Origin of the sequence: Arenicella xantha (genome assembly GCF_003315245.1) — a bacterium.
Classification (GTDB): Bacteria; Pseudomonadota; Gammaproteobacteria; order Arenicellales; family Arenicellaceae; genus Arenicella; species Arenicella xantha.
In genome coordinates this window covers 1-57,671 of the sequence record NZ_QNRT01000004.1, presented here as the reverse complement: position 1 = coordinate 57,671, position 57,671 = coordinate 1, and the positions used below count along the sequence as shown (strand labels likewise).

Genomic DNA, 57,671 nt, shown 5'->3' with positions numbered 1-57,671 from the left:
GTATAAGTTTCGATGGTTCCGCAACCAATGTTGACGAAAATGGTTTTAAAGTAAGCCCCGACTCGCAACGTGTGGTGTTCAACGCGGAGGAGATCTTTGGTCGCAAAATACTATATACGGTACCCTTAAACGGCGGAACGCCGATTGAGATTTACCCTTCAAGCGGGGCCGCGTTAGGGTCAGAAGTTGCTTTATTTACCATTAGTCCTGACAGTCAACGCGTTGTTTACAGGGCGGATCAAAGCACGGACGATGTGTTGGAACTTTACAGCGCGCCGATTACCGGAGCATCATCTGCCGACGTTCATGCGACTAAGCTCAATCCTCGTTTGCCGTTCTCCTCTAAGGTGTACAGTTTTGAAATAAGTCAAGACTCAAAATCGGTGGTGTACAGGGCTGACCAGGATGTGTTTGCTGAAGCGAATATCTATCATGTACCGATAAATAGCGGATCAACAACTCAATTAAATTCAGACTTGACACTTGGCGGTGACATTTTTTACATGGCGATTAGCGCCGACTCAAACCAAGTTGTATATTACGGTAATCAAGACAGCGATGACGTTTATGAGTTATACCGTGTGCCGTTAGCCGGCGGCACGGTAACAAAATTAAATGCGTCCCTACCTTTTGGCGCCAATACATACACTTTTAGCATAAGCCCCAATAATGATGTGGTGGTGTATACGGCGGACCAAGATGTATTCCAAGATATTGAGCTTTTTGCGGTAGGCATCACAGAGGAAGATGAAATGCGCCTTCCGATTAAGGCACATAATGGTGCGGTCGCGGTCATTTGCTTATAGCTAATAAATCAATAAAAAGGGAAATCCGTCTTAGACACAAGAGGTAACGAAGATGGACATATTGGGATACCTGTCTGGCGGAGACTTTTCCTTTAATGAAAATATTGATTAATCGGAATTAGCTCAAGAAACTCTTGATCGCTTAATATCTCATCCTCTGAGATGGCTCTAGCAACAATATGGGTATCACAACCGCTGGTTTGTTTGGTTTTTATTTTTTTCAAACCAGCGGCTGATCTAAAAGTCATCTCATCGAGTTCGACGAACCACCCGTAACCCATTTCATCGAATATTTCTCTGACGACCTGTTTAGAACGTAGATTATCTGTCTGATTAAATAACTGGAGCAACCCTTTGACTGATACGCCATTCTGGTTGATTAACATCCCCGCGAGTTCAAAACTTTCTAACTCGCCAAGCTCGACAACCAAATCAGTTAACTCATCCGTTACTTTCATTCGCAAACCCACTGTTCCTAGCTACCCTCTCCTTCCAGAATTCATCGTACACCCTGTACTAAATAAGCAGACTACCAGTCAAACAAGACTACTTGTCTGTTATTGATTAACAGACTACGGAGAACAGGCAAAGCAAACAAGTGGACTATAGTCGCGGAATAATGGACAAAGGTCGTAAAAACACGTTGCTCAGCGGGTATGCAAGGTAAATTCTTCGCTGGCGTAAATATCTAAACGAGTAATACCGAGTAAAGCCATCGATTCTAGCTGCATTGATTGCTCACTTAATGACCGCACAATGAATAGCGTGCGGCCTTGGTTAGAGATTCGAACAGCAAGCTCCTTAGCTCATTTTCGCCAACAGTCTCAATGGCGCGATTTTCATCAGACGACACATAACCGCCCAAGGCCATGAAGGCACATAGTAATTCGCGCCCTCCTTATCAATTGCTTTCAATATGGCTTTGCAACCAGTTTCAGTATCCACAATAAACGGAACCGTTTTAACTTTTTCATTGATCTCGCTGCGGATAAACCCAGGGTGAATCGTGGTTGCCTTGATCGGCGTTCCCAATAAATCGATTCGAATACCTTCAGTAAGCGAAGTAATCGCCGCCTTGGTAGCGGCATACACCGTCATCGCTCGACGAAAACCACGCACGGCACTGACTGATGAAATAGTCACTAAATGCCCGTGATTCTGCGCCCTAAACAATTCCAATGCCGCTTCACATTGAGCAATGGCCGACACAAAATTAGTGATCGCAGTTTGCTTATTGGCATTAAAATAACCGGTACCCAATGATGCGCCCTTACCCATTCCGGCATTCACAATCACTCGATCAATGTGACCTAAGTCCTCAGCAAACCTTTTGAAAACGTCGAATACCTGCTCATGATTATTCACATCGAGTTCGCGAACGAATACCTTCACATTAGGGTTGGCGGCCTCGATTTCCGTTTTCAACAGCTTAAGTTTGTCGACTCGGCGAGCACACAGCGCGAGGTTTTTACCTTGCGCTGCATAGAGCTTTGCCATCATAAAACCTAGGCCCGAGCTGGCACCAGTAATCAAAATATTTTGTCTATTCATACTCATAGCTAATGGTTATCAACCCCAAACAAAACGCGCATAACGTTTGCTTAGGTATAGGTTATAAAGTGCTTAAACGCGTCGCCCTCAAAATGAGAATGCTCATTGAGAGACGATAAAAACAGCCGGTCTTTGGTACTAACTAATTTGGTCACGGCGCAATTCATCAAAGTCCAATTCATGCGCATAATCGCCTCAGAAGGCACACCCAATAATTGTTGGCTAACTAAGGAAATCGGTCCGCCTGAGGTGAAAACCAGCGTGCGGGTTGACGCCGCATGCCGCTCCACAGTGCGTGCCAGCGCTTGTTGAACTCGCGCTCGATAGTCATGCCATGACTCTACATAATCGTCATGTTCACCAGCAATCCAGCGATTCATTGCAGCGTTGAAATCTTGCTCAAACGCTTGTTTCGGATTAGGCTGTTGCCGAATAAACTCAGTCATGCCTGCGGCTGTAGCAAACTCAGGCCTGAATTGCGCCAATATGTCTTGGTGATCGTATTCGTTCCAGCCTGCATCAAACTCAGTGTCCACTGAGCCTAAGTCGAGCCCAAACCCAATCAGACAGTTTTCTGCGGTTTGGCGATGTCGGTGCATAGTGCCTAATACCACTCGGTTGATTGAACCCAAGCGGGAACCGACAACCTCACCGAGGCGTGACGCTTGACGCTGCCCAAGCTCCGACAGCTGATCATAATTTTCTTGGCCAAACGAAGCTTGACCGTGACGAATCAAATAAATACTACTCATGCTAGTCCTGAACGGTTGATGATTTTGCGACAGCGATGCAGTAGATAGTGTACAAATACCCACAGCTGTTTAAAGGCAGGATTACGAGTCTGCTTATGGTGATAGCGGTAGTATATTTGCTGCACAATACCGGCAAGACGAAATAGCCCATAGACTTCGTAAAAGCTGAAGTTCTCGTAGCTAAACCCAGTTTTCTGCGTGTAGTAGTCGACCACTTGTTGGCGGCTCAACATGCCAGGCAAGTGAGTTGGCTGACGCCGTGTCTTTTGCGCAAAGAAGTCATCATCAGCTTCAACCCAATACGCCAAAGTATTCCCTAGATCCATCAGGGGGTCGCCCAACGTAGCAAGCTCCCAGTCAAGCACACCAATAATTCGCGTGGGGTCTTGCGTATCAAGCACCAAATTATCTAAGCGAAAATCATTGTGGGTTAAACAAATTCGTTCATCAGCAGGCAAGTGATCACTTAACCAACGCATAACATTTTGCCCGCTAGGCACATTCCAAGTCTTGGCTTTTTGGTAGCGATGCGACCATCCCTCGATCTGCCGCTGAGTATAGCCAGCGCCCTTTGCAAGCGTATCTAAGCCAGCCGACTGATAATCGACTTGATGCAGTTCAATCAAGCTATCCAGCGCATTATGGCAAAGCGCGGCGTGTTGCTCCACACTCATGCTAAGGTTGCGCGGCAAATTGGTACGGGGAATTAACCCCACCACCTTTTCCATAACATAGAATTCAGCGCCAACAATCGACACATCGTCAGAATGCGCCAGCATCGTTGGCACATACGAATACACTGGTTTCAATGCCGCTTGTAATCGATACTCGCGCCCCATGTCATGTGCGCCCTTAGCTTTGGTTCCAGCTGGAGCTCGGCGCAATACCACGTCACGCTCAGGGTAGCTTAAGCAATACGTCCAATTGGAGGCACCACCAGCGTATTGCGTCACAGCAGGTTCGCCAGACAGCCCCTCAACCTTAGACTTTAACCAAGGGTTTAGAGTCGATAGGTCCAGCTCTTCACCATCTCTGACAGCACCACCCTTGTCACTCAGCGCTGACGAACTAGTCATTGGCTTTAACAAACTTTTTAGTTCGATCTTTGACTATCTTCAGATAACGTTCGATCGGTAAAAATCGCTTTAAACGGTGAGCCTTACGCCCCTCTTTGTGCGTGATAACCATAAACTTACGTGCATGCACATCTTTTATTACTTGTTCGGCAATTGAGTCCGCGCTAACACCTGACTTTTTAATCATCTTGGTGACCACAGCTTGCATTCCCGCGTCGTCGCTGCGTAGAGATTGGTTGAGATTGGTGTCGAAAAAGGACGGACAAACAACACTAACGTGGATGCCTTCATGGGCGAATTCCAGATGCGCAGTCTCAGCAAAGCTAACCATGGCCGCTTTAGTAACAGAATAGCTACCCATGCCCGGCGCTGGCGTTAAACCGGCTTGCGATGCAATATTGATGATGTCACGATTATCCGCTGTGCTTTTACGTAGCAAAGGCAGCATGGCTTTAGTCATCCGCACTTGGCCTAATAAATTGATTTCTAGTACCCATTGCCACTGCTCTAGGCGCTCAGACTCAATAGAACCGGCCGATGCGACACCGGCGTTGTTGACCAACACATCCAGCGACTGCCATCGCTCGGCCAAGGCGATGGCAAGCTTGTCGACATCCCATTGCTGCGTAATGTCGCAGCCCTGAAAGAACGCCGACCCACCAGCCGCTTCGATTTGGCTGACGGTTTCCTGCCCACCTTCTTGGTTTACATCGGCGACACAAACATCGGCACCAGCCTGACCATAACGTAATGCCAAGGCTCGGCCCAAACCAGACCCAGCCCCAGTAATTAAAACTTTTTTCATTAGCGACTCATATATTTTTTCATTTCCAGCCGAGTAACCATGCCCATATGCACCTCATCAGGGCCATCGGCAAGACGTAACGCGCGCACTCCGGCGGCAAAGTGTGCGAGGGGGAAATCTTCGCACATCCCGGCGCCGCCGTGAATCTGAATCGCCATATCCACGACATCTTGTGCCATCCGCGGAACCGCTACCTTGATAGCCGAAATCTCAGTCATCGCCGCTTTGACTCCAACATTGTCAATTTTCCAAGCCGCATTTAGGGTCAATAAGCGCGCTTGATCGATCGCTATCCGCGCTTGCGCAATACGCTCACCGTTGCCGCCAAGCTTAATAATAGGTTTACCAAATGCTTCACGCTGCAAGCCGCGATGAATTGCTAATTCGAGAGCTTTCTCAGCCAAACCGATGGTCCGCATGCAATGGTGAATTCGACCTGGGCCAAGCCGGCCTTGCGCTATTGCAAACCCTTTACCCATACCCATAATTAAATTCTCTTTGGGTACTCGCACATTAGATAAATGCATTTCGCCATGTCCGTAAGGAGCATCGTAGTCACCATAGGCCGTCAGCATTCGCTTGATTTCTAAGCCTTCGCTATCAAGTGGCACAATCACCATCGCATGGCGATTATGACGATCATTCCCTGGATTTGATAAACCCATAAAAATGGTGAACTTAGCATTCGGATGACCCAAGCCGGTACTCCACCATTTCTTACCATTGACAACAACATGGTCGCCGTCCTCTTCAATCGTAGCTTGCATATTGGTGGCATCTGATGACGCCACATCAGGCTCGGTCATGCCGAACACCGAACGAATTTCACCGGCCAACAAGGGGGTTAACCATTGTTGTTTCTGCTGCTCATTACCAAAGTGATAAAGCACTTCCATATTGCCAGTGTCAGGCGCATTACAATTAAATATTTCAGGTGCAAATAACATGCGCCCCATTTCTTCCGCCAACGGCGCATACTCTAAGGTGGTTAAGCCTTTACCTAGTTCCGCATCGGGCAGGAATAGATTCCATAAACCTTCGCTTTTAGCCTGCTGCTTGAACTCTGTAAGTAAAGGATGCAACTTCCAGTTACGCCAGTTACCATCTGGATTCATCTCTTGCATCTCACGATAGATCAATCCTTCGACTGGCTCGACGTGCTCGCGCATAAATGCTTTTACACGCGAAATATAATCTTGGGTTTTCTGACTGTGTTCAAAATTCATAGCAATGGCAAATGGCGTGGTTAATTGTTGAGAATAGAATACGCCATTTACTAATGAACAAAATGAAATATACTAAGTCGTACATATGAATAGAATTCAACTTAAAACCGTTAATTAAATGGTCGACTTAAAACGTATTCAGCAATTAGATCTCAACTTGCTCAAGGTGTTCCAAAGCCTTTACGTGGAACAAAACATGACCAAAGCGGCCGAGAGCTTACACATAACTCCGTCCGCGGTAAGCCATGCGATTCGGCGGCTTAGAGATGTTCTGAACGATCCGTTGTTCGTGCGGGCGCAGCAAAAAATGGTGCCCACTCCCGCTTGTCAGCGCATGGCGCCGTTGATTATCGACACACTCACGCGCTTACAACAAATTTTGCAACAATGGGGCGACTTCGACCCGCAGCAGAGTGAGCAGACATTTCGAATTGGTATGCATGATGCGTTAGAAGCATCGGTATTGCCGATCTTATCGTCGGTCCTCGCTAAGCGAGCGCCAAACACCAGCATTGCCAGCGTGAAGGTTGAACGTAACAACTTGACTCGTGAGCTCGCATCGGGACATCTGGATCTAGCCTTGGACGTTGCAATTCCGGCCAAACCACCGGTGCACCATCGCACGCTTTGGTCGAGTCCGTTTTGTGTAATGATGCGAGTCGATCATCCGCTTGCCGGCAAGCTTAACAAACGCAATTATCTTGCCGCTACGCACATCAGCGTGTCTAACAGGCCGCTCGGCATGACGATGGAAGACACCTATTTTCAACAGCGCGGATTAGTGCGCCACATGACGATTCGCTGCCAAAACTATGTGGCCGCGGCAACGATTTTAAAAACCTCAGATCAATTGCTAACGGTGTCTCTGGCGATGTCAGAGCAACTGCTAAATGATCAGCTTTGTGTGGTTGATTCGCCATACGCAATCCCTGAGCTCTCAACCAACCTCTATTGGCATGCCAACACCGAACAAGACGCGGCGTTAAGTTGGTTACGCACGCTCATCATTGACGAAATCAAACCCCTCAATGACAGCGATGCTATTTCCAAATAACTTGCTGCTCGTGCCAATCATCGATTTCCTTTCGAGTCATTTTTAGACCAGCAAAGAGATCATTTAAGCTGCTTTCAATCAGCTCTGAGTAACGCTTCTTTTTGGCTAGCAGTTCATCCATACTGCCGACTTCCGAGTGCTCTAAGAGACGAGAGAAGTAGACATCCCGCAGACTACTCAATGGTTGATCTGTCTTGCCTAATAAACGCTCCCACAACTGTTGGATTCGCCAAAACTGTAGAACTTCAGGCAACTCTTCAAGCCCAGACTCGGTCAAACATTCCGCCAACATTGCATCAAAACTACCGTTGGTGAATTGTTTATCATGGCCATTAATCAGGATCATGCACGAGGCTAAATACTCGGCTTGCATTAAGCCCCCGGTACGCAATTTACTATTCAAATTTTGCATAGGGGTATCACCAATCCGATGGTCAGCAATCCTAGTCCACATTTTTAACGCGTCGCGTAATAATTGATCGTGACTGCGTTCGGCATTAATCATCTCCAACTTAATGTTTTCGATTCGCTTTTCGGCCTGATGATTACCCACCACAACGCGACTTGGTACCAAAGCAATATGTTCCCATGTGTGCGCTCGCTGTCGATGGTGGTTTGCAAAGCTTTCAATGCTTACCGTGGGCGCACCTGAACGACCAGAGGGGCGCAGGCGCGTATCAAGCTCATATAAAATACCCTCACGCATTGGCGTCGAGATAGCGGTTTGCAAGCGACTCACAAATCGTGAAGCCGAATCAATATCTGCCGCGCTCTGATCGAACACAAAAATTAAATCTAGATCAGACATCGGAGACATACGACGCATCGCCACTTTTCCCATGCCAATAATCGACACTGGTGACTCGGTTAAGCCCATATTCTGGGTCACCGACTGCACGGCTAACTCAATCGACTGCTCAGCGAGACGAGTAAGCGCTTCCTGAAAGTCCGGTACCGTGATAGCGCCTTGTAAAAAACTAAGATACAGCTGGTACAGATATTCGTTCACAAATCGACGCATCCGTTCCAGTTGCTCTTCATAACCTTCGGCCTGCAAAACATAGTCACCGTCAAACGGGTCAGGGTACCGCCAATCCTCCTGGACATAGCAATCAATGATATGTGGCGACTGACGCAGCAATGACACCATTGGCGGCGAATACAATAACGGGGGCACAATGCTCCGCAACAGAGCAGGAGACTCAGCAAGTAATCTAAAATACTGCTCGCCACTCGGCAGAGAGCGAAAGAAGTCATGCAGTCGCACAATTATTTCGCTAGCAGTTTGATTGTTGGGCTCGCTGTTTTCATTCAGAAAACTCGCAATACCGCGGGTCAAAGGTACTAAGCGGTGACGTACCTGGTTCGACACGCCATATAAATAATAGCCATTCTCCCACGCCTCAACAATCTCATCGGCTTGAGCGGACAACCCTTCGGGCCAAATGATTGGCTCTTGGTGCGACGATGACTGCTCCGCAAACAATTCGGAAAAGTAGTCATTCACCCAACGCCGCGCTGGATTGATCTGCGACACTAACTGGTTCCACTCAGCGATCCCCAATAAGGTCAATAGCTGCTGTTGCCTTACCGGCTCTGAAGGAATCTGATGTGACTGTTGATTGCCTAGCAGCTGAATCGCATTCTCAATTCTACGCAGCGTCTGATAACTCTCAATTAAGTTATTTGCATCATTTCGATCTAAGCGTTGCTCGTCAGCCAATGCGCTCAACGCTTTCACCGTATTCGGCTGTCGCAGAGAATGCATTCGGCCACCCCAAACTAATTGCAGTGCATTCGCGACGAATTCAACTTCACGAATTCCGCCACTTCCGAGCTTTACATTAAACCCCGCGATTTCCTCGCCTATCGGTTCGCGCCATTGCCGCTGGGTACGCAGCCCTGGATGCTCGAGATTTATTCGCTGCTTAATTTCAGCAAGCTCGTCTAGCGCGCGGTAGTCCAAATTCTGGCGCCAGATAAAAGGCGACAGTTCTGCTAGGAAGCGACTACCCAGCGTTCGGTCACCAGCCACTACACGCGCCTTCATCAGCGCGAGCCGATGCCACGGCGATGCTCGATAAAAATAATAGTCTCTAGCCGCCTTAGTCGACATCGCTAGCGTGGTTGCCGACGCATTCGGACGTAAACGCCAATCAACTCGCCAGACAAAGTCGGTTTGCTCATTCTGCGAGAGCAACCGAGTGAGCGCTTGCAACACACGATGACAAACGTAACTCTTACCGACAACATCTGGCACCGGCAACACATCTGGATCAAAATACGCAACCAGGTCGACATCACTCGATACGTTCAAGTCACAGCCACCCAACTTCCCCATGCCAAGCACCACTAAACCAGGGACCCTCCCTTCGTACTCAACGACCTTGGCAGCAACCGACTTCTCCTTACGTGCGACGATCTGCCATGCAAGCCTCAAGGCAAATTCAATTGTGCAATCAGCAAATTCAGTCCAGAGCTTGCCCCTTTGCGCTGCCGTACCAAATTGCTGTAGTTCTAGATTGGCCCAAAGAAAGGAGTAATCTATCTTTGCCTGCAGTAACACTTGCTCACTGACGTCTGGATCATCTTGCGAGAGAGTATTCAAGCGCTCTCTAATTTGTTTCAAACCAGCTATAAGCCCATCTTGAGTAGCCGAAACATCTACCGAGACGCGACTCTGTAAACGATTCAAATAAGGTGAAGCAAGAATCAAAGAATCGGCATCGGTCATTGGAAATTACCCTCGCTGCTCCATTTTTTTGGCCGCATACCAACAGGATGTGTTGATATGCAATCCGTTTTTTTCCGCCCAGGCGAATCCATGTTCAACCAGTTCGGCGGCTAAACCTAAGCTGCGGTGGCTATCTGGCACGAAAGTACTCCAAAAATCCACTTCGGACGACGCTGACTTGTCCCCAGAGCGGTGATACTTTAAAAAGGCGCGTTGACCATCATCAAGCTGTACATAAAACAGACTCTCTTCAGGTTGGTGTTCAATTTTATAGTTTGACATTTGGATTCTCACTTGAGTTTGCCGTAGTAGTCTACGACAGAACTCATTGGTTTTAAAATTATCAGAGCAAAGCTCGCCGCATCAGCTCTTCACTAAATAGATAGTCGCAGCGCGGTTACTTAACTCAAAAAACAATAGGTTCACGGTGCTCTACCCACTGAGGATATTTTTGCATTACCGACAAAAACACCTCAGCGCTTAACAAGCATTCCAACCACAGTTGTAAGCGTACATAGGGCAATGCATCAAAAGCAGCTTTATCAACAAAAGCAAACTGACGAACAAATGGGAACACCGCCAAATCAATCGTGCTTAACTGAGGCGACACAAGAAACGGCTGTGCACGTTCATCGTCAATCAAGGCCGAGTCTAATAGCGCAAGAAATTTCACTGCCTCAGCAAAGTATTCCGACTGACTGCACTCAGGGTAGCGATCAAAATATTTATAACGATCTAGGTAATGTTTGAATTCGCCGTCGTTGTACTGTACCAATGGGTGCGAGAGCTCTTGCAACTGCCAATCGTCGGCCTTGCCGTGCACTAAAGCGAACCGCATGATTTCTAAACTCTCGTCGATTACGCAATCGCTAGTGATTAAAACCGGCACAGTACCTTTTGGCGAAGCCTGTAATAACGCATCAGGCTTCTGTTTTAACATGACTTCACGCAATTCACATTGCAAGCCCGCTCGCTTGATGGCCATGCGCGCCCGCATGGCATATGGGCAACGTCTGAACGAATAGAGTATTGGCAGGGTTTCTTGAGCCCTCAAAACCTACTTCTCAGAAACGTCGTCTTGGTATCCGAACAACTTACGTTCGACAATTCGTTTGGCTACCACCTCGGGTACACAATTCTCCCAGTCTCCCCGTCCGTGCGGAATCTGTTTAATGACTTCTCGAGCTGAAATCTGCAGATTAGTAACATCTTGAATATCGGCCGAGACCATGGCTCGGTTATGCGTTAAATGCTTCAATAAATAGCTAAGGTCATCACCAACATCGACGCTATCTAAGGTGATCAGCTTGCCATTACGGATACTGGGATACACATACACGTTGGTATTATCCGAGAACAACTTACCAAATGCTTCAAGAATGCCGCCCTCTAAACCCTCGTAATACTCTTCGGCAAATAAGTAATCAAAGTCGAGTACGCTTAACACAATGCCAATACGACTTTGGGTATAACGACGAATCCAAGAACGCAGTCTAAAGAATCGCAAGTAATCTGAGATTAGCACCGAAAATCCCAATTCATTAAGTAAATCAACTCTCGCCAAAAAGTCTGAGTCAGCGTCTTCGCCTCTGCCAGACAATTCGTTCATAGTGATCTCAGCGACCACCAGAATTTTATCCAGCTCAACGCCCTCTTCCTGCGAGAAGTGCTTCACCGCCACTTCTTTCATGTCCATGTGCACTTTCGTTGGTGGCTTAAATGAGCCACGAATAACCACAGTATCTTTTTTGCGAAGAGCCGCAGCGGGCACAATTGACTCACCGCTAGGCGCAAACATCACGGCGCGACAAGACCAACTATGAATTAGATGCAAATTCATTAGTCGGTTCTCCACCTTGGCAAAATCTGGCCCTGAAAAATGAATCAAATCAATCTCGATACGCTTGTCATGCCCCATGCCATCTTGCAAATTATCAATAATCGCCTTGGGGTCATCAGCATGGTAATAAGCGCCGTGCACTAAGTTCACGCCGAGAATACCGAGTGCTTCCGACTGTTGACGGTTGGTGTCGTCAAGCATCCGCACATGCAAGATAATCTCGCTTGGTTCAGCATGCGGTGTAAGTTGACGACGCACTCCGATCCAACCATGACATTCATTCTTTTGACTGTAACTTCGCGCCGTAACGGTCGCCGCATATGAAAAGAAACAACTCTCTTCACCGCGCGACTGATCTAAACGCTTGATCAGCAGTGCATACTCATGTTGTAGCATCTGCTCACAGCGTTCTCGACTGACATAGCGCCCAGCCTTACCGTAGACATCGTCACTAAATTGCATGTCATAGGCAGACATTGTTTTTGCAACAGTTCCGGCGGCAGCTCCAGCGTTAAAAAATTGGCGTGCAGTTTCTTGTCCTGCACCAATTTCGACGATCGTGCCATAGATGCGACTATCAAGGTTAACCTTGAGCGCTTTCTCCTGGGTTAACTTACGGTTCTTACGATTTTCTAAATTAATTTCGGTCATATTTTCATTGGCCGCCAGTGCCATTTCTTAGTTCAAGCAACACCATTGCGTGCGCTTCTATACCTTCTTCGCGACCCGCGAAGCCTAACTGCTCAGTGGTTGTCGCCTTTATGTTTATGCGATCCAATTCGCAGACTAAATCGCCCGCAACATGTTGACGCATTTGCTCGATGTGCGGTGCTAATTTTGGCGCCTGTGCCACAATCGTGCAATCTAGATTACCAATACATGCATGTTTACCGCGCATCAAGGTCGCTACATGACGCAGTAAAACTCGACTATCAGCTCCAGCATAAGCAGAATCAGTATCCGGAAAGTGTTTACCAATATCGCCCAAGGCGAGCGCACCTAAAATTGCATCACAAATGGCGTGCAACAGCACATCGGCATCAGAATGGCCAAGTAAGCCAAGTGAGTGATCGATTTCCACGCCACCCAATATCAGTTTCCGATCCGCAACTAAACGGTGAACATCATAGCCATGGCCTATTCTCATTTTCCGCTCCATCAAACTACTGAGTATCTATTGTACTGCTTTTTGGCCAAGCAAAAACGTAGCCAATGCTAAATCATCGGGGGTTGTTACCTTAATATTGCGCGTTAATCCAGGCACCAATCGTGGCGCGTGCCCAGCCCATTCTAATGCTGAGGCTTCATCAGTGATCGCAATGCCTTGCTCGAGGGCCTGACTTAAACACTCTAACAGCAATTGAAAACGAAACATTTGCGGAGTTTGCGCTAACCAAACGGTAGACCGATCAATCGTAGATTCAACGCGCGGGGTATTTTCAAAGCCCTCTTTGGCGCTAGTAATCGCACGCTTCAGCGTATCGTGTGCCGGTATAGCTAGAATCCCGCCAACCGGGTCACCCGTCAACGTATCAATCAAAGAATCAATCGAACCCTTGGGCAAACAAGGCCGCGCCGCATCATGCACCAATACCCAATCATCCGGCCCTACCTTCGCCTGCAAGACTTTCAACCCATTAAGCACGCTATCAGCCCGAGTCTGGCCTCCGTCAGCCAGCGATACCTTTGGATGGTTACCAATTTCCAACGTCGACCAAACTTGATCGTCGGCGGCAACACAAACGACGACGCCACTAATCGAGGAGTGATCGAGAAATCGCTGGAGTGTGTGTTCAATTATAGGCCGGCCGTTGATATTGAGATATTGTTTCGGCGTGACACTGCGCATGCGCGATCCGACCCCTCCCGCAGGCACCACACACCAATAGCGAGGCTTACTAGTTAATGCTCGTGTGCTTGATGTAGTCATTGATACGACGGTTCAGGATTGACAAACGTACGGCGGTCAGCGGCCAATTATTATTCACAGTAATGTCTGCCACAGCTTGATACAACGGAAGCCTTTCATAATAAAGTCTCGGCAGTGGATGCTGCGGCAACTTCGCTAAACCACGGTTCTGCGAAGGCTTAACGCGACGCATCAAGGTAGCGAGACTTATTTCCAAGTAGATGCAAACACCTTGTTCAGCAAGATGCTGCATCGCTATTTGACTGTAAACAGCACTGCCGCCAGTAGCGATTATCGAGTTCTGTACATCCAGACGATTCAGCACAGAGGCCTCAACCTCACGTAGGTACGCCACACCGCGTAAATTAACGATCTGTTGGATCGGCAGGTTTTGATCCGCCTCGATTAATTTATCGGTATCGATAAAGCGGAGTCCGCGCATTGCTGCCAACCGTCGGCCCAACGTGCTCTTACCGCATCCAGGCATACCGATCAACACTAAGTTAGATCTGGTTTTCATCGAGCTTGATTCAATTCTGTAGCGCTTCTGCCGGAATGCGAGAATCTGTTACCCAGTCGAGGTGCATATCTTCACTTTCAAAGCTGTTGCCGTCTTTATCGACAAAGAAGCGACCAAACGCCACTGAGTTTTTCACGATACTGGCGGAGCCAATACGTGTGTATTCAAAAATAATGCTTTTTGAGATGCGCGCATTCTCTCGAATATGGCAGCCGTGACCAATCCACGTCGGCCCAATAATCATCGCGCCGGCCTCGATTCGCGTTCCGCTACCAATATAAACCGGCCCTTGAATTTCGCAATGCTCCCAATCGATGCTGGTATTTAAACCAACCCAAACGCCCGGACGCACTTGAGTGCCCGGCATTGGAATAGTACGTAACTCCCCCTTCATGATTTTCTGATTAGCTTCCCAGTAATCCCTGATACGGCCAATATCAATCCAATTGAAAGGGATGTCGATGGCATGAAAAGGCAAACCCGCTTCAACTATTTTGGGAAATAAATCGCCCCCAATATCGTATTCCTGGCCTTCCGGTATTAAGTCTAAGACTTGTGGTTCAAAAATATAGATTCCGGTGTTGACCTTATTCGACAATGCATCTTCTACCCGAGGCTTCTCCTGAAACGAGGTTATCTGGCCGTTTTCATCAGACACCACTACACCGTAATCAGATACGTCTTCGGGCTCCACAGCAAGAGTACAGATACTCGCAACCGCGCCACTCTTCCAGTGCTCTCGAACGGCTTTGGTGAGATCCAAGTCAATTAGAGCGTCACCACAAACCACCAAGAAGGTGTCATCGAAAAAGCCGCCAAACTCTTGAATTCGTTTAAGTCCGCCAGCTGAGCCTAGCGCCTCCGAAACAATTTCAGCGTCTTCGATATGGCCTTCAAATGAATAGCCTATTTGAACCCCGAGTCGCTCACCATGACCGAAATAACTTTCAATTTTCTCTGGCAAATGACTGACATTAATCATGATTTCGTCGAACCCATGCCGTGCCAGTTCTTCGATTAAGTATTCCATCACCGGCTTGCCAACAATCGGAATCATCGGTTTGGGCATTTCGTTGGTAAGCGGTCGTACACGGGTCCCTTTACCCGCTGCCAATATCATTGCTTTCATGAGGTCCTTTTACGCGGTAGCGCGGTTAGTTAGGCTTGCTATTCTAGCGTTTTTTTACGGTGATTGGCAGACCAATGCTGGTCTGGCTACTCGTCGTCGCTAATCAAAAAATGGATTACGCTGGGCACAGGCAAACCAGATTGACCGATAGGCCCTGTTGGAGTCGGAGTTGGAGTTGTCACCGGTTGCGCCAAGAACCCAATCACCTCATTGAGTATTAACCGATTGTCTTGACGATCAATGTCAGAACCCGGACCGCCATTCCACATCGGCTGTCGATCAAACATCACAACGATATGGCCAGCGCCAATAGGTCTTAGTACGAGCGCTGCGAACACGGGATCTGAAATAGTCAGCCCTTGGCGTTTCGAAACGGTTCCGGTGTACGGAACCAATATCTCGACTAGACTATCACCATCAGCAATAGCGACAGGCGATACGCCCTCGCCCTCTAGCACCTTGTTGGCGATTGATTGAATTGACGACGTCGCGGCAACGTTGCTTAGCTTTACGCCATCAGCTTGGTCAACGGTCACTTGCATACCATAAGCCGAAATCAAGTTATTGGTGACCGTTTGCCCACGAGGGTTTTGTGCACCAACCTCACGATAATTGCCACCAGCGGCTGAGTCACTGTAGATCAACATGCCACCGCCATCACGTAACCAGGTGTCGAGCACGGCTTTCTCCGAACTTGACCAAATCTTCTGATGCAGACCGAAAACTAATACATCAATATCGCTTAAAAGGCTGGCTGACAATTGCGTATCTTTGTCTCGCACCGAACTTATCGAATGGCCAGCCGCTTCAATCGTCGCCTTGAATTCAGAGAGCCCTTTAGGGCCTGAGTCACTTAGCAACATGGGATCATAAGCCTCGCCTTGGCCTTCATCGAGCACAATACCCTCATCACTCACACCGCCGTGTATGTACACCACTTGCGCCGCAGGAACCGCGGTAAGCCAAAATAGCGTGAAAATCGCGAAAAATGTAACAAGATGTTGGCGTAAAAAACTATTTGAGAGCAGCATAGACAAAGACCCTACGGGCAAATATGGATTGCCCATAGGGTAATCACCTTAGTTAAAGCACATTATCTAATGCGCGACGGCTTTTTGAAAGCACAACTCACCATCCTTTGCATCTACCTGCACAACATCGCCAGGCATGAATTCACCAGCTAGCAAGCGTTGCGCCAGCGGATTCTCAAGCATTGTTTGAATGCTACGCTTCAATGGCCGAGCACCATATACGGGGTCAAACCCAGCCGCACCAACAATATCAAGAGCCTCATCAGTGATATCCAACTTAATATTTTGTTGCTCCAAGCGACGCCGCAAAATATCTACTTGAATAATCGAGATCTTGCGTACATGCGACCGATCAAGACTATGGAACACCACAATATCATCCACTCGATTGATAAACTCGGGTCTAAAGTGCGCTCTCACACTTTCCATAACCCGCTCTTTCATCGACGCATAATCACCTTCATGATCATGAATACTCTGAGAGCCAAGGTTTGAGGTCATAATGATCACGCAGTTTTTGAAGTCAACCGTGCGGCCTTGCCCATCAGTAAGCCGACCGTCATCCAATACCTGTAACAGAATATTAAACACATCGGGATGCGCCTTCTCTACCTCGTCGAGCAAAATTACGGAATAAGGCTTACGTCGAACCGCTTCGGTTAAATAGCCACCCTCCTCATAACCGACATAACCGGGAGGCGCCCCAATCAAGCGAGCTACAGAATGTTTTTCCATAAACTCAGACATATCAATTCGCACCATTGCGTCATCAGTATCAAACATAAACTCGGCTAAAGCCTTAGTAAGCTCAGTTTTACCGACACCCGTTGGGCCTAAAAACAGGAAGGAACCAGACGGACGGTCTGGGTCAGACAATCCCGCACGCGACCGACGTAACGCATCCGCGACGGCACTAATCGCCTCATTCTGCCCGATAACACGTTGATGCAAATTATCTTCAATTTGCAGAAGTTTCTCGCGTTCGCCTTGAAGCATTTTGGCGACCGGTATACCGGTCCAATTTGCCACCACCTCGGCGATCTCCTCTTCGGTTACATTGCTACGCAATAACTGATTTGGCTCGCCACTGCGCTCATTACTCTGCGCTTGTTTGAGTTGCAACTCTAGCTCGGGGATCACAGCGTATTGCAGCTCTGACATCTTGGCTAAGTTTCCTGCACGCTGAGCGACATCCATTTCAAGACGCGCAGACTCAAGCTCTTCTTTAATATGCTGGGCGCCATGCACCGCGGATTTTTCAGCCATCCAAATTTCGTTCAGCTCACCGAACTCTTTTTCGAACTCGTCAATTTCAGATTCTAGATCTTTTAGGCGCTTCTTAGATGCATCATCACTTTCTTTGCGCATCGCTTCACGTTCAATTTTGCGCCGAATGATCTGCCGCTCAAGCTTGTCCATTGACTCCGGCTTGGAGTCGATCTCCATACGGATACGACTGGCCGCTTCATCGATCAAATCAATCGCCTTATCCGGCAGGTTTCGGTCAGTAATGTATCGGTGCGACAACGTTGCGGCCGACACTATCGCTGGGTCAGTGATATCGACGCCGTGATGAACCTCATACTTTTCCTTTAATCCACGCAGAATAGCAATGGTGTCTTCCACCGATGGCTCGTCCACGACGATCTTCTGAAAACGCCGCTCCAATGCCGCATCCTTCTCAATAAATTGGCGATATTCGTTTAAAGTGGTTGCGCCAACGCAATGTAACTCACCTCGCGCTAATGCCGGTTTAAGCATATTACCGGCATCCATCGCACCTTCGGCCTTGCCAGCACCGACCATGGTATGCAGCTCATCAATAAATAAAATAATCTGACCTTCTTGTTTAGACAGATCCTTGAGCACTGCTTTGAGACGCTCTTCAAACTCGCCACGAAACTTAGCACCGGCGATCAGCGCGCCCAAGTCCAATGATAATAAACGTTTATTTTTGATGCCCTCGGGTACTTCACCATTAATAATTCGTTGCGCCAAACCCTCGACAATCGCCGTTTTACCGACACCGGGCTCTCCGATCAGCACTGGGTTATTCTTGGTACGTCGTTGTAGCACCTGGATGGTGCGACGAATTTCATCATCGCGGCCGATTACCGGGTCTAGCTTGCCGCGTTCGGCTCGCTCGGTGAGGTCAATCGTGTACTTTTCCAACGCTTGCATAGTGTCTTCTGAGTTCGCATCATCGATATTGGAACCCCCGCGCACGTCTTCCACCGCCTTTTCAAGCGATTCCTTGGTCGCTCCGGCCTCGCGCAACAATACTCCAGCTTTATCTTTGTCTCGAATCAGCGCCAATAAAAACAAGTCACTGGAGATAAACGAATCACCGCGCTCTTGTGACAATTTGTCAGCCACATTAATGATTCTCGCAGTTTGTTGCGACAAATGTACGTCGCCATCTTGCCCTTGAACTTGCGGCAACTCAGATAAGCCCTTATTAATAAGATCGCTTAGTGCTCGGTCTTGTACACCAACACGAGCCAGTAACGGTCGAACACTGCCGCCATCTTGCTGGAACATTGCGGCCAACACATGAATTGGCTCGATGAATTGGTGGTCTTTACCCACCGCCATACTTTGCGCATCCGCTAACGCAAGTTGAAATTTTGAAGTCAGTTTATCCATTCTCATGGAGCACCTCTGTTAGGTTAAATTCTCTGTACTTTATTTAAGGCAGATTCAGCAAAAAGCAAGCGCTCGGTTTGTGACGCGGTCTGGCTTTCTGGTATTCTGCGTGAGCACGGTGAGACAACGACACGGCTAAGCTTAGAATACGCCTAATGATCACCACCGAACTTTTTTTCATAGAGGCCTCTTGATGCAACACCCGCTACCAAACCAAAAAGTAATAAAACGACTCGTGAAATATGCACTTCGCGAGGACATTGGAAGCGGCGATTTGACCGCTCGACTAACCCCGAAGAAAAGCTTGATTGACGGTAAAATCATTACACGTGAAGTCGGCGTTGTATGCGGAACAGCTTGGGTAGACGAAGTATTTCGCAAAGTCGGAAAACGACATAAGACCGAGATCAAAATCGATTGGAAAGTGGCCGACGGCGACCAAGTTGAACCCAATCAGGTTCTGTGTCGGTTCGAAGGCCGCGCGCATCCCATACTATCCGGCGAGCGCACCGCACTGAATATATTACAAACACTGTCCGGCACAGCCACTATTGCTCGAACCTATGCCGACGCTATAGCCCACACCAAAGCTCGCTTATTAGACACACGCAAGACCTTACCAATGATGCGTGAGGCACAGAAATACGCAGTATTATGTGGTGGTGGCGTTAATCACCGCATGGGCCTATACGACGGCATTATCATTAAAGAAAATCACCTACGAAGCGGCAAAAGCTTAGAACGTATTGTTGCCGACGCCATTGCATCAATGCCTGAAGGCACCTTGGTTGAGCTTGAAGTTGAGAATATGGAAGAGCTAAAGCGTGGTCTACATGCGGGCGCCAAACGCATCATGTTGGATGATTTCAGTTTGGACGATATGCGCGAAGCGGTAAACCTTACCGGCAACCAAGCCGACCTCGAAGCTTCCGGCGGAGTAACCTTAAGTAGCATCGCCGCGATCGCGGAAACTGGGGTAGATTTTATCTCGTCGGGGTCAATTACCAAGCACGTTCGCGCGTTAGATTTATCGATGCTGTTCGATTATCAATAGTAACGACAGTTTCTTTACTAGGGTTCTTTCATACTAGTTACTTGGTTGGGAGCTCAAAACCTATCTCAACAGAGATCGCCCCAGCCATGCGACTGCTCATGCTTGCATGAGTATTATTATAAGCAAGAGAAACAAGCCCCTAAAACCGACATACATGCTTAAACATCTAATCAGCACCGCCTCGGCTATCTGGGTCATTAGCAGCCTGCTGCTTGGTGTAGTCGTGTTGATTCCGGTTTCAATTATTCGAGCGCTCTGCCCGGCGCAACCAGTGGTTCGCGGCTGCGATTACTTGGTAGATCGAATCTATCGCTATGCAGTATGGATGGACAGTTTTTGGATGCAACGCGTGGTCGGTATCAGGCTAGTGATTAACGGAGAGTTTAACGCTCACCCAGCACCGATTGTTATCTGTAACCACCAATCATGGTTTGATATTCCGCTCGTGCAAGAAGTCATTACCGGCCACGGACCAATTGTTAAGTTTCTGGTTAAACGTGAATTAGTGTGGCTACCAATCGTTGGCTGGATTTGTTTAGCATTAAACTTCCCTCGCGTGCGACGCAATAAGGACAGCAGCAGTCGCGAGAATGATTTCTCAATTATCCAAAAAGCCACGCAAAAGCATTCTCAATCTCAAGGTGCGCTGTTGGTCTTTCCGGAAGGAACACGGTACACAAAGGCCAAGAAAGATGCCCAGCAGGTTACATATCAACATCTTCTACTACCTAAGTCGGGGGGGCTAAAAATCATTAAGCAACACGTTGCACCAGACACCCCTTTGATCGATATAACAATTGACTACCATCAGCAGAATGTCAATATATGGAATTGCTTGCATGGTGACCCGCGCATTATCACCATCACACTCAGCCATTTTCAACTACGAGAAATTGATGATGTCGAGATTTGGTTAAACCAGCGCTGGTCGGAGAAAGACAAGCTGTTTGCCAGCAAGGCTGACATGACTGCTAGCTTTGACTAATTTTATTTAAACCCTCGATGGCCCATTTCACAATGTCTATTTAGTGCGTGTGGCTTAAGATAACTAGTCACTCCGTGGCAAACTCGAGAATTCATCATGCCTAAGTTATTCAGAGCTCTTACAATTTTAATAGGCGTGCTTAGCTTAAATAGTTGCTCCACTGAGCCAGCGGAGACGATCTATCTGGCTCGAGAGATAGTCACAATGGATACGTCAAACCCTTCGGCACAGGCAGTTTACGTTAAGGACCAAAAAATCGCTGCACTGGGCAGTCTGGCTCAACTGCAGCTTGATTACCCCAGCGCAACCGTGGATAACACATTTGAAAACCAAGTAATCCTGCCCGGCTTAATAGACCCGCACGTGCATATGATTCTAGGCGCGATGATTTACTCACGCCCCTTCACTCCACCATGGGATATGCCAACGCCAGATGGCTTGGTTGCCGGCCTACCCAACAAGGCGAGCCTACTTGCACGATTACGCGAATTAGATGCGGAACTAGCAGAAGGCGACCCGCTAATAACCTATGGTTATCATAATTTAGTGCACGGTGACTTAACCAAGCAAGACCTAGACACTGTTTCCAGCACTAGACCGATCCTTATATGGCATTACTCAGGACACGACTTCTATTTAAATAGCGCAGCCCTTAAATGGGCCGATGTTGACAAATCTCTGAGCGAACAATTTGTTGGCATTGACCTAGACGACAACGGAGAATTAACCGGACGCTTATACGAGGATGCGCCAAAATACCTGTTCAATAAACTCGCCATGCATATATTGACGCCAAACAACATTGGTCGCGGGTTCACTGGATTCGAGAAGATGCTAGCGCGTTCCGGTGTCACAACGGTGGCCGAGTTAGGGTATGGCTTATTTGGCCGACGACTTGAAGACATCTACTACTTTCTTGAATACACGGAAAGTGACCCTTATCGCTTGTACCTAGTGCCCGAGCATCGAGCGTTTTATGACGCCTACCAAGAAGATACCGTCGCCACTATCACTGACCTTGCCAGTAATACTGAGTCAAGCGGTACGCCGCAAGTCTTGCCACAAGTGAAATTTTTTACCGACGCCGCATTCTACTCACAGACGATGCGACTCGATGAACCGGGGTACCTAAGTGGTCAATCAGCTGGGACTCAAGGACTGTGGGTCACTCCCCAGCCGGGTTTAGCCGAGGCTATGAATCCCTATTGGAAGGCAGGAATTCAAATCCGTATTCATTCGAACGGTGATGCTGCCCAGTCCGCTACCTTACAGGCCTTTTCCGAATTACAGCAACGCTCGCCAATGCCTAAGCAACGCTTTGTCATCGAACATGCCGGGCTTCTCAACCCGTCACACATCAAGTCAATTTCACGTCTTAACGGCGGAGTATCTGCCGCTAGCCATTACGTGTATTACATGGGCGATGACTACCGAGAGGCATTGGGCGATCGCGTGGCACAAATCACCCCGCTTGCGTCACTAAAGCGAGCGTCGGTTCCATCATCGCTCCACTCTGACGCGCCATTGGCGCCACCATCACCATTGCAGGCCGCTGCGGTACATATAACGCGCGAAACAAGACATAACAATGTATCAACTGACAGTGAGGCCCTTACGCCGTACCAGGCGTTGCAAGCGATCACCATTGATGCCGCATGGGCGCTGGGGCTGGAAAAAGAGTTGGGCTCAATTTCGCTTGGCAAGCAAGCTGACTTCACAATAGTGGCGGACAACCCTCTGTCAGTCGCCGCCGCAAAATGGAAAGATATTGGCATTTGGGGCGTGGTACTACGTGGCGAAAAACGACCTGTCGACAGCGCTAATTAAGCACGCATATTACCTAGCCGCAGGCAGGTGACAGGCTTCGCTCTAAACACCATCCAAGTATAAAAGAGAAATACCTAGTCACTTCCAGCCATTCACCTAAGCCATTAAAAAAGCCCGTAGCGTTTCCGCATACGGGCTTTTAATCACGTCAAAGAGAGCTTAGTTCAACTTTTCTTTGATGCGTGCTGCACGACCAGTCAACTCGCGCAAGTAATATAGCTTGGCACGACGAACCGCACCGCGACGCTTAACAGTCACAGAATCAATCATTGGGCTATGTGTTTGAAATACTCGCTCAACACCTTCACCGTAGGAAATTTTACGTACCGTAAATGCAGAATGCAGGCCACGATTACGCTTAGCGATAACCACACCTTCATAGGCTTGCAAACGCTCGCGAGTGCCTTCCTTAATTTTCACTTGAACCACAACTGTATCGCCTGGACCGAAGTCAGGGATGTTGGTGCTCATCTGTTCGTTGTTGATTTCGTCAATTATGTTAGTCATTTCAATCTCCGGCGATACTGTTTGACGCGTTATTGCTCAAAGGAAGTACCGTCTAAATTACGCTTATATTCATCCAACAAACGAACCTGTTCATCTGTTAGCTCTAATTCTTCAAGCAATTCAGGTCGTCGCTGCCATGTACGGCCTAACGCCTGTTGCTCACGCCATCGCTCAATGGCTTGATGGTCACCACTTAGCAACACATCTGGAACGACTTTGCCACCAAACTCGCGTGGCTTGGTGTAATGCGGGCAATCTAACAAGCCTTTTACAAAAGAATCTTGCTGTGCCGAAGCACTATTACCTAAACTCTCCGGCAACAAACGCGCTACTGCGTCAATCATCACCATAGCGGGAAGCTCCCCACCTGAAAGCACATAGTCACCAATCGACCATTCTTCATCAACCAACGAATCTAGCACTCGTTCATCAATTCCTTCATAGCGCCCCGCCAGTAACACTAAAGACTGGCGTGATGCAAAATCTTGTGCCGCAGCGTGATCAAATTGCTTACCCTGTGGGCTCAAGTAAATAACCTTAGCCTCTGGTCCTGCTGCAGCTTTCGCTGCATTGATCACTTTGCTCATGGGTTCTGGCTTCATCACCATACCCGGTCCACCACCAAATGGTCTTGCGTCGACCGTATTGTGCTTATCATCAGCATAATCTCGTGGATTATGGATAGTCAGCGACAATATGCTTTGACCAATTGCTCGACCTATCACACCATGCTCAGAAATCGCTCTAAACATGTCTGGAAAAATCGATATAACATGACAATCCACTATTCCAGGCCCTCGTTGCGTTACTCGAACGACTTAGTCAAGTAAGTAACTTGGATCCCAGTCAACCGTCATTGTGCCTTGCCCAAGATCAACCTCCAACACAACCTCATCAGTATAAGGAATGAGTATTTCGGGTTCACCGTCATTGATACTCTTGCAAACCAATACGTCATTGGCACCGGTTTCAAGAATCGACTTTATCGTGCCAATGGTATTGTCGGCATTGCTTACGGTTAAACCGATAAGTTGTTGCCAATAATACTCACCATCCGGCAGCGGTGGTAAATCGCTCTGCTTAACCAGTATGCGCTGACCATTGAAGGCCTGCGCTTGGTCACGATCATTAACACCGTCAAACTGAGCCACCATACCTTGCCCCTGCTCTCGGCAATTTAATACTGAGATAGGGCTTGGTTCGTCTTTAGAGCGTGGCGCCTGCAAGTACCACGTCTCATACTGACCTATATCAGCGCGCTGTCGAGTGTAAGAGTGAAGCTTAATCCAACCCTTAACACCCCAGACGCCAACTATTTTTCCGAGCTCGACATACATCGTTTTAGCACCAGATCAATCAGCGTTAATGACACAAAGTCAGTGTCTTTAATTAACTATTACTCAGCTGCTGCTTCTTCTTCAGCAGCAGGTGCCGCTTCTTCAGCAGCCTCTGCGTCAGCTGCTTTTTTTGCTTCAGCTGCGGCCGCTTCTTTAGCTTTCACGCCTTCGGCTTCAGCTTTCTCTGCAGCCGCTTTTTTGGCGTCAGCTGCGGCAGTCAATTTAGCTTTCTCAGCTTCGATTGCTTCAGGACCTTTAGCAAATTGCTTTAATAAGTTGGCAACACGGTCTGAAGGCTGTGCACCTTTGCTAATCCAATGCTCAACACGATCAGTGTCGATGCGTAACCGCTCTTCGCCACCAACGGCGCGAGGGTTGAAAAAACCAACACGCTCGATAAAACGGCCGCGTGGTGAACGACGTGAATCTGCAACCATAATGCCGTAGAAAGGACGTTTTTTGGCGCCGCCACGTGCTAAACGAATTGTTACCATAATAATAAATGCTCTGTTGTCTTAAAATGCTCGCCGACTTGATTTATATCAGCCAGCAAATGTTAAACGTTCTAATTGTGCAGGATTCAACATAAGTGTTAACCCTCACAAGGCGCGCGATTTTAGCCCTTACTGCATCGAAAGAAAAGGCTTTTACAGTAAAATCGCCAAATATCTAACAGATTAGCCCTGTTCCGCTTAGATGAGCCGAACCCTATCACGTAAGCGATTAATAGGAATAAGAAATTTCACAATTTGACTGACATGACCTTGTGTTGATAGCAACAGCCTCATAGAATTCGCGGCCACTAAGCGCTGTTTACTGCTTATTACCTCAGATTACGTCGGAACTCCTATGTTTGAAAACTCCTCTGCTCTGCGCAGCAGCTTGAAAAATGATATTTTATCCGGATTAACCGTTGCGTTGGCACTGGTGCCCGAAGCCGTTGCATTCGCGATCATTGCTGGAGTCGAACCATTGGTTGGCCTGTATGCAGCCTTTATGGTAGGTCTAATTACGTCGATATTCGGCGGCAGGCCTGGCATGATTTCAGGTGCAACAGGCGCCATGGCCGTGGTAATGGTCGCATTAGTAGCTAGCCATGGCGTTGAATACTTATTCGCCGCCGTTGTGCTCACCGGCATAATTCAGCTTGCCGCCGGCGTACTGCGTATTGCACGCTTTATTCGCTTAGTTCCACACCCGGTTATGTTGGGTTTTGTAAACGGTTTGGCGATCGTAATCCTGTTAGCACAACTTGGACAGTTCGGACAACCAGGCGAAATCGGCTGGGCCGCAGGCACATTCTTGGAAGGTAGCATTCTAGACGTCGCTTGGTTGCCAACCAACCAACTTACCATGATGTTCGGCTTAGTATTCTTGACCATGGCTATCATCCACTTTCTCCCAAAGTTGACCACATCTATTCCTTCGTCACTGGTCGCTATTCTGGTTGTCTCGCTGGCCGTAGTAGGTCTTAATATAGATACAAGAGTCGTTGGTGACATTGCCTCCATCGCCGGCGGCTTCCCTACATTGCATATCCCAGCAGTGCCGATGTCATTCGAAACACTCAGGGTAATCTTTCCTTATGCAGTGGTGTTAGCGGCAATTGGCCTGATTGAGTCTTTATTAACGCTACGCTTAATCGATGAGATTACCGAAACCCGCGGCAACGGCAACCGAGAGTGTATAGGCCAAGGCTTAGCCAATACTGTCACCGGCTTTTTCGGCGGCATGGGCGGTTGCGCAATGATTGGACAAAGCATGATTAACGTTAATTCTGGCGGTCGCGGACGACTCTCTGGCATTACTGCCGCCTTGTCTTTACTCGCATTCATTCTCTTTGCCTCGAGCCTGATCGAACAAATACCGATTGCAGCATTAGTCGGCGTTATGTTTATTGTTGTGATCGGCACGTTTGAGTGGAGTAGTTTTCGAATTATCCGACGCGTCCCAAAACAAGACGCATTCGTGCTCATCACAGTATCGGCAGTAACCGTGTTTACTGACTTAGCGGTGGCAGTGGTCGTCGGCGTGATTATTTCAGCCCTCGTATTCGCATGGAATCACGCTAAAGAGGTACGCGTAGAAAAACGCGAGAATCGCTATGGTTCGCATTACTACACAGTACATGGACCATTATTCTTTGGCTCAACTGCAAAATTTTCTGAGCAGTTCACGCCTCGCGATGACAATAACGATGTCATCATCGACTTTGCCGATTCACGCGTGGTGGACCATTCTGGGATCGAAGCAATTGATGCGCTTGCCATGCGCTATAAAAAGAACGGCCGCAGCCTCCACCTAATTCACCTCAGCCGCGAATGTAAAAAACTACTTAAAAAGGCTGGTGACATGGTTGAAGTTAATGTGGTTGAAGACCCAAATTACTTCGTTGCAATTGAAGATGCCGACTGGGGCGATGAACCAATGGTGAATTAAGCAGCAACGCTAAGCGACAGATTGCTTTACCATTAAACATTTATAAGCAAACTTGAGGCATTTATATATGACAGCTAAACAAGGCTTTATTTACCTACTAATTGCGTTCGTGGTCTTCGTTTTTGTTCAATCACTGTTCTTCAAGTTTAGTGGCTCGCCGGAAACTGAAATCATCTTTTCGACGATCGCCAATTGGATGAGTTCGATTGGCTTAGGCGCGATAGCACCGACTTTTGAAAAATACGGCGCGTATATAGTCGGCACTGTTGAGTTAATTGCCAGCGCGTTGTTATTACACCCTAAAACCCGAAGACTCGGAGCGCTTACTGGGCTTGGCGTGATTTCAGGCGCAATCTTTTTCCACCTGGGCACGCCATTGGGCGTAGATCGAGTTATTAACCAAGCTGGTGACACCGATGGCGGAGTTTTGTTTTATATGGCTTGCGGCGTTTGGCTTAGCTGCGTACTGATCCTTGCTTTGAGTAAGCGGCCAAATAAAGCCTAACAACAAATTTCAGCTCTGGAAAAATTATTGTCAAAATCACCCCACAGGGTGAGGCAGACCGGTTAGCACTTACCTATTATTACTTCAACAGCAAGGCATCAGGACGATGCAAATCAACATAGAGGTTAACTTGCTGGGTATAAAAGCCGGTTTGGAACAAATGCCAAACCGGCTTTTTTCGACTAGTTTTAACGGATATCCTTTATCGCTTAGTTTATTAGCAAGCTTGGCTTCCAAACCTATGCAATAACTGAAACACACAGTGTTCGAGCATGCATAAACCTATCCCGACTTCTAAAATGGCATTCCGCCACCACCCGGTGGAAACTTACCGCCCATGCCCGGCATGTTGCCCATACCACGCATCATTTTCATCATCTTTCCTTTGCTACCCATTTTTTTCATCATCTTCTGCATTTGCGTAAACTGCTTAAGCGTTTTATTCACGTCTTGAATTTGGGTACCCGACCCAAGCGCGATCCGTTTCTTTCGCCCACCCTTAATCAAGGCCGGGAATTGCCGCTCTTTAGGTGTCATTGAATTGATGATCGCCACACTTTTATTCATATCCCCCATCATGCCGCCCATTGCGCCAGTTGGAAGATTAAGATTTCCCATGCCAGGCAGCTTGCCCATAAGGCTTTCAATGCCGCCCATATTGTTCATCTGCGAAACTTGATCGCGGTAATCTTCTAAATCAAAGCCCTTACCTTTTTTGAGCTTATTAACTAATTTTTCCGCCTTATCTTTATCAACCTTTTGCTCAGCTTCTTCGATAAGGGTCATCACATCACCCATACCAAGAATGCGCGATGCAATCCTGTCCGGATGAAAAGCTTCAATCCCGTCGATCTTTTCACCTATACCAAGGAACTTAATCGGCTTACCGGTTACTTCTCGAATTGACAGCGCAGCACCACCTCGCGCATCACCATCAGTCTTGGTCAAAATCACACCGGTTAACGGCAAGGCATCATTAAACGCCTTCGCGGAAACTACCGCGTCTTGCCCAGTCATACTGTCGACCACGAACAGTGTCTCAATCGGATTGGCCGCAGCATGCACGCGTTGAATCTCCGTCATCAACTCAGCATCAACGTGCAAACGACCAGCGGTGTCAATGATTAGCACATCCATAACGGCATTTTTAGCCGCCGTTTTTGCGCCATTAACAATGTCGACTGGGTTCTGATCAACCGAACTCGGATGATAGGCCACATCAATCGAATCAGCCAAGGTCTTTAATTGTTCAATCGCCGCGGGACGATAAATGTCGGCGCTCACCACCATCACTCGCTTGCCTTCGCGCTGCTTAAGAAGATTCGCTAACTTTCCAACAGTGGTGGTTTTACCTGCTCCTTGCAGGCCTGCCACCAAAATTACGGCGGGCGGAGTTTGTGCAAGATTCAATGCATCATTGGCCGCGCCCATTAGGTCAACCAGTTCATCCTGAACAATCTTGATCACCATTTGACCAGGATTCAGGCTCTTTGAAACATCGACGCCGACAGCGCGTTGCTTCACCTTACCGATAAACGTTTTGACCACCGGCAAGGACACATCAGCCTCAAGCAATGCGATTCTAACTTCGCGCATAGCATCAGCGATATTGTCTTCAGTCAGGCGCGCTTGGCCACGAATTTTTTTAAAGGTGCCTTGAAGGCGGTCACCTAATTGCTCAAACATAGTTAATCATTGGCTACGGAAACAGGTGTGATATTCTACTCGGACTAACTGCAAATCGCACCCATTGAACTACTTAAACCACGCGCAAATGTATTCTTCTTGGCTAATCTATGTCGCCATTGCCTTCTATTCAGTAGCCACGTTACTGATTGCGTCGCATATTCGTACGACACGCCCACTTCCAGCACAAGATTCCTCAACCGGCAGAATACGCGCCGCGTTCGCTCTGGCATTGGTCGCTTGCGCATTACATGCAGCTGCGGCGTTTCAAGTCGGCTATCAAAGCGGCTCGTTAAATGTAAGTTTGCATTCAATGACCTTAGTAGTGAGCGCATTCGTCGTCTCCATTTTTATTCTCGGCGGTCTCGCACTACCAATACGTCGACTCGGGGTCTTAGTTTTCCCGTTGACCATCCTATGCTTGGTATTTGCCTTATTGTGGGATGAAGCCCCTAGCGCGATAGCATCACGCGGCAAAGCGTTTACACTGCATATATTGATATCAATCTCCGCATACGCACTACTGGCCATCGCCTCGGTGCAGGCGTTACTGTATGCATATCAAGAGCGACAGATTAAGCATCGCGCAAACCCCGCAATGCTAATGGCCTTACCGCCGTTGCAAACCATGGAAATATTATGGTTCAGACTCGTCGCAATGGGTTTTGCACTGCTAACACTGACACTTGCCAGCGGCGTATTTTTTAGTCAGCAGATCTTTGGCTACGCATTTGCGTTCAAGCACCATACCGTGTTCGCATACCTTGGCTGGATCGTATTCGCCATTTTGCTCTACAAGCGACTACGCTTCGGCTTACGCGGCGCTCAGGCCGTGACGTGGACCATGGGCGGCTTTCTATTAATACAAATTGGTTATTTTGGCACCAAAATTGTGTCGGAACTGTTGGCAGTACAGTAAACTAGCGCGCATTCATACGAACTCGACCAAGCAATTAATTAGCTGTGAAAATCACTCGAAATCCGACCCGTGAAGTTGCCATTGGCACGCGTTTTATTGGGAATAACCACCCAATTTTGGTGCAAAGCATGTGCGCAACTCGCACTCAAGACATTGACGCCACCATCGCGCAAACCAACGCATTGCATGAACGCAAGGCCGGAGTTGTTCGGATTGCCGTGGACAATAAAGCCGATGCTGCGGCATTAGCTGAAGTACGTAAAGCCACTAACGCCACATTGTCGGTAGATCTACAAGAGAACTACCGAATGGCTGAACTAGTTGCACCGCACGTAGACAAAATACGCTACAACCCTGGGCACCTATTTCACCACGAAAAAAGCAAAACCTGGCAGGAGAAAGTTCAGTATCTAGCCGAGGTTGCTGATAACAATGATTGCGCTATGCGGGTCGGGGTAAACTGTGGCTCCGTTGATCCAGAAAAATTATCGAAATATGATCCGCGTGATTCGGTCTCGCCAATGCTACATAGCGCACTGGAACATTGCGACTTTCTTGATTCAATTGGCTTTACTCGCTACTGCGTATCACTAAAAGATTCAGACCCTCAAAAGGTAATTAGCGCGAACATTCGATTCGCTGAGTCACGTCCTGATATCCCTCTGCATCTAGGTGTTACTGAGGCCGGCATGCCACCGATGGGGATAATTAAAACCCGCATCGCATTTGAGCAACTTATCAGCCGCGGAATCGGCGATACGGTACGCGTGTCGTTAACCCTGCCCAATAACATCAAAGCCGATGAAGTAGATGCTGGCCACGAGATCATCGACGATATCTACGCTGGTAGAGTTCGTAGCGTTGTCGCGTTCGACCCAAACAAGCTAAATATTATTAGCTGCCCTAGTTGCTCGCGCGTTGAAAACGAAGCCTTTATTGAGTTGGCGCAAGACGTCAAAGAAATGACGGCCTATGCCGAAGAACACAAAATCACCATCGCGGTAATGGGTTGCCGCGTCAATGGCCCCGGTGAAACCGACGATGCCGACTTAGGCTTATGGTGCGGACCTCGACAAGTCAACCTTAAGCGACGGGGCGAAAAACTTGGCGCATTTGGCTATGACAAGATTCTCGGTAAATTAAAATTGGAATTGGATGCATTAATTGAGAACCAATTGCCTAAATAACATCACGAAACCAAAGCACTAGCATTAAGCATAGGCTCATAAATCGAGATTCGAACCGGCAACCTCACTTCAATAGCCAATACTTAAAACAAAAAAGGGGCACATTAAGCACCCCTTTTTTGTTTAAGTCGTAAGTCCTAGAGAGCGCCTAACCTTTAGTCGCGTTAAAATCTCCATTTAACGTGACGTCAAAATTAAGTCCACCGCTAGTACAATTGCCATCACCCGAAATAGTGCCCGTCGCCGTGGTACCGTCAACTGTGCCGGTGTAAACAACCGAACCAGTACACTCATCCACATTGATGTCTAGGTTACCAGTAAACGCGCCATCGTTACCGACATTGGCCGTTGAGGTTTCTTCTGGGCTGTCGCCATCAAAGCGTATCGTAGCATCTGAATTCACGGTTATGGTTATATCGAACGAATCACGTTCAGTAATTCCGAGCGCTTCGGCCGTGACATTCAATGACCCCGCATAAACCCCAACAAATTCAGCCGGAAAACTGCTACCAGGAGTCTCTGGATTGGTTGGATCAGGCATTCCGCCAGAATCGCTATCGCCATCATCGCAGGCAGACAATAAAAGACACGACAAGAAGGTAATTAATAATTTTTTCATAGGTAGTTTTGAAACGGAATTAGGTCTCTTAGAGTTTAAAGTTAGGCCTAAGCGCAACCGGCTTTAGTGTAAGCCCAAAAACGGCGCCGAGTTGGGCTTTAAGAAATGACAGAAGAAGCAAGCCTAACAAAATTTAGCGTGCTTTTTAAGGCAAAAAAACGTTGTTATTCAGGGTGTTAATAAAACAGGTTCAGCATTATCAGCATCACTGTTAAAAACAGCACTGTCATACCAATACCTGCTCGCATAAAATCTTTAACTTTATAGCCAGCTGGGCCCATAATCAGCGCATTAACTTGATGCGTTGGTATCAGAAAAGAGTTCGACGTCGCCAGCGCCACAGTGAGTGCAAAGATCGCCGGGTTAGCGCCTACGCCAAGGGCCATCTGAATCGCCAATGGCACCAGCAATACCGTCGCTCCCACATTAGACATCACCAAGGTGAAGACCGTCGCGATAACCGCCAAGAACAACTGTATCACCCAAATAGGTAAGCCATCCATGACTGCCAACGCGAGCGACGCTAAATACGCCGCCGCGCCAGATTGCTGCATTGCCATTCCTAATGGAATCAAACATGCCAGCAGAAATACGGTTTGCCAAGAAACCGCTTCATAGGCTTCTTCCATGTCGAGCACTCGTCCCAACACCATGCCAACAGCACCGACCATTAATGACAATGCTAATGGTAAATTGCTGAACAACACTAAACCAAGCGCAATCACAAACGCCACCGAGGCATTACGTAACTTATTAGTGCGAAACTCTTCCTTAGGAAAATCCGTCACCACCGCAAAGCGTTTATCTTTGGCGACTGAAATCATGTCTTGCCAACGACTATGCACCACCATGGTGTCACCAGCTTGTAGCTTCAGCGCAGAAAGCTGATCGTCGATCACCGTATCAATTCTAAACACCGCTAATACTCGCATCCCAAATCGCTTCCGAATGTCATATTCAGAGATGGTCTTATTTATTAGGTCTGAATCTGGCGGTATTACGATTTCGGCAATACCCGCGGTGGTGGGATTGAGTGCGTCAGCGAACTCATTTAAAAACGGACTAATCTCGAGATGATGAACGTCGGCGTAATTCGCTATTTCCTCACGCGCGCCCATAATCGCCAGCACCGAACCTTTCGATATCAACGCGTCTTGAGCTGGAATAATTTGAATCGACTCACTGTTCTTAATGCCCAGAATCCAGCCGGACCGGCCATGCGCTTGCACTTCACCGAGCCGTAACCCAGCTAAGTCGCTGTCGGGCGTCACGGTGACTTCAAAGATACGGCCATCAATGCCATAAACATCACGGTAATGTTGCAGATTTTCCGTTGTCAAAGCTTGCTTCTCAGCCGTAGGCAGAATTTTTTTGCCGAATAACAGAAAGTAAGCGATACCGGTGGTTACTAGAGCGAGACCAACGGGCGTGACTGAAAACAGCCCAAACTGCTCCATTGGAATGGCATTGTCGGGAAAATGCAGATTAGCGCTTTCAATTAGGTCGTTGAGTAGAATCAGCGGACTGGACCCAACCATCGTCATGGTGCCGCCCAAGATCGCGCAAAAGCCCATTGGCATCAACAGACGGGATAGAGGGATCGCTGTACGCCGTGAAATACGACTAGCGACCGGTAGAAATAAAGCGGCCGCACCGATGTTCTGCATAAAGCTCGAAATATACGCAACGCAGACCGACAACACGAAAGTGATACGTGATTCAGTTTTGCCCGCGCGCTTTAGAATTTGCGCCGCCATCACGCCCATTACGCCAGTCTTATCGAGTCCAGCGCCAATAATCATAACCGCGATAATAGACATCACAGCATTACTGGAAAATCCTTCAAACAGCTGATAGGTCGGCACTAGGCCACCATTAAACGCCTCAATTTGCGACGAGAGCCCCAGCAAGACCAACACCATCAATGCCACCACATCAACGCGAACAACCTCAAACACAAACATCGTCACGGCAAACCCAAGAATCCCAAGAACGGCAATTATTTCTGGCGTTAGCGCGACTTCTAACATGCTATTTATTTAAATTTAATTTGTGGTTGATTACGTTTCAAATACTAACATAGGCTCGCTTTTGCAAGTGTAACTATCCGTAAAAAGTCTGACCTGCCATTCAAACATTTAGCAAATTTGCAAGCCGAGAAAGAAAATATAGCGCTTGAAACATACCGTATGCTTGCTCTTATAATGACGGTTCCACAAAAATAGTAAGACTCATCTTATGCATCTTGACCCTCATGCGATCTGGGCTCTCGGGCTAACCGTTTTTGCCTTAGTTCTATTTACTCGCGAACGAATACCTCTTGAGACGTCAAGTTTAATGGTGATAGTGCTGTTAGCGATTAGCTTTCAGGTTTTTCCGTATCACAATAGCGCTGGACAAACCCTAAGCCCGATTGTTTTCTTCGCTGGTTTCGCGCACGAAGCATTGATTGCCGTCTGCGGCTTAATGGTGGCAGGCTATGCATTAGTGCGCACCGGCGCTCTTGACCCGATCGGACGCGGCCTAGCCAAGTTATGGAGCTTTAGTCCGATGTTATCGGTACTCATAACGTTAGTGGTCTCAGCTATTCTCAGCGCCTTTGTTAACAACACACCTATTGTCGTACTGCTGTTACCAATCATGCTGAATGTGGCCGTTCGCACCAAGAACTCCCCTTCAGGTATCTTGATGCCAATGGGGCTAGCGACGCTACTCGGCGGCATGACAACGACTATCGGCACCTCCACCAATTTACTAGTGGTTAGCGTCGCAGCGGACATGGGCTTAGAAGAAATCGGCATGTTTGACTTTTTCTTGCCCGCGGCAATGGCGGGCTCAATTGGGATTCTCTACTTGTGGTTGATCGCACCAAAGTTATTACCCAACCGAACCCCTAACTTGGAAGATAGCGGTCCGCGCATTTTTACCGCTCACCTACATGTCAAATCAGGGTCTTTTGCCGATGGAAAAACCCTAACGGATATTATTGAAAAAACCGAGGGCGCGATCCAAGTATCTGGTATTCGACGTTCGGAAAACACTTTCACCGTACCGCTGCCAGACGCCAAAATCCGAGCTGGTGATCGCCTGCTAGTGCGCGACACTCCGGCACAATTAAAAGAATATGAACGCGTGCTAGGCGCGACGCTCTATTCCAAAGGACATGAGGTTAGTGACGACAATCCTTTATCCGAAGAAGAGCAACATTTGGCCGAATTGGTAATCGACCGCGGCTCACCGATGATTCACCGAAGCTTGAACGAAGTTCACTTTTCAGACGTCTACCAATTAGTAACGCTAGCGATTCACCGCAAAGGTAAAGTGCTCGAGAATATGCCGCAAGGCATCGCTCGCACACCGTTACGTTTGGGCGATATATTATTGGTTCAAGGCTCAAACGAAAGCATTGAGGAAGTAAAGCGGCGCGGCCATTTTCTAGTGCTCGACGCAACCACAGCACTGCCTTCAACTAAATACGCCAATACCGCGATCGGCATTATGGGTTTAACCATTTTAATGGCCGGTTTGGGCATTGTGCCAATTGCAATCAGCGCGGTAGCTGGGGCATTGGCAATGGTATTAACCAATTGCTTAAAGTGGCAAGACATTCAGCGAGCACTGAGCGCTCAGGTGATTCTTATTGTGGCCGCAAGTTTGGCACTCGGCACCGCGCTCACTCAAACTGGTGCCACTGTCTATGTTGCACATGAATTTGTTAGTCTCACGGCGGGTATGTCAGACCGGGTTATTTTCTCCGGCTTAATGCTACTGATGGCGGTGCTGACCAACATCGTGTCTAATAACGCCGCAGCGGTAATTGGAACCCCGATTGCAATCAGTATCGCGACCCAATTAGGCCTACCACCCGAAGCATTCGTGCTGGCAGTGTTGTTTGGCGCAAACATGAGCTACGCAACCCCCATGGCGTACCAAACCAACCTACTGGTAATGAACGCTGGTGGTTATACGTTTATGGACTTTGTTAAAGCCGGCGTCCCGTTGACGTTGATAGTGTGGTTAGCGTTTAGCTTTATCGTACCGATAATGTATGGCTTTTAGCTCGGCGTCGGAGACTAATTAAAAATCAGGCTCAATAAGAAAGTAGCGCCTAATTGCAACCTCTACTGATTGAGCCTGCAATTAGTCTTGCCCTCTTATCATTTGCCACAGCTCTCTACCTTTTACGCGCGCTTCATCACCCTTTGGCCGATTTGTAGTCCACGTTACGTGCTGATTATTCGCGGCGCTTGGATCTAATACAATGCCCCACATTCCCGTCACTTGGTTCGGAATCAATGAGTAGCGCACATCAATAATCCGCGCTGAATTAGCTGGGTCAATGCCCAAATGATCATTTGAAAACCAAGCGAAACGCTCGACATCTCTAGCTTGCTGGCTATCCTTCAGCAACCACGGAAAGTGTTGATCCAGCACGACCTTAGCGGTCGCGACACCAGGGTAAACCTTGACGTTAAATCCCACGCGTACGGCATCGATATAATACTGACCGTCGTGAAGATAAACGCTTTTCCAAACCAACAAATTGGCGAAGCTTGGTTTAACCCCCAGCTGCGTCGGCTGATGTCCGCGCTGTTCAGCTAAACTTGCAGCGACCAATGTTGCTCGCTGTTCTTGCAGTAAGCCAGCCCCAAGATACGCGACTGCATATGTGGCACCGATGACCGCCGCAACTCTAGATCGGCGCAGCACCGCCACGCACATAAAAATCAGCAATGGTACGGTGAAAAGTGGATCAATCACCGACACCGTATTCCACGCAACTCGTGCATCACTAAAAGGCCAGAATAATTGTGTACCGTAAGTTGTACAGGCATCCAATACAGCATGCGTTGCATACCCAGCAAAACAATATAAATAGGTTCGAGCCCAACTCAATTGAGCACGCCGCACAAATCGAGACAACAAAAATCTCAAGCCGATAGCACAAATCAAAGCGCCGACCGGAATAAAAACCAGCGCATGGGTAAAGTGACGATGATACTCAAGAAACAACAACGGATCGGTTGTCGAGCTAATCAACACATCAAGATCCGCCGCCATGCCAGACAAAAAACCTAGCGCCGCAGCCAACCCAGCCTCAGCTCGCCGAGTAACCAATTGAGATGCCGAAACCCCGACAATGCCTTGAGTTAACGGATCCATATTAAATCATCGTCTTTAGTCACTGAGTTCAACTTGATCACCGATTGCTCAATCAAGAGAAACCAACGTTACTTCCAAGCCGTCGAGCTCATCATCCAACTCTATTTGGCAAGATAAACGTGAGCGCTCAGGATGATACGCATCGGAGTCGATAATCAACATTTCTTCGTCTTCCTCAATCGGCGGCAAATCGAATTCTCCACCATTCTGTACATGCACATGGCAGGTAGCGCAAGAACATGAACCACCACACATTGCAAGAATGTCGTCATATCCTTCGTCACGTAGAACTTCCATTAAGCTCCAGCCCGATTTGATTTCCACCTGACGGGTTTCGCCGTGTAAGTCAGTCACCAAAATTTTACTCATGTCTACTCTCTCATATTCTCATTCTAAGGAATTATAACGCTATGCCGTCAAAGCAAATGTCCTTCTTCAGCACATGCGATATACTCGCATTCAAGCTCCTTACGGGGCAACCGAAAGATTGATCAAACCCATCACTTTCCTTTACTTTGAGAAGACCATGACTGCTTACAACGCCTTTTACGCCCAATCTGGTGGCGTCACCCCTGTCATCAACGCATCAGCTGCTGGGGTAATTCAAGCCGCCAGTCAGCACCCAGATAAGATCAACAAGGTTTACGCTGGCGAGGATGGCATATTAGGCGCTCTATTCGAAGAACTTATCGACACCAGCATGGAATCTGAAGCTGACATCGAAGCTCTCAAAATGACGCCGTCTGGTGCGTTTGGTTCATGCCGCTACAAACTCAAATCGATTGAAGAACAGCGTGCCGAGTACGAGCGCTTAATTGACGTTTTTAAAGCGCATGATATTCGCTATTTTTTCTACAATGGTGGAGGCGACTCACAAGACACAGCACACAAAGTGTCGCAACTATCCGACTCCATGGGCTACCCAATTACTTGCGTCGGCGTGCCTAAAACCATCGACAATGACCTGCCATTCACCGACTGCTCACCTGGGTTTGGATCTGTCGCGAAATACGTTGCTATTTCTATTTTAGAGGCGTCGATGGATGTAGCGTCAATGAGTTCAACTTCCACCAAAGTATTTGTGATGGAAGTAATGGGGCGCCATGCAGGATGGATCGCCGCTGCAGCCGGCTTAGCCGCTGACGAGCGCGGCTTAGGCCCCGATATTATATTGTTTCCGGAAGTGCCTTTCGATGAAGCTGCGTTCCTCGCTAAAGTCGCCGAGACAGTCAAAAACAAAGGCCAATGCAGCATCGTGGTCTCAGAGGGAGCGGCGTATCCTGACGGTCGTTTTCTAGCCGATTCCGGCGTGCGCGATGCCTTTGGGCATGCTCAACTAGGCGGCGTTGCCCCCGTGGTAACCGGCTTAATAAAGGCATCCTTAGGTTTTAAATGTCACTGGGCGGTATGCGATTATTTGCAACGAGCAGCACGCCATATAGGCTCTAAAACAGATGTCGAACATGCCTATGCATTAGGTCACGAAGCAGTTGAACTGGCGGTTTCAGGTCACAATGCGGTCATGCCAACAATTGTGCGCACCAGCGATGAACCCTATGAGTGGAAATTGGGTAAAGCCCCGCTTGCCGAGGTAGCTAATGTCGAAGAAAAAATGCCGACCGATTATATCTCAGAAGATGGCTTTTTTATAACTGAAGCTTGTCGTCGCTACTTAGCGCCGCTAATCCAAGGTGAGGACTATCCAAGTTATCGCAATGGTCTGCCGGAGTATGTGGTACTGAAGAAATACAAAGTAGCTAAAAAGTTGCCAGCATTTACGTTAACGGAATAACCAGCTAGTAAGATGCAGTGTGCAGCCACGCAATCGCGATAGAGTATCGCGTAGAGGTTAGGCGTGACCCAGGTTTTAGCTACCGACTGCTCTAAGCCGCTTGATTGGCTTAGAGCTTAGGGGCGAAACGCTCTGTGGGTTTTGCCCATTAGATCTTGCTACCAAATTCGCCGCTCATTACCGTTGATTAGCCTTTGTCTGATGAGCCTTTGTCCAATTAAGGTCCAGGGCAACCACCGGGGCCAACTTTGAATATGCCTTCGCATCCACTCTCGCCACCACCGAATGTTGGCCCAAGTGTGACATCACGCACATCTCCATAGCACGTCAAAACGGGCTTTTGGTATGGCTTCCGAGCCGAATTTGTCGAAGCAACATCAGTTTTCTCAACCGAGGCAACAGACATTTTTTCTCTTTTATTATTCATAAACTTACGCATTTTTGTCACTCTGCACCAACTCGCAGAAAATCGGATTGTAGCATACGGATTTCCAGTATTCATAGTATCCGCATCGCCACTTTAAGGTAAGTACGTCAACATTGTCGTGGTCCAGCTCATTAAAGTTACACTGTTTTACATATTTAGACCACTCGGGCGCTGGGCGGGCGAACCATTTATGGTTCTCTGTGTCCGACAAAATTCCGTCACGAATAACACTATCGAAGCTTGTCTTATTGTTACGGGCCAGAAGTTCCGCACTAAGCTCTGGTGCGAACGCGCGCTTCACTATCGGTCGTTTAATACCTTTGTAGTAAAGCTGATCCGCCGGCACCGACATCATAAATTCACACAGGTCACGGTCACGGAACGGGTATCTGCGGTCGATCCCATACTTAGCCTCCAGATAGCGACCTAAAGCCGCATCTTCGCCTGCAAAACCATCAAATACGACCTGCCACTGCTGAGAGCGCCGCGCTTCTCGACTCTCCGCCGCGAGCCAGTGTCGTCGATGTTTAATTGAAGCAGCTACCGACGATTGTAGAATTGGGTTTTGATGGTTTTTTCTCCGTGCGCGCCACGCCACAAATCGCTCCATGCCGGGCAACGGTAACAACAAGTAATATTTAACAACACTCCACTTATTAGGTACCGCCCGCCATATTCGCCGCAGCTCACTCCATGCATCCGAAAGTCGCCCTGCTGCCGCCAACTCAAATAGCAGGGTATGAAAGTGACCATAGAGCAGATCACCGTGAATTCCAGTGAGAATTGTTTTCACCCCAACGGCTTTTGCCTCTTGAAAGGCCGCCTGTTGCCATTCCGAATACGGTATACCAAATGGAAAGACTGGGTTTGTGAGGGTCGAAGCGTCGAGTTGGGGCCAAGTATGGTCGCAGGTAATCGGAACTTGTTGAATACCAAATTGACGACAGATAGGTTCTGAATAGCACCGTTCATCGACATCAGGATAATCATCAAAGGTCCAGGAAAAGGCATAGATCGGCTCACTCACCAACCCTTGCGCCGCAATGGTGACAGGAATAGAATCCAATCCACCACTGAGCAGGCTTCCAACCTTACCGACGCTCCGCATTCGCCGCTGCACTGCTTGTATTAACAGCCGCCGAAATTCACGCGCATACTCTGCGTCACTTAGCGGTTTTCCGACAGACGATTTAGGGGCTTTGTAAAAGCGCTGAAACCTTATATTTTGAGTCGTCGTCGTAACGCATTCACCGGGCTTAAGCGGGATCACGCCATCAATCGTACTGCTCGGCACACTCTCGAGTTCACTAACGACAGTTCGCGCGACTTTTTCTTGGTTTAAATGATAATTTACGCTGCCGTGGGCCACGATAGCCATTTCATAGGTGGCAAATAACAGATGCTCGTCGGTCAGCGCATGACAAAGATAACGCCCGCCCATTGGGTCGCGCGCTGCAATGACCTGATTACGCCGCACATCGAACAACACAAAGACAAATGACCCGATCACGTCGTTTAGCCGAGACTCACCAAACTGTTGGCAGAACCGAAATAGCAGCTGACCATCGCTACGCTGAGTTAACTGCGGATCGTTCAAGGCTGCAATTAACGCGGCGCGATTATCGACACGACCGTCGAATACGAACCATTGCTGCGATTGTGCGTCGTAGAGTGGCTGTACTTCGTCTACCTCCTCGGGAACCGACCACCGCGCTTGATAACCAAGCGCATAATGGTCACACACAACCAGACGTTCGGCATCGTGACCGAACACCTTAATTTGCTGCATCATGCGGGCAGCGCAAGGCTCACTAAATGGAATACCGGAACGGTTGATCGCTACAAAAAATGCACTCATGTAGTGAGTGTAACAGCAGCGCTTAAAATCTGATAAGCACAAAAAAGGGCCGATATGAAACCGGCCCTTTTTATATAGACGCAGCGGCCTAAAACTGTCAGCCGCTTAGAACGTTAATTCGACCCCAATCGATGCAGTTCGGCTTTTGTTAGGCCTAGCACCATATGGTTGACGCCCCATAATATCGCGCTCGTCTGTCAGATTTTCTAGACGACTAAATAGTTTAATGTTGTCTTGCCAATAGTACTGGGCTGCCAAATCCAAAGTGGAGGAGCTTTCGGTCTGTTCAAAGTCTCCACATGAAGCTCTAGTACAGACCTCATCGACATAACTAAGGTTTGCGTTAACTTGCCATTTACCACCTTCGATGCCAAGGGATAGCTGCAGCTGGTTCTCCGGAATATAAGGAATAGGGTCACCTGCGCTTACATCACCAAAAAAAGCCGTGTCAGCGATATTCGTATCAAACTCACCATCGATATAGGTATAGGAGATTAATGTGGTCAGATTAAGGTCATTGGCCAGCGCCACACGGTTGCTAAAAAGCGCTTCGATACCGCGCACTTTTGCAGCATCACCGTTAAAGGCATCACCAACTTCACAACCAGTTCCGGATGACGCTGTGCACTCGCCGAGCAAGTTCTGATAATCACTGATAAAGGCCATCAATTCGAGTCGAGTGTTGTCATTCACATAACGCAAGCCAAACTCAGTATTAATTGCCTCCTCTTCACGAACGCCTGGTGAATTACTCGGCGCAGTAAAGCCTTTGTGCACACCAGCCACTAGCGACAAGCTGTCGTTTAGGCGATATATGGCGCCAAACCCAGGCAACAGAACCGAAGTATGATTCTCGCGGCCATCGCGCACCACTCGATCAACACCGCCGGTAAAACGCGTCCGGTTTTGGTCAATCGATTCATAACGGAAACCCGGGGTAAACACCCAATCACCAAACTCGATGCGATCATAAGCGTATAACGCAACGGCTTCAGCCTGCTGCACTCGATTGCCAGCATTACCAAGCTCACCAACGTCATTTAAAACCAATTTACCGGCCAATTGTTGGTAAGTGCTATTACGTTGTAGACGATCTTCTTCATCTTCGTGGTAACGAATTCCAGCTTCGAGCGTATGCTTAACCTCACCGGTCAAGATCGCCCAATCCATGTTTAACTGTAGACCGCGTGAATAATATTCACGCGCATTACTGCGTAGTTGAATACTACCTGCTGCGGTATCTAGACTACCGTCGAGTATGGCTTGCAGCTGGTCACTCGAAAACCCATCAACTTCATCGTTCAGATTGATAGCCTGAATGATATTTGACCAGCTAGTTTGTGCAAACGCTTGCGCATCATCGCTGCCATCTAGATCCATGCCCTCGGTCTTGAACCAATCACGCTCATGAGTGTTGTTATACGCGGTAGCCGAGAAGCTGAGTGACTCGGAAAATTCAAAACGATATCGTAATATCGCCTGTTCGTGAGCCGTCGAGATTGTATCTAATTCTGAGAGGCCGTAGCGACGATCAGCATCGCGTCGGAAATCAGCGTCAGTCAAACCTAAATAACTCTGATTTGAATCTTGGTCGGCTTTTTGCAATTTAAGCTCCACCGAGTGAGCACTGCCTTCCGGAGCGTACGCAAGCTTTACCATGTAATCGGTGACATCCAAGCCGGTATCAGTAGATGAGCGGTCAACTTGCTGAAACCCGTCAGACTGCCACTGGTGTGCCTCAAGTAGGTACGCAAAGCCTGAGTCAGTACGGTCGCCATAGACGGCATGTACACGGGCGGTGCTGTCCTGCCCGACTTCCATCATCAACTTGCCTTTGCGCTCTGCAGGGATGGCTGTTGAAACCATGTTTAACGCACCACCGATAGTGTATGGGCCCTGCGTGATCGCCGCAGGCCCTTTAACTACTTCGAACGATTGCATGCGTCCAGCGGTCGGAAAATAATAGGCCGAAGGTGCCGAATACGGTGCTGGTGCGATTAACACATTGTCTTCAAGCAATGTGATACGGCCACTGCGTTCAGTTGCCACACCGCGAATGCTGATATTGGGTCGCAGGCCATAACCATCTTCGATCTGGATTGAGACGCCAGGAACCTCACGCGAGATACGCTGAATATCGCTGTACTCGAACTTGTCTAGTGTGGCCTCATCAATAAGGTGAGCCGCACCAGTGATTGTATCAATATCAGCTTTAGAACCGATTGTTACAACTTCTTCCAACGCCTCGGACGCACCGTCAGCACTTGCCAGCACTGGGCACAACATCGCCGCCAGCGCCAGCACAACATTCCTCTTTTGCATGTAAGTAAAGGTAAAGTGTGGGTTATTTGAATAGGCCGCAATATACCGTTACACATTTCCACACTCAACCGCAAATAGGAATAATTCGCATTTATATTTAGATTTACACCATACAGGCTTGGATTATGCTGCGACTGCGGCTGCAGCAACCTGAGCCTGTGACTCCTGCAGATGAGTCGGCTTTAGCAAAGACCCCATTTTGCGTCGCCCAAGTTCACTGGAAAATGCATCGTTCTGCCAAGCAACCTGACCGTTAATTAGCACTAATGGTACAACTTGATCAGATCGATTCACCAGTTGTGGATGCTGAAACTCATCACGGTAAATTCGTTGCACATGGGCCTCGCCGTCATACATAGCTAACTGCTTAGGATCCACCAAAATCAAATCGGCAATATCGCCCTGATAAATAGTCCCGCGGGCCACGCCAAATACATCCGCCGCATCTTTGGTTAGACGTTTTACCATATAGTTTGCATCCGCTTCACCACCTTCTGCGGCCAGTTTGAGGCTGCGCAGGTTAACATCATAAAACGCCATATTCGTTAAATGAGCACCGCTGTCATTAAAGCCCGGAAGCAATGCTGGGTCCATCAAGAGCTTTCGAACCGTGCGTATATCGCGATTAGCCGTGACGGTATACCACGACAACTCAGTGTCAAAGGTACGCAGAATTTGCAGCATAAAATCGGCTTCGTCACTCACCCAGAAGAAATCCCTAGAGATGATTAATTGCTCAGCTTCAGTGACGTCAGTCGCCGTGCCACGATTAGCATTGAGTACGCGCTCAAACAGAGCCTGAAAAGTCTTGCCCTCCCATTCCTTCAAAGGACACAGGTCAACAGTCATGCCTGCCATATCTCGATCAAACGCGTAGTCTTCAACTCGTAGCAAACGCTTTATTCGAGCCAATCCAAAGCCGGTTTTTCCTTTCATCCACATGGCCCGAAAAAGCTTTATGTAATCGGGATCAGTCAATATTTTTTGACGAGCTGCACGGTCTTCCAGATCAGTTTCGTTTAACGCTCTTAGTTCAGGAATTTCCTCGGCAATTGGCGTCACAGCTCCGTCCGACCATATTTTAAATCGCGCACCTAACGCCTGCATGTAAAAATCGCCACGAAAGAATTTTGAGTTAATTATTCCGTTCAGAATCCGAGTTAGCTTAATTAGATTGCGATTAGCCGCCACATCAAGGGCGGCAACTACCGTAGTTCGCAGTGGTTTTCCGTGCAAGCGGCCAGACGACAGCAAGAAAGTTTTGAATACCTCGAGCGGGCGATCCTTTGGTGGTGTAGCTTGCCAAATACCGTCCTCTTCGCGAACAACTTGTGTCAGCTGCTTAATTTCATCGTATTTAGCAAACTGAGTCGGTATAGTTTTATGGCAGTTCGGCTGATTCGCTAAATAGTGAAACGGGAGCGCGTCGGTCGAAAAGCCTACGTAGCCGGCCCGCAGTCCAGCACGCAAACTAGTACGCATTTGTTCAACTTCGTCCGACGTTGGGTCGCGCGTTACGCTGGCTTCAAATCCCATCGCTTCAATTCTCAACATTGAATGCGGAATCATGGTCACCACATTCGGCCCAAGATTAAGCGCATCAAGATGCTCTAAGTACCCTTCTGGCGTAGACCAATCGATCTTGTCAGCACAAGCACGCAGAACTGACTTTGGCATATTTTCGACCCTAGCATAACAATCTACAATTGGGTCGATAGCACCTTCTCGCTGATTGCCATATGCGAGTCCTAAGCTGCAATTAGAAATCACCACCGTGGTGGTTCCATGCCGAGTTGATTCGGGCAATCCGGGCGCAACTTCTAACTCCAAATCATAATGCGTATGAATATCGAACAAGCCAGGCATGGCCCACAACCCGGTTGCATCGATAACACGGCCCGCCTCAGCCGATGGCAATTTATGCCCCCGCTTTACAATCTTTCCATCGAGAATAGCGATGTCTTCGGTAACCGGTGGCTCACCGTTATTGAATACGCGAGCATTTTGAATAAGCGTGTCGAATTTCATAAGATTTTATTGGGGGTAATGGGTTAAAAAATAACTAGACAGCATTTCAGCGCCAATCTGAATTACCTGTTGAGGATTATGCTGGTTAGGCTCAAATACATGGCGATGAACAAGCCCTTCTGCCATAGCAAACAAATTACTGGCGACGATCTCGGCATGAGGCGTGTTAAAGCTCTGAACAAACTGAAGCACGCGAGCACGCAGCACACCCTCACCGCGGCACATTATCTCGCTCAAATCAGCATCTACCACGCGACGTTGCTCCAACACTCGGTGCAGCTCAGGGCGTCGCGCATGGTACTGATACACAAAGTCTAAGGTTTCAGAAAATAACGAGACGATTCTATCTCGTGAGCCATCCGCAAGCTGCAGATCAAGTAACGGGATGCGAGCATGTAGTTCAGCAAATCCTTGCTCAGCAATTTCGCGTAAAATATCGTGTTTATTATCAAAGTATTGATAAAACGTTCCCACCGCAACACCGGCTCGAGCAGCAATAGACTTAGCCGTTGCAACTTCGAAACCACTCTCTGAAAACTCCTGTTCAGCGGCGTCAATGAGCGCTTGTCGCTTGCGCAATGCACGCTGCTGAGTTGGTAACTGTTTCATACTAAATTATTACGCACTTAAGATTTTAGAACTAAAGACAACAGTTTTATATAAACTGAACTTGACGTCAAGTTCAGTTTATATAAAACTCGTCGCATAATCACTCGCCTTTGGTCTCTCTATGTCTACAAGTCCTCACACCTTTCACAGCGAAGCTGTTGCAAACTGGTTTAACCGCGGCCGTTACCGAACACTCGCAGGCAAAACAATTTTTACTATTGATGAGGGCGACGCTCGGCTCCCGGTGATTGTTCTTATTCATGGATTTCCCACCTCGTCATTCGACTGGCTACCAATGTGGGACACATTCGTCAAACAGTATCGACTCGTGAGTTTAGACATGCACGGCTTTGGTTTCTCCGACAAGCCTGATAGCCGCACCTACTCCATACATCAGCAAGCGGATTTATTTGAAGAATTGATTGGCCAATTGCGGATAGAAAATTACCATGTCCTAGCCCACGATTACGGCGTATCGGTAGCTCAGGAATTGTTAGCTCGCCAACTAGATGGCTCAGGTATCGGCAGCTGGCAGTCTCTGTGCTTATTAAACGGTGGACTATTCCCAGAGACGCACCGAGCGCTAATTATTCAAAAATTGATGCTTAGCCGGTTAGGAAAATACATCAATAAGTTCACCGGCTTTGAACAGTTTAAACAATCATTTTCGAGTGTATTTGGGCCACAAACCAAGCCAAGTGATCGCGAACTACAAGAATTCTGGGAGCTTATTAATTTCAATCACGGTCGACATGTATTCCACAATTTAATCACTTACATCTTAGATCGACGTGAACATCGAGAGCGTTGGGTCACCGCGCTACAAAACGCACAGATACCGATATCGCTGATTAATGGTTCAATTGATCCGGTATCAGGGTCACATTTGGTTGACCGGTATAAGGAACTAGGCTGTCGTTTGGATCACCTTAAAGCGCTTGATACAATTGGGCATTATCCACACGTCGAAGCCGCCGACGCCGTGACCACGGCCTATTTAGAATTCTTATCCAACAATGGGGCATCATAAGAAATACTAACGCTGCCACAATTGGAGCCGCCACCGTCAGCACTTAGACTTCCGGCTTCGAGGGTACCGGTTCCACCGGCCCCACCACCACCAATGGCACTATTGAGTTCCGAACCAGCGCCGCCGCCATAGATACCGCCACCGCCGCCGCCACTTCCGACGGTGGAATTGGCAGGTCCATCACCACCTCTTGTTCCGAGCCCTTGCTTCACCCGGCCAGGCGACAAACCGCGCCCGTTAGTGCCAAATGACCCACCAGCACCTCCGCGGCCAATCAAACCACCGTTTCCAACCCCGCTGCCGCCACCACCACCGCCAGCGACCACTAATACTTCATTGCCACGAATGCGCACAACGCCACTGGCACCGCCACCGCCACCGCCACCGCCGGCCGTCCCTGAAGCAGCTGCTCCGCCCTCAAACCCTGAAGCGGAACAGCCACCAGAACCACCTTCCGGCAGACCGCCATCCATGCCGCGAATACCGACGAAAACATCCAGTGACTCACCCGGACTAACGCTGACATTCGATACAGCGGTGCCTCCTTCACCACCGTTGTTCAAGAGGACCCCAAACCCATTTCCCGATCCTCCTGAAGCACCCACTGCGAATATCCTTAACTCGCTGACCCCTTTTGGTACGACAAAAATTGCCGACGTATCAAAATGTTTGCTGACTCGATGATCGGAAGTAACCCCAATTTCTTGCTGAGCAGGCATCGATAGCGACCCGCTATTGATGCTTGGTCTAGCAATCGTTGTTTGATTATTCTTCACGTCATGAATTCGATATTGGTTTGATTGAGATCAGTGTATGGTGCCAACGACAAACTGTCTGTAGCACAATTGGACTAGTGGAAATTTTCATAAGCTCTATAATCGAATCTTCGAGACCTCCAAGTCTCCTGACCCTATTGTGACGCGGGAGAGCGCATGAAAGATTCCCACATACTAATTGTTGACGACCACGCTCTGTTTCGTACCGGCATGCAAATGATACTGACACAGGTTGGAGAGGCTCGAGGAATTTCCGAAGCCAGCTCCATTCGCGATGCTTTTGACTTTTGCGAATCCAGCGTTGACCTCATCCTGCTCGACATCCACTTACCGGGCCTAAACGGGATCGACGGTATTAAACCGCTTAGAGAAAAGTTCTCGGGAGTCCCGATCATCATTCTCTCGGCAAGCTCTGAGCACTCGGCGATCAATGATGCCCGCCACCTTGGTGCAGCGGGCTTTCTGAACAAGGCTGCGCTGGCTGAAGAAATGGTATCGTCTATTTCGCATGTGCTAAACGGTGGCACCTGTTTTCCAGAAGATACTGACGCAAGCCACTACGTATCGCCGGCCGGCATCGGGAAGTCTTTGACGCCACGCCAAGTTGAGGTACTGATCTACCTATGCGAGGGCAAACCGAATAAACTTATTGCCCGAGAGCTAGAGATGTCTGAAAACACCGTGCGAGTCCACGTCTCTGCCATCTTAGCCGCATTAGGCGCCTCGAACCGCTCCGAAGCCATCTTGATAGCTCAACGCGAGGGCCTCACGACTTAATGATCGCGTTAATGGATTGGCTGATCAGCATAGCCGGTAACTAATGAAATTTTTCTCGTCGACAATCCGCGACACGGTACTGCGCGAACAGCTAAAGCAGTTACATCGCAATCTATTACCAGAAATCTTAGCCTTTACCTTAGTCGTAGTGCTGGCTGCAGGGCTGGTGTATCGTTGGTCAGGCGATACCCGAGTGGTGCTTTGGGCAAGTATTATTGTGCTACTCAACTGCTTCGGCATTGCACGCGCCTTTATTTACCGCAACGACGCATTAACTAAACCGGGCTTGATCGGCGTATGGGAAACCATTATGGCCATTGTCAATGGCACCTTGTTTGCCTTATTACCCTTAATGGTCGTACCGGATGCCACGCCCGAAATCACCATGTGGATTGTCTTCGCCTGCACCGGATTGGCCGCTGGAAGTATTGCTACCCAGTCCAGCTGGCTACCAGTTTTTCTTGGCTTTAACATCACCCAAATGTGTGCACTGGCGTATGCACTCTACCACCGCGATGAACCGGTGTACCAAGGCCTCGCCGTCGGCGTGATGTTGCTGCTAGTGACCTTAAGCCTGTTTGCCCTGAACTTGCAAAGCACGATTCGCCAAGCGATCATTTTAAGGTTCGAGAACGACGGTCTAATCCACAAGTTGCGATCGGCGCTTACCCAAACCGATGAAGCCAATCGCGCCAAGTCAGTCTTTCTCGCTTCCGCTAGCCATGACCTTCGTCAGCCTCTACATGCCCTCGGCCTTTTGACTGAAACCATTGGCGGGACGTCTTTGAACAGTCAGCAAAGTGAAATTCAACAACATATGATGTCCGCCATTGATTCGACTAGAACCATGTTGGACTCGCTACTGAATATCTCCAAATTAGACGCCGGCGCGATATCCTCGGAGCCTAAGCCCTTTCTCGTGCAATCGTTGTTCTCTAAGCTCGAAGCTGAGCTCGCACCAACCGCCGACGAACATGACTTAATCTACCGAACTCGAGAAACCATTGCGGCAGCACATTCAGACCCATTTATTGTCGAACTCATATTACGCAACCTTATTGCCAACGCTATTCGATACACCACTAAAGGTGGCCTACTTGTAGCCTGCCGCACCCGCCCGCGAGACGCGTTGCTTATTGAAGTGTGGGATACCGGCATTGGGATCGCACCGGACAAACTTAACGATATTTTTCGAGAATTCAACCAGCTAGACAACCCCGAGCGTGATGCTCATAAGGGCTTTGGATTAGGGCTCGCGATTGCACAAGGTCTAGCAAAAACGATCGATAGCGAGATCCAGGTGAGTTCAGTACTCGGACGTGGAACCGTGTTTCGGTTCGCCCTGCCATACTCGACTGCGGAAATAATTGAAGATTTGCCGCGCCATAACCGCGCCGTTGATTTTAGTGGAGCCAAGGTCTTAGTCATTGATGACGACGCACGCATCAGAGCATCGATGCGCGCATTGATTCAAACTTGGGGCTGCACATGCCTCGACGCTGAGTCTGCAATTGAGGCGATTGAGCTAGTCGGCGAGCAACCTATTGATTTGTTACTGGTTGACTATCGCCTACGTGAAGGTCGCACTGGACGCGAAGCCATTCACGATTTGCGCCTGCATTTAGGTCACCATGTACCCGCAATCATTATTACTGGTGACACCGGAACTGAGCGAATTATCGAGGCTCAGTCAGCTGATGCATTGCTCTTACACAAACCGGCCTCGGCAACTCAGTTACAACGAATGATGCAAACATTGTTGAAAACCCAGACACCGAGGCACTAGCAAGCAAACTTTATTGGCTATTAAGTGTTTATTCAATCGCGTCAGTCGGCTGCTCAAGCTTATCAGCCTCCACTTTAAGCGACTGCACCGAGTCATCAAGCAATGGTTGCTCAACATCACTCGCTGATTTTTGAGGTAAGGCGGCCAACTCGTTCAACATTAGCTTTTTGATCACCGGCACCGGCGCATTACCATAACTCAAAAATTTATTATGGAAATCGCGCAAATTAAACGCCTCACCCATCTTCGCTTTTAGCTCTTCACGAAACGCGTAAATCTCTGAATATCCTGTGAAATAGCTAGTTAACTGCACTTGCGAAACCGTCGCTCTACGCCACTTCCCCTCAGCTTCGGTACGCTCTTGAAATGCTTCATTCATCAACATGTCGAGTGCTGCTTCGCGCTCCATGCCAAGCACCTGAACACTGTAATCAAGAATAGTATTGACCACCACGCGCAGATTCCATTTGCTGTACATCAACCACATCTCTGGCTCGTTGTTAGCATAGCCGGCTTCCAGCATCATTCTCTCTGAATAGACCGCCCAACCTTCAACCATTGCACCATTTCCAAAAACCGATTTGATTTTGCTCGGTGATTTATTTGCATGCATCAACTGAGTGTAATGTCCCGGAATCGCCTCATGGATATTCAAGATCTGCAATATCCAATGATTGTACTCACGCAAATAACTTTCAGCTTGCTCCTCGGTATAATCGTCAAGCGGCGATACGTTGTAGTAAGTATTCGCAGTAGCATCATACGGCCCTGGGGCGTTAACTGAAGCTCCGGCAAAACCACGTTGGTATTCTGGTGTCAGTCTAACCACGAGTGGACGAGTTGGGTCGGAGTCCAACAATTCATGCTCGTCGACGAACGCTTGAAGAATTGGAATTTGACGACGAATTTCATCAACAAATTGATCACGCTCGACGTGCCGCTTTGCCAAGAGATCAATGAGCTGCTTAACCGCGACCAATCGATTCTCCGGTATTGCTTCCTCGGCAAAATATTTAGGCCACAATTCCTCGGTAATCGCGATCATATTATTATGCAAGTCGGTCTTACTGGCGACGGCGAGCTGGTAGAGTTCTTGGGCAGTATAACTAGACGCTATATCGTGCTTAAACTTCTTTTCGTACAACTCAGCGCCGATCCGAAAACTTCTCACTTCACCAGTTTCAGCGAGTTCGGCCTGTTTCGCATCTAACCATTCCGCGTAGTTCGATACAGCACTAACTGCTGCAGCTAAATTCGTATCAAATGCCGCTGACTCTTCGGGGCTTAACTCTACGGCTGATGCCTTTTCAGGTATTAGCTTGGTAAACATGCCAAGTGCGCCCTTGGTCTGCTGAATTGCCAAGCCCAAATGTGGTTCGGTCGGAACCTTTAAGTTAGCAATCGCCGCCGAATAGTACGCTGGAACATTCTCTAGACGCTTCGAGATGGTCAAGATACGCTCTTTCAACGGCTTATAATCGGTATTCAAAATAACACCGAACGCACCAGCTGGATTATATTGAGCGGGATTCCATTCAAAGCTTCTGAAAGAGTCGATATACCACAAGCTTGATCTTAACTGGCCTTCAATAATAGCTAAATCGGTCGCGTTGGATGCTGTTAAGCGGTTCGCATTGAACGCCTTGAGAGCACGAAGCTCATTCACATAAAAAGCTCTGCGGCGGCCTCGTAGCTCACCGTCAGGTACCATAAGAACATCGTCATATTTATAAAAACCAACATAGACTCCATAGCTAGGATTTAGCGCCCAAGTTCTTTCAAGAAAATTTTCTTTGAACTGGTTAAATGCCGCATTTTGGTCGAGAGAAGGTTCGACGGCGGAGGTAACTTCCGTGGTTTCGCTAACCACATTTGGTTCAGCCTCAGGCGACGCAGTTAACAGCAGTTCCGCTTCACTCGTATCCGGCCTCGGAGATTCAGAACACGCCGCTAATAAGACCAATATAATAAAGGGCGTAACAAGTTGGATTTTCAATTGTGTTCTCCAGTCGAGGGCAGTATTACTCCGACTATAAACAATAACGGATCACTGCTCCACATCTGCATCATTCTGAAACCAAAATAGTTAGAATCTAAATGCTAATTTCCTATTTGTCGCAAAATTTGACGTGACGAGTTGCGCCGAACTGACGAATCAATACAATGTGTCCACTAGAAAATAACATCGTTATAATTGAACGGCGATCACCAAAGGGATAACTCCAAAATGTCGACCATCTACCCACACCTGCTTGAACCACTCGATCTCGGATTTACCACATTAAAGAACCGTGCGCTTATGGGTTCCATGCATACCGGCCTCGAAGATAAGGCAAAAGATTTCCCCAAACTGGCGGCTTATTTCGCAGAACGCGCCCGTGGTGGTGTAGGCCTAATGGTAACCGGCGGATTCGCGCCGAATGTTGAAGGATGGCTGTCACCGTTTGGTAGCAAATTAAGCAAACGCTCTGAAGTTAAAAGACATTTGCAAGTAACCCAAGCAGTACATGACGAAGGCGGCAAAATATGCCTGCAAATTTTGCATGCCGGCCGCTACGGTTACAGCCCTTTATGTGTGTCAGCCTCCAATATTAAGTCACCAATATCGCCATTTAGGCCAAGAGCACTCAGTACCAAAGGCGTATATCGCACGATAAAAGATTACGCAAACTCGGCAAGCTTGGCTCAATCCGCTGGTTACGATGGCGTTGAAATAATGGGTTCCGAGGGCTATTTTATTAATCAATTTTTGGTGACCCATACCAATAATCGAACCGACGAATGGGGCGGTAGTTATGAAAACAGAATGCGACTGCCGGTGGAAATCATTAAGGCGGTAAGAGCTAAAGTTGGCTCTAACTTCATCATTATCTATCGCTTATCGATGTTGGACCTAATCGAGCAAGGGAGCACATGGGAAGAAGTAGTAATGCTAGGTAAGGCAATCGAAGCAGCTGGCGCCACCATCATTAATACCGGTGTTGGCTGGCACGAAGCACGTGTGCCAACCATTGCGACCAGCGTACCACGTGGCGCATTTGCATGGATTAGCGGAAGGATGAAAGACCATGTTTCAATTCCAGTGGTAGCAACTAACCGGATTAATGAGCCTAAAGTTGCAAACGATATCATTGCGCGTGGCGACGCGGACATGATATCAATGGCGAGGCCGTTCTTAGCCGACGCAGAATTTATCAACAAAGCTGAAGCGGGCAGTCCTGAGTCAATAAACACCTGCATCGGCTGTAATCAAGCCTGTCTTGATCATACATTTTCAGGCAAGCGCTCTACTTGCTTAGTAAATCCTCGCGCGTGTTATGAAACAGAGCTCAATTACACTCAAGCGACTGCTCCTAAACGAGTAGCGGTCATTGGTGCTGGGCCTGCCGGATTATCGGCAGCTACCGTATTGGCAGATCGAGGTCATCAGGTTGACCTGTTCGACAAATCAAATGAAATTGGCGGGCAATTTAATATTGCCAAGAAGATTCCGGGTAAGGAGGAATTTTTCGAAACACTTAGATACTTCGAACACAAAATTCAAGAAACAGGCGTAAATCTACACCTTAACGAGCACGCTTCGGCGGAGGGTCTAATCGACGCGAAATATGATGAAGTGATACTTGCCGCCGGTATCACTCCGCGCGCACTTAAGATACCGGGTGCCGATCGTGCTAACGTACTGTCGTACATTGATGTGGTCGCGGGCGAAAAACCTGTGGGCAAACGCGTTGCTATTATCGGTGCCGGCGGAATCGGCTTTGATGTCGCCGAGTTTTTGTCTCATCAAGGCGCATCGCCGAGTCTCAATATCGAATCATTCAATAGAGAATGGGGGGTAGATAAGTCATACGCCTCAAGAGGGGCATGTGTCTATGCACAACCCACACCATCACCACGGGAAATTACTATGCTGCAGCGGACAGCCGGCAAAATGGGTAAGGGCTTAGGCAAAACAACAGGATGGATACATCGAGCGGCGTTGAAGATGAAAGACGTCAAGATGATTACCGGAGTGCAATACCATAAAATTGACGACAACGGTCTGCATTTCACGATTCAGGACGGAGAGCCTCAATTAATTGAATGCGATACAGTCGTGGTCTGCGCCGGCCAAGAATCCAACATCGATCTTTTGCAAGCATTAGAGGCAGCTGATGTAACAACCCACTTGATCGGTGGTTCTAAACTAGCCGGCGAACTCGATGCTAAACGTGCGATTAGAGAAGGATTTGAGCTTGGCGCGTCGATCTAAGTTGAGAATGGTCTAATTATCTACCCCACCAGCATAAAGACCGTTGCAATATAGACCAGAGATAGATGGTTTACGGGCCGTCGCCGTATTATCGGTGGTGGCCTACCATGTGAGCGCGCAGCTAATTCCTGGGGGGTTTATCGGCGTAGATATTTTTTTCGTCCTGTCTGGCTTTCTTATCACTAGCATAATTCTAAGCGAGAAAAAATCTACTGGCGCCTTTTCGTTTAAGCATTTTTATACCCGTAGAATTAAACGAATCTTACCACCGCTGTGGCCAGTTATTTTATGTTGTGCGGTCGCTGCAGTGTTGCTTTTTAATACCGAAAATTTTAAATCATTTTCATGGTCGGCAATCAGTGCCACGGTATTCTCGGCAAATCACTATTTTGCATCGACCACCAGCTACTTTCACAATCCCGGTGACAGCAGCATATTATTGCATCTATGGAGCCTATCGGTAGAAGAACAATTCTATTTAGTCTGGCCACTGTTGTTATTAGCCGGTATCAAAATAGAATGCAATGACCGCCTAAAGCTATTAATTTTAATTGGCAGCACTCTTCTGTCCTTCATCGGTGCTCACCTCATGGCAAGCACAGGAAGGTTTGAAACCGCAGCGTTTTACTCTCTTCCTCCTAGGGCTGGCGAATTAATGATAGGAGGCACCCTTGCATTCTACCAACAGTCAGCGTTAAAACAGCGGCAATTACCGTCCCTTGGATGGTTGGGCCTACTGTTTGTACTCGCACCATTTGTTCTCTATTCGCATTCCACAACCTTTCCCGGGCTCACGGCTTTAATCCCATGTTTCGGTGTTGTGCTGGTACTGTCTCAATTTTCTAAGTCGTCATTTGTCTACCACACAATTCTTGGAAACACTTACGCACAATATATCGGGAAGATTTCGTATTCCCTGTATTTATGGCACTGGCCATTGTTAGCTCTTCCGAGATACCTCTACGGCGACCTAAGCATTTCAGCCCTGATCAGTCTAGTAAGCGTCGCATTTTTACTATCCCACTTGAGTTGGCGCTACCTTGAACTACCAATACGCCAGAGTAGCCTCTCAATGCGTGGGGCGATACTATATTTATTCGCCCTCCCGACTGTAGCCTTACTACTAATTCTTACTTGCAGAAACCTTGTACCAAACTCAGGTATCAGTCACGACACCACTTCATACAGCGAACGTTATACGCCATTTTGCTACAAACATGGTATTTCGGCAGAATGCAAATTTGGCGACTTGAATGTCCAGTCAACAGCCCTTCTTTTCGGCGATTCGCACGCAGGACACTTTACACCATTTTGGGATAGCCTCGGGACACGCTTGGGAATTGCTATTGACGCATTTTCCGCACAAACCTGCTACCCAATGATAGATCAAGACAGAACTCGACCATCAGTCGACCCGAGCATCAAGGATAAGGTGAACTGCCCGCCCCATTTAGAATTAATTGAAAATATAATTGATAACTACGACATAATAATTCTAGCGGCAAGTTGGAGTATTTATACCGACGGACCTCGAGCTCCTCGGACTTTCAACTTTTTTCAACAGCTAGAACGACAATTAACCTATCTTAATTCACATGGCAAAAAGGTTGTGATCATGGCGCAAGTACCCTGGTTTATTGATCGGCAAATCGAAACTTACCAAAATAGGCAAGGTATACCGATAGAGAAACTGAGAAATTTGCTCAACCCAACCAAACCAGGAATACCAAATTTCAAAGCTCGAACCGAGGTTCAGCTTGTCAACGAAAGACTCTTACAGATATCTTCGCGCTTCCCAGATACCATAGTTATGACATCCTCAAACACCAATCCAGCAAGCGCTTTTCTTGATGAGCAACTAATTTACGCAAACTCAGATCACTTAAGCCCGCCAGGATCGATCGCACTGGCAAATCAAATATCTGATATTGAGCTTGCCGCTATCAGAGTCTTTTTATCTACGGTTTCAAATAACTAATCGTTTCCTATTCCTATTCCTATTCCTATTAGTAAATTTAAATTCTAGTTTAGTACTTAGAAACGACTACTTAATAGATAACCGTCAACAAATCTCCATGTTTTAGATAGCGATTAGCGCTCTCTACGTCAGCTCAAAAATCATTTGGAAAACATTGGGCTGTGCTTTCGCATGTATGCAAGCTTAACTTTGTTGCGGTATGTGATGACAAACCAAATTATAGGGAATACGTAACCTTTCGGTACTTAACGGCTTGAGATGGACGATTCAAGCTTTCTATTTAGTAATGCAATCGACCTTCTCCCATGTAATCCAAGGCGAATTCAGTAACCCTTCCAACAAAAAGAATCACGATTGATAGACGGTATCGATTATAGCCCAGCACATTAACCGTGAGACCTGCTAATCGAAGCACCACCATAGACGTAGAACATGATGCTTCATTTAATCCGCATCAATGATCCAAGTATCCTTTCACAAATTCCAGCAGCAGTAATTCAGTTATATAAGCGAAAAAGTAGAAGATTCTTCAATACTTGATATAGCACCTATAACTTTAGATCCAAGAATTCGACAAATAAGACCGAAGCCTACTAAGCGTCAGCAATAGGGATGCGATAAAAACAATCATGCAATAAAAAAGCCCCAGCAGTTTCCTGCTGGGGCTTCTAATATAAATCTGGCGATGTCCTACTCTCACACGGGGAATCCCGCACTACCATCGGC

The 57,671-nt window shown here is 48.0% G+C and carries 49 protein-coding genes (2 of these 49 only partly in view); 17 read left to right on the top strand and 32 right to left on the bottom strand.

The window, feature by feature from the left end; translation table 11 throughout:
- Nucleotides 1-6, top strand: partial view of a PD40 domain-containing protein gene (locus tag DFR28_RS13950; protein ID WP_113954994.1) — the 3' end only. 816 nt of this gene lie to the left of the window's left edge; only the last 6 of its 822 coding nucleotides appear in the window; its start codon lies beyond the left edge, outside the window; its stop codon occupies nt 4-6.
- On the top strand, nt 1-806 hold the 3' portion of the coding sequence (locus DFR28_RS13945) for a hypothetical protein (RefSeq protein WP_113954993.1). It extends 4 nt beyond the left edge of the window; 806 of the gene's 810 nt are visible here — the last part of the coding sequence; its start codon lies off the left edge, out of view; its stop codon occupies nt 804-806. The genes DFR28_RS13950 and DFR28_RS13945 overlap by 10 nt, the downstream gene beginning before the upstream one ends.
- A gap of 92 nt (nt 807-898) precedes the next feature.
- Here DFR28_RS13945 and DFR28_RS13940 read toward each other — a convergent pair whose 3' ends face one another.
- The 6 genes from DFR28_RS13940 to DFR28_RS13915 form a co-directional block, all read right to left on the bottom strand.
- A complete protein-coding gene (locus DFR28_RS13940; RefSeq protein ID WP_113954992.1) occupies nt 899-1,264 on the bottom strand; it encodes a hypothetical protein in 366 nt (121 codons plus the stop codon).
- 343 nt (nt 1,265-1,607) lie between these two features.
- A complete protein-coding gene (locus DFR28_RS13935) occupies nt 1,608-2,357 on the bottom strand; it encodes an SDR family oxidoreductase (protein WP_113954991.1) in 750 nt (249 codons plus the stop codon).
- A 50-nt stretch (nt 2,358-2,407) separates the two neighbouring features.
- Nucleotides 2,408-3,109 carry a histidine phosphatase family protein gene (locus tag DFR28_RS13930; protein ID WP_113954990.1) on the bottom strand — a complete coding sequence of 234 codons (702 nt, stop codon included), beginning with the start codon at nt 3,107-3,109 and terminating at the stop codon, nt 2,408-2,410.
- Nucleotides 3,106-4,185 (bottom strand): phosphotransferase family protein, encoded by a 1,080-nt coding sequence (locus tag DFR28_RS13925; protein WP_113954989.1) that lies wholly within the window; start codon nt 4,183-4,185, stop codon nt 3,106-3,108. Before DFR28_RS13925 ends, DFR28_RS13930 begins: the two co-directional genes overlap by 4 nt.
- A complete protein-coding gene (locus tag DFR28_RS13920) occupies nt 4,178-4,990 on the bottom strand; it encodes an SDR family oxidoreductase (RefSeq protein ID WP_113954988.1) in 813 nt (270 codons plus the stop codon). Before DFR28_RS13920 ends, DFR28_RS13925 begins: the two co-directional genes overlap by 8 nt.
- The gene (locus tag DFR28_RS13915) at nt 4,990-6,216 is read right to left on the bottom strand and encodes an acyl-CoA dehydrogenase family protein (RefSeq protein ID WP_113954987.1); all 1,227 of its coding nucleotides are present in this window, start codon (nt 6,214-6,216) and stop codon (nt 4,990-4,992) included. The genes DFR28_RS13920 and DFR28_RS13915 overlap by 1 nt, the downstream gene beginning before the upstream one ends.
- Before the next feature lie 118 nt (nt 6,217-6,334).
- Here DFR28_RS13915 and DFR28_RS13910 point away from each other — a divergent pair, with 118 nt between their 5' ends.
- Nucleotides 6,335-7,270: a LysR family transcriptional regulator gene (locus DFR28_RS13910; protein WP_113954986.1), complete on the top strand. Its 936-nt coding sequence runs from the start codon at nt 6,335-6,337 to the stop codon at nt 7,268-7,270.
- On the opposite strand, the gene DFR28_RS13905 is transcribed toward DFR28_RS13910, so the two are convergent.
- From DFR28_RS13905 to clpB, 10 genes are all read right to left on the bottom strand, one after another.
- Nucleotides 7,257-10,004: a [protein-PII] uridylyltransferase family protein gene (locus DFR28_RS13905; RefSeq protein WP_113954985.1), complete on the bottom strand. Its 2,748-nt coding sequence runs from the start codon at nt 10,002-10,004 to the stop codon at nt 7,257-7,259. The genes DFR28_RS13910 and DFR28_RS13905 overlap by 14 nt on opposite strands.
- A gap of 6 nt (nt 10,005-10,010) precedes the next feature.
- Nucleotides 10,011-10,286 (bottom strand): GNAT family N-acetyltransferase, encoded by a 276-nt coding sequence (locus DFR28_RS13900; protein ID WP_113954984.1) that lies wholly within the window; start codon nt 10,284-10,286, stop codon nt 10,011-10,013.
- 124 nt (nt 10,287-10,410) lie between these two features.
- Complete coding sequence (locus tag DFR28_RS13895) at nt 10,411-11,058, bottom strand: glutathione S-transferase (RefSeq protein ID WP_281268391.1); 648 nt, start codon at nt 11,056-11,058, stop codon at nt 10,411-10,413.
- 3 nt (nt 11,059-11,061) lie between these two features.
- Nucleotides 11,062-12,495, bottom strand: coding sequence for a TonB-dependent receptor (locus DFR28_RS13890; RefSeq protein ID WP_113955253.1), 1,434 nt, complete (start codon nt 12,493-12,495; stop codon nt 11,062-11,064).
- 4 nt (nt 12,496-12,499) lie between these two features.
- Nucleotides 12,500-12,991, bottom strand: coding sequence for a 2-C-methyl-D-erythritol 2,4-cyclodiphosphate synthase (gene ispF, locus DFR28_RS13885; RefSeq protein WP_113955252.1), 492 nt, complete (start codon nt 12,989-12,991; stop codon nt 12,500-12,502).
- Between the two features lie 27 nt (nt 12,992-13,018).
- On the bottom strand, nt 13,019-13,774 hold the full coding sequence (gene ispD / locus DFR28_RS13880; protein ID WP_113954982.1) for a 2-C-methyl-D-erythritol 4-phosphate cytidylyltransferase: 756 nt from the start codon (nt 13,772-13,774) through the stop codon (nt 13,019-13,021).
- Nucleotides 13,743-14,273 (bottom strand): shikimate kinase, encoded by a 531-nt coding sequence (locus DFR28_RS13875; RefSeq protein ID WP_113954981.1) that lies wholly within the window; start codon nt 14,271-14,273, stop codon nt 13,743-13,745. The genes ispD and DFR28_RS13875 overlap by 32 nt, the downstream gene beginning before the upstream one ends.
- A gap of 10 nt (nt 14,274-14,283) precedes the next feature.
- On the bottom strand, nt 14,284-15,402 hold the full coding sequence (locus tag DFR28_RS13870) for a nucleotidyltransferase family protein (RefSeq protein WP_113954980.1): 1,119 nt from the start codon (nt 15,400-15,402) through the stop codon (nt 14,284-14,286).
- Nucleotides 15,403-15,488: 86 nt separating this feature from the next.
- Complete coding sequence (locus DFR28_RS13865) at nt 15,489-16,469, bottom strand: DUF4350 domain-containing protein (RefSeq protein ID WP_147251023.1); 981 nt, start codon at nt 16,467-16,469, stop codon at nt 15,489-15,491.
- Between the two features lie 30 nt (nt 16,470-16,499).
- Nucleotides 16,500-19,079 (bottom strand): ATP-dependent chaperone ClpB, encoded by a 2,580-nt coding sequence (gene clpB, locus DFR28_RS13860; protein ID WP_113954978.1) that lies wholly within the window; start codon nt 19,077-19,079, stop codon nt 16,500-16,502.
- Between the two features lie 193 nt (nt 19,080-19,272).
- On the opposite strand from clpB, the gene nadC reads away from it, so the two are divergent.
- The 3 genes from nadC to DFR28_RS13845 all read left to right on the top strand — a co-directional run bounded on the left by nadC (nt 19,273) and on the right by DFR28_RS13845 (nt 22,945).
- Complete coding sequence (gene nadC, locus DFR28_RS13855) at nt 19,273-20,133, top strand: carboxylating nicotinate-nucleotide diphosphorylase (RefSeq protein WP_113954977.1); 861 nt, start codon at nt 19,273-19,275, stop codon at nt 20,131-20,133.
- A gap of 154 nt (nt 20,134-20,287) precedes the next feature.
- Nucleotides 20,288-21,118, top strand: a complete 831-nt coding sequence (locus tag DFR28_RS13850) for a 1-acyl-sn-glycerol-3-phosphate acyltransferase (RefSeq protein ID WP_170132108.1) — start codon at nt 20,288-20,290, stop codon at nt 21,116-21,118.
- 96 nt (nt 21,119-21,214) lie between these two features.
- On the top strand, nt 21,215-22,945 hold the full coding sequence (locus DFR28_RS13845; protein ID WP_113954975.1) for an amidohydrolase: 1,731 nt from the start codon (nt 21,215-21,217) through the stop codon (nt 22,943-22,945).
- A gap of 159 nt (nt 22,946-23,104) precedes the next feature.
- Here the strand turns inward: DFR28_RS13845 and rplS are convergent, their stop codons facing one another.
- From rplS to rpsP, 4 genes are read right to left on the bottom strand one after another with little or no spacing between them, the layout of a single operon-like run.
- Nucleotides 23,105-23,452: a 50S ribosomal protein L19 gene (gene rplS / locus DFR28_RS13840; protein ID WP_113954974.1), complete on the bottom strand. Its 348-nt coding sequence runs from the start codon at nt 23,450-23,452 to the stop codon at nt 23,105-23,107.
- 29 nt (nt 23,453-23,481) lie between these two features.
- Nucleotides 23,482-24,237, bottom strand: coding sequence for a tRNA (guanosine(37)-N1)-methyltransferase TrmD (gene trmD / locus DFR28_RS13835; RefSeq protein ID WP_113954973.1), 756 nt, complete (start codon nt 24,235-24,237; stop codon nt 23,482-23,484).
- A 33-nt stretch (nt 24,238-24,270) separates the two neighbouring features.
- A complete protein-coding gene (gene rimM / locus DFR28_RS13830) occupies nt 24,271-24,789 on the bottom strand; it encodes a ribosome maturation factor RimM (protein ID WP_113954972.1) in 519 nt (172 codons plus the stop codon).
- Nucleotides 24,790-24,848: 59 nt separating this feature from the next.
- Nucleotides 24,849-25,283, bottom strand: a complete 435-nt coding sequence (gene rpsP / locus DFR28_RS20085; protein ID WP_113954971.1) for a 30S ribosomal protein S16 — start codon at nt 25,281-25,283, stop codon at nt 24,849-24,851.
- A 355-nt stretch (nt 25,284-25,638) separates the two neighbouring features.
- On the opposite strand from rpsP, the gene DFR28_RS13820 reads away from it, so the two are divergent.
- Both DFR28_RS13820 and DFR28_RS13815 read left to right on the top strand, forming a co-directional pair.
- Complete coding sequence (locus tag DFR28_RS13820; protein ID WP_113954970.1) at nt 25,639-27,228, top strand: SulP family inorganic anion transporter; 1,590 nt, start codon at nt 25,639-25,641, stop codon at nt 27,226-27,228.
- 67 nt (nt 27,229-27,295) lie between these two features.
- Entirely contained in the window at nt 27,296-27,733 is a 438-nt protein-coding gene (locus DFR28_RS13815; protein ID WP_113954969.1) for a hypothetical protein, read from the top strand.
- A gap of 294 nt (nt 27,734-28,027) precedes the next feature.
- Here the strand turns inward: DFR28_RS13815 and ffh are convergent, their stop codons facing one another.
- Nucleotides 28,028-29,419: a signal recognition particle protein gene (gene ffh, locus DFR28_RS13810; protein ID WP_113954968.1), complete on the bottom strand. Its 1,392-nt coding sequence runs from the start codon at nt 29,417-29,419 to the stop codon at nt 28,028-28,030.
- Between the two features lie 64 nt (nt 29,420-29,483).
- On the opposite strand from ffh, the gene DFR28_RS13805 reads away from it, so the two are divergent.
- Both DFR28_RS13805 and DFR28_RS13800 read left to right on the top strand, forming a co-directional pair.
- Nucleotides 29,484-30,338: a cytochrome C assembly family protein gene (locus DFR28_RS13805; RefSeq protein WP_147251022.1), complete on the top strand. Its 855-nt coding sequence runs from the start codon at nt 29,484-29,486 to the stop codon at nt 30,336-30,338.
- Nucleotides 30,339-30,382: 44 nt separating this feature from the next.
- Nucleotides 30,383-31,525: a flavodoxin/ferredoxin-dependent (E)-4-hydroxy-3-methylbut-2-enyl-diphosphate synthase gene (locus DFR28_RS13800; protein ID WP_113954966.1), complete on the top strand. Its 1,143-nt coding sequence runs from the start codon at nt 30,383-30,385 to the stop codon at nt 31,523-31,525.
- A gap of 148 nt (nt 31,526-31,673) precedes the next feature.
- Here DFR28_RS13800 and DFR28_RS13795 read toward each other — a convergent pair whose 3' ends face one another.
- Complete coding sequence (locus tag DFR28_RS13795; RefSeq protein WP_113954965.1) at nt 31,674-32,144, bottom strand: hypothetical protein; 471 nt, start codon at nt 32,142-32,144, stop codon at nt 31,674-31,676.
- Nucleotides 32,145-32,320: 176 nt separating this feature from the next.
- On the bottom strand, nt 32,321-34,174 hold the full coding sequence (locus DFR28_RS13790) for an SLC13 family permease (RefSeq protein WP_113954964.1): 1,854 nt from the start codon (nt 34,172-34,174) through the stop codon (nt 32,321-32,323).
- A 208-nt stretch (nt 34,175-34,382) separates the two neighbouring features.
- On the opposite strand from DFR28_RS13790, the gene DFR28_RS13785 reads away from it, so the two are divergent.
- A complete protein-coding gene (locus tag DFR28_RS13785) occupies nt 34,383-36,203 on the top strand; it encodes an SLC13 family permease (RefSeq protein WP_113954963.1) in 1,821 nt (606 codons plus the stop codon).
- An 81-nt stretch (nt 36,204-36,284) separates the two neighbouring features.
- Here DFR28_RS13785 and DFR28_RS13780 read toward each other — a convergent pair whose 3' ends face one another.
- Nucleotides 36,285-37,307, bottom strand: coding sequence for a metal-dependent hydrolase (locus tag DFR28_RS13780; RefSeq protein ID WP_113954962.1), 1,023 nt, complete (start codon nt 37,305-37,307; stop codon nt 36,285-36,287).
- A gap of 48 nt (nt 37,308-37,355) precedes the next feature.
- Nucleotides 37,356-37,676 carry a 2Fe-2S iron-sulfur cluster-binding protein gene (locus DFR28_RS13775; RefSeq protein WP_113954961.1) on the bottom strand — a complete coding sequence of 107 codons (321 nt, stop codon included), beginning with the start codon at nt 37,674-37,676 and terminating at the stop codon, nt 37,356-37,358.
- Between the two features lie 157 nt (nt 37,677-37,833).
- Between DFR28_RS13775 and DFR28_RS13770 the strand changes: the two genes are divergently transcribed.
- A complete protein-coding gene (locus DFR28_RS13770) occupies nt 37,834-39,099 on the top strand; it encodes a 6-phosphofructokinase (protein ID WP_113954960.1) in 1,266 nt (421 codons plus the stop codon).
- Nucleotides 39,100-39,316: 217 nt separating this feature from the next.
- Here the strand turns inward: DFR28_RS13770 and DFR28_RS13765 are convergent, their stop codons facing one another.
- From DFR28_RS13765 to DFR28_RS13745, 5 genes are all read right to left on the bottom strand, one after another.
- Entirely contained in the window at nt 39,317-39,526 is a 210-nt protein-coding gene (locus tag DFR28_RS13765; protein WP_170132106.1) for a lasso RiPP family leader peptide-containing protein, read from the bottom strand.
- A 4-nt stretch (nt 39,527-39,530) separates the two neighbouring features.
- Nucleotides 39,531-41,384, bottom strand: a complete 1,854-nt coding sequence (locus DFR28_RS13760; protein ID WP_113954958.1) for an asparagine synthase-related protein — start codon at nt 41,382-41,384, stop codon at nt 39,531-39,533.
- Nucleotides 41,385-41,489: 105 nt separating this feature from the next.
- Complete coding sequence (locus tag DFR28_RS13755) at nt 41,490-43,706, bottom strand: TonB-dependent receptor family protein (protein ID WP_113954957.1); 2,217 nt, start codon at nt 43,704-43,706, stop codon at nt 41,490-41,492.
- 123 nt (nt 43,707-43,829) lie between these two features.
- A complete protein-coding gene (locus DFR28_RS13750; protein WP_113954956.1) occupies nt 43,830-45,734 on the bottom strand; it encodes an N-acyl-D-amino-acid deacylase family protein in 1,905 nt (634 codons plus the stop codon).
- 6 nt (nt 45,735-45,740) lie between these two features.
- Nucleotides 45,741-46,343: a TetR/AcrR family transcriptional regulator gene (locus tag DFR28_RS13745; protein WP_113954955.1), complete on the bottom strand. Its 603-nt coding sequence runs from the start codon at nt 46,341-46,343 to the stop codon at nt 45,741-45,743.
- A gap of 121 nt (nt 46,344-46,464) precedes the next feature.
- Here DFR28_RS13745 and DFR28_RS13740 point away from each other — a divergent pair, with 121 nt between their 5' ends.
- Complete coding sequence (locus DFR28_RS13740; protein ID WP_113954954.1) at nt 46,465-47,373, top strand: alpha/beta fold hydrolase; 909 nt, start codon at nt 46,465-46,467, stop codon at nt 47,371-47,373.
- On the opposite strand, the gene DFR28_RS13735 is transcribed toward DFR28_RS13740, so the two are convergent.
- The gene (locus DFR28_RS13735; RefSeq protein ID WP_113954953.1) at nt 47,337-48,149 is read right to left on the bottom strand and encodes a hypothetical protein; all 813 of its coding nucleotides are present in this window, start codon (nt 48,147-48,149) and stop codon (nt 47,337-47,339) included. The genes DFR28_RS13740 and DFR28_RS13735 overlap by 37 nt on opposite strands.
- 156 nt (nt 48,150-48,305) lie before the next feature.
- Here DFR28_RS13735 and DFR28_RS13730 point away from each other — a divergent pair, with 156 nt between their 5' ends.
- A complete protein-coding gene (locus DFR28_RS13730) occupies nt 48,306-48,926 on the top strand; it encodes a response regulator transcription factor (protein WP_113954952.1) in 621 nt (206 codons plus the stop codon).
- Between the two features lie 43 nt (nt 48,927-48,969).
- Nucleotides 48,970-50,712 (top strand): ATP-binding response regulator, encoded by a 1,743-nt coding sequence (locus tag DFR28_RS13725; RefSeq protein ID WP_113954951.1) that lies wholly within the window; start codon nt 48,970-48,972, stop codon nt 50,710-50,712.
- Between the two features lie 28 nt (nt 50,713-50,740).
- Here the strand turns inward: DFR28_RS13725 and DFR28_RS13720 are convergent, their stop codons facing one another.
- Complete coding sequence (locus DFR28_RS13720; RefSeq protein WP_113954950.1) at nt 50,741-52,708, bottom strand: DUF885 domain-containing protein; 1,968 nt, start codon at nt 52,706-52,708, stop codon at nt 50,741-50,743.
- A 231-nt stretch (nt 52,709-52,939) separates the two neighbouring features.
- Between DFR28_RS13720 and DFR28_RS13715 the strand changes: the two genes are divergently transcribed.
- Together DFR28_RS13715 and DFR28_RS13710 are read left to right on the top strand one after the other, a co-directional pair.
- Nucleotides 52,940-54,967, top strand: coding sequence for an NADPH-dependent 2,4-dienoyl-CoA reductase (locus DFR28_RS13715; RefSeq protein ID WP_113954949.1), 2,028 nt, complete (start codon nt 52,940-52,942; stop codon nt 54,965-54,967).
- A 43-nt stretch (nt 54,968-55,010) separates the two neighbouring features.
- Complete coding sequence (locus DFR28_RS13710) at nt 55,011-56,945, top strand: acyltransferase family protein (protein WP_113954948.1); 1,935 nt, start codon at nt 55,011-55,013, stop codon at nt 56,943-56,945.
- The last annotated feature ends 726 nt before the right edge of the window (nt 56,946-57,671 follow it).

What these genes read in the sequence shown, in the direction of transcription:
- DFR28_RS13940 (WP_113954992.1), bottom strand. Translation starts at nt 1,264, where the DNA reads ATGAAAGTAACGGATGAGTTAACTGATTTGGTTGTCGAGCTTGGCGAG.
- DFR28_RS13935 (WP_113954991.1), bottom strand. Translation starts at nt 2,357, where the DNA reads ATGAATAGACAAAATATTTTGATTACTGGTGCCAGCTCGGGCCTAGGT.
- DFR28_RS13930 (WP_113954990.1), bottom strand. Translation starts at nt 3,109, where the DNA reads ATGAGTAGTATTTATTTGATTCGTCACGGTCAAGCTTCGTTTGGCCAA.
- DFR28_RS13925 (WP_113954989.1), bottom strand. Translation starts at nt 4,185, where the DNA reads ATGACTAGTTCGTCAGCGCTGAGTGACAAGGGTGGTGCTGTCAGAGAT.
- DFR28_RS13920 (WP_113954988.1), bottom strand. Translation starts at nt 4,990, where the DNA reads ATGAAAAAAGTTTTAATTACTGGGGCTGGGTCTGGTTTGGGCCGAGCC.
- DFR28_RS13915 (WP_113954987.1), bottom strand. Translation starts at nt 6,216, where the DNA reads ATGAATTTTGAACACAGTCAGAAAACCCAAGATTATATTTCGCGTGTA.
- DFR28_RS13910 (WP_113954986.1), top strand. Translation starts at nt 6,335, where the DNA reads ATGGTCGACTTAAAACGTATTCAGCAATTAGATCTCAACTTGCTCAAG.
- DFR28_RS13905 (WP_113954985.1), bottom strand. Translation starts at nt 10,004, where the DNA reads ATGACCGATGCCGATTCTTTGATTCTTGCTTCACCTTATTTGAATCGT.
- DFR28_RS13900 (WP_113954984.1), bottom strand. Translation starts at nt 10,286, where the DNA reads ATGTCAAACTATAAAATTGAACACCAACCTGAAGAGAGTCTGTTTTAT.
- DFR28_RS13890 (WP_113955253.1), bottom strand. Translation starts at nt 12,495, where the DNA reads ATGACCGAAATTAATTTAGAAAATCGTAAGAACCGTAAGTTAACCCAG.
- ispF (WP_113955252.1), bottom strand. Translation starts at nt 12,991, where the DNA reads ATGAGAATAGGCCATGGCTATGATGTTCACCGTTTAGTTGCGGATCGG.
- ispD (WP_113954982.1), bottom strand. Translation starts at nt 13,774, where the DNA reads ATGACTACATCAAGCACACGAGCATTAACTAGTAAGCCTCGCTATTGG.
- DFR28_RS13875 (WP_113954981.1), bottom strand. Translation starts at nt 14,273, where the DNA reads ATGAAAACCAGATCTAACTTAGTGTTGATCGGTATGCCTGGATGCGGT.
- DFR28_RS13870 (WP_113954980.1), bottom strand. Translation starts at nt 15,402, where the DNA reads ATGAAAGCAATGATATTGGCAGCGGGTAAAGGGACCCGTGTACGACCG.
- DFR28_RS13865 (WP_147251023.1), bottom strand. Translation starts at nt 16,469, where the DNA reads ATGGGCAATCCATATTTGCCCGTAGGGTCTTTGTCTATGCTGCTCTCA.
- clpB (WP_113954978.1), bottom strand. Translation starts at nt 19,079, where the DNA reads ATGGATAAACTGACTTCAAAATTTCAACTTGCGTTAGCGGATGCGCAA.
- nadC (WP_113954977.1), top strand. Translation starts at nt 19,273, where the DNA reads ATGCAACACCCGCTACCAAACCAAAAAGTAATAAAACGACTCGTGAAA.
- DFR28_RS13850 (WP_170132108.1), top strand. Translation starts at nt 20,288, where the DNA reads ATGCTTAAACATCTAATCAGCACCGCCTCGGCTATCTGGGTCATTAGC.
- DFR28_RS13845 (WP_113954975.1), top strand. Translation starts at nt 21,215, where the DNA reads ATGCCTAAGTTATTCAGAGCTCTTACAATTTTAATAGGCGTGCTTAGC.
- rplS (WP_113954974.1), bottom strand. Translation starts at nt 23,452, where the DNA reads ATGACTAACATAATTGACGAAATCAACAACGAACAGATGAGCACCAAC.
- rimM (WP_113954972.1), bottom strand. Translation starts at nt 24,789, where the DNA reads ATGTATGTCGAGCTCGGAAAAATAGTTGGCGTCTGGGGTGTTAAGGGT.
- rpsP (WP_113954971.1), bottom strand. Translation starts at nt 25,283, where the DNA reads ATGGTAACAATTCGTTTAGCACGTGGCGGCGCCAAAAAACGTCCTTTC.
- DFR28_RS13820 (WP_113954970.1), top strand. Translation starts at nt 25,639, where the DNA reads ATGTTTGAAAACTCCTCTGCTCTGCGCAGCAGCTTGAAAAATGATATT.
- DFR28_RS13815 (WP_113954969.1), top strand. Translation starts at nt 27,296, where the DNA reads ATGACAGCTAAACAAGGCTTTATTTACCTACTAATTGCGTTCGTGGTC.
- ffh (WP_113954968.1), bottom strand. Translation starts at nt 29,419, where the DNA reads ATGTTTGAGCAATTAGGTGACCGCCTTCAAGGCACCTTTAAAAAAATT.
- DFR28_RS13795 (WP_113954965.1), bottom strand. Translation starts at nt 32,144, where the DNA reads ATGAAAAAATTATTAATTACCTTCTTGTCGTGTCTTTTATTGTCTGCC.
- DFR28_RS13790 (WP_113954964.1), bottom strand. Translation starts at nt 34,174, where the DNA reads ATGTTAGAAGTCGCGCTAACGCCAGAAATAATTGCCGTTCTTGGGATT.
- DFR28_RS13785 (WP_113954963.1), top strand. Translation starts at nt 34,383, where the DNA reads ATGCATCTTGACCCTCATGCGATCTGGGCTCTCGGGCTAACCGTTTTT.
- DFR28_RS13780 (WP_113954962.1), bottom strand. Translation starts at nt 37,307, where the DNA reads ATGGATCCGTTAACTCAAGGCATTGTCGGGGTTTCGGCATCTCAATTG.
- DFR28_RS13775 (WP_113954961.1), bottom strand. Translation starts at nt 37,676, where the DNA reads ATGAGTAAAATTTTGGTGACTGACTTACACGGCGAAACCCGTCAGGTG.
- DFR28_RS13770 (WP_113954960.1), top strand. Translation starts at nt 37,834, where the DNA reads ATGACTGCTTACAACGCCTTTTACGCCCAATCTGGTGGCGTCACCCCT.
- DFR28_RS13765 (WP_170132106.1), bottom strand. Translation starts at nt 39,526, where the DNA reads ATGAATAATAAAAGAGAAAAAATGTCTGTTGCCTCGGTTGAGAAAACT.
- DFR28_RS13760 (WP_113954958.1), bottom strand. Translation starts at nt 41,384, where the DNA reads ATGAGTGCATTTTTTGTAGCGATCAACCGTTCCGGTATTCCATTTAGT.
- DFR28_RS13755 (WP_113954957.1), bottom strand. Translation starts at nt 43,706, where the DNA reads ATGCAAAAGAGGAATGTTGTGCTGGCGCTGGCGGCGATGTTGTGCCCA.
- DFR28_RS13750 (WP_113954956.1), bottom strand. Translation starts at nt 45,734, where the DNA reads ATGAAATTCGACACGCTTATTCAAAATGCTCGCGTATTCAATAACGGT.
- DFR28_RS13745 (WP_113954955.1), bottom strand. Translation starts at nt 46,343, where the DNA reads ATGAAACAGTTACCAACTCAGCAGCGTGCATTGCGCAAGCGACAAGCG.
- DFR28_RS13740 (WP_113954954.1), top strand. Translation starts at nt 46,465, where the DNA reads ATGTCTACAAGTCCTCACACCTTTCACAGCGAAGCTGTTGCAAACTGG.
- DFR28_RS13730 (WP_113954952.1), top strand. Translation starts at nt 48,306, where the DNA reads ATGAAAGATTCCCACATACTAATTGTTGACGACCACGCTCTGTTTCGT.
- DFR28_RS13725 (WP_113954951.1), top strand. Translation starts at nt 48,970, where the DNA reads ATGAAATTTTTCTCGTCGACAATCCGCGACACGGTACTGCGCGAACAG.
- DFR28_RS13715 (WP_113954949.1), top strand. Translation starts at nt 52,940, where the DNA reads ATGTCGACCATCTACCCACACCTGCTTGAACCACTCGATCTCGGATTT.